We start from the raw sequence: 57,671 nt of genomic DNA on the forward strand, positions 1-57,671 counted from the left end.
AAATTATTGAACGTGAGTTGGTCTGGTGTCGTGAACTGGAGTCTGCTTCGGGCTCTTTGCAGACATTCGAGAGTTTACAATGAGGAGCGCCGATGTCTGCTATGCGGAAATGCAGACTTCCAGTTTTCTTAACCTGATTATTACAATCCAGGCATGACGCACGTTACGCTCAACCAAAGAGATCATTGACCGATAGACCATTCGAACTTCAATATGATCATGCGCTGGCTCCGTCGCGAACCACATTGAAAACATGGGCGGAGGATTGGCCAGAGAACGACTGGGAGAGGCGCATGACTGCCAATGTGGAGACCCTTTTCACCGAAAGCGACGGGCTATCCATCGCCTATCAAGTTTGGGGCGATGGGCCGCGCAATCTTGTGTTGGTCCCCGGAATGATTTCGCATCTGGAAGCGTCCATGGAAAATCCGGGCTATCTGCAGTGGATGACAGCTCTCAGCTCGGTAGGAAGATTGGTTACCTTCGACAAGCGCGGTAACGGCATGTCAGACCGCATTCAGGGGACACCAACCCTTGAAGAGCGCGTCATGGATATAGAGGCTGTGATGGATGTCACTGAAATGACCTCAGCCACGGTCATTGCTTTCTCCGAGGGGGCCTCACTTGCCAGTGTCTATGCCGCGATGCGCCCCGAGCGCGTCGAACGCCTGGCTTTGTGCGGTGGGTACGCTCAAGGCCGTCTAACTCGCGGTTACCTGACCCCTGAAAGCCTAAAAATCGCGTTGAAACAGTTCCGCGAGAATTGGGGGAAGCTCTATAAACCTCACCCATTCTCGGCTTTCGGCCCAAGTGAGGACGATGCTGAAGCTCAGGAAGCATGGGCGCATTTCCAAAGGATGAGCGCGACCCCTATTACAGTCGCCAACCTGTTCGAATTGGCTGCCCGGATAGATATCCGGGAATTGCTGCCTTCTATTTCACAACCTACTTTGGTCATACATCGCGAATTCGAAGAACCCAACGGGGCTGATTGCGCCCAGGATTTTCTGCGTTTGATGCCATCCACTGAATACAAAACCATACCCGGCCACGAGCATGTGCCATGGGAAGGCGACGTGGACAGCTATGCGGCCGCAATCGTCGAGTTTGTTACCGGCGAAACACCGGCGACGATCCAACCCAAGCGCACCCTTGCTACCGTTCTGTTCTCAGATCTTGTCGCGTCCACCTCGCAACAAGCACGCATCGGTGATGAAAGTTGGCGCGACCTGCTGAACCGCCACGATGACATCTGCGCAAACCAGATCTCTCGACACGGCGGTCATCTGGTGAAATTCACCGGCGACGGCGTGCTCGCGACGTTCAGTTCTCCTACAAGTGCGCTGGCCTGCGCTGGTTCTTTACGAGAAGCATTATCTGCAATCGACCTTAACGCACGATTCGGCGCTCACACTGGTGAGATTGAAATCCGCGGCGAGGATATCAGCGGCCTTGGCGTGGTCATAGCCGCTCGGGTGATGGGCCAAGCCCAGGAAGGACAGGTTTTAGCCTCCGATCTCACGCGGCAACTGATGCTCGGTGCGCCGTTCGAGTTTCAGGACCACGGTGAGCACGAGTTGAAGGGCGTTCCAAATTCTTGGAGACTGCACGCGGTCAGCCCTATGAACTAAGCAACTCGGAACATTGGCCTTGCCTGCTGGTCTTAACCACGGGATCCGATTGTCGGCTTTGGACTCGAAGCGGTCACCTGACTGTTTCTGTCGGATGTCCGTTTGCCAGTGCGAAGCGGACGATAGTGCATAAGTGCAACAGTCTCGACACATATCACGCGACTAAGAAGAACCTGAGCAAGAATGTGAATTGCGCCTATGCGGTACTGTAGAGCAGAGACTGCAAACATCGTTGGTATCCTGCTCCCGCAACCAAACTTTCCAATCAGATATCAAGCACTTAGACTCGCATCGCGCGAGGCCCTTTGCTTTGCACCAACACCACTGGAAGCACTATGGAAGCAAAGGGTGACGCCGAGCCGTCCCGTTCCGCGTCTGTCAAAACCTGCCCGAGTCGTTGCAACTCATCTTGGCTCAGAAACCGTTCCCGTTTCTTTTCGCGGTATTTTGGGACCTGGCGGCAGGGGGTTGATCCGTCAGGCCGCTAACCCCAGGTTTCCGTTAGATTGCATATTGGACAATACGCCCAATGTCCGATTGTCCTGATAGGGTTTGTCCCGGAACTTGTGGTGCAGTTCGGCAATGTCTTTTCGTTCAACGTCCACCACTTTAAAGCTGCCGATGGCCGTAACGATGAACAAGTCGATTGCCCTTCGATACTCTCCTTGGCTGACGTATCGACGGTCAAGACTTCGAAAATCTGCGAGTCATCACTTGGCTCTACAACGTCCCACAAGTTTTCAAGCGGAGTTACGCCCATATGTGAAGCCGAGATAAATTAGCCGGTCAAAAAAATCCGACTACTTTCTTGTGACCAAAGGGTATGTCAGCTGTGTACCCAAGCGTTTTGGGTTAAATTGGAGCTTCCGAATTGCTGCTTTGTTGTGCGTAATCGAAAAATTCGCTGGTGCAGCGGCGCCTAAATCGGCTGTCAGGTAAACGTTTAGGTTAATCACTAAAATCCACTGACGCGTTCGACCAGCCAATAGACCGATACGCAACCAATGGCGTAACCTGTAATTGATCTGGCGGGCCCGATCAGCTGGGATGACTCAAAACGTGTCACTTGACGCCACAGGTAAATTCCCAGCGACAGGCTTGTAACAAAGATGAGCTGACCGGCCTCAACCCCCAGATTAAAAGCAAGCAGCGCGGCCGGAATATCCTGAGAGGGTAAGCCGATCTCGGACAAGGCCCCTGCAAAGCCGAGCCCATGCAAAAGGCCAAAACAAAAGCAGACAATCCAGGGATATTGCTCGGACAACCTGAATTGTCCGTCCCTGTGTTTCAGAATTTCCAGCGCCAGGAACAGGATCGACAAGGCGATGATCGCCTCGACCGGGGCTGCCGGAACGCGCAGAACGCCCAATGTTGCCAGTGCCAGTGTAACCGAATGTGCGACTGTAAAGGCAGTGACCGCGCCAACCAGCCTCCACGGATTGCGCACGAGAATGAATAGGGCGAAGACAAACAAAAGGTGGTCCCAGCCTTCCAGAATATGTTCAAACCCCAACCAGAAATAGTTGGTGAATACGGACCATGTGTTTGGGTTTTGGGGCAGCAGCACCGTGGGTTCCGCTGGAGTAAAACGCAATGTTGCAATTGCTGACTTCAGCGGCTGAACGCGCAGCAGGACGTCGTTATTTTGACCTTCAAGCCCCTTGATCGTGATCGGGTGGCCCATCAGATCGGTTTTACACAGTGTAACCCACGAAGTGACCCAAGCGACCGAGTCGAAGATCGGTTGTGGTCCCTGGGCAGGGGTGCAGACCATAGGCAGAGATGCGTCGATCCGCATGGGCTGGCCATTCACATCGGGTACGCGCCACAACACTTGCCAGGTGTTCTGTGTCAGTTGCCGAAGGTCCAAATACCCGGGATCAAGCGCGTGGGTATTTCCGGGTTTTGGGGCAAAGGTCAGCCAGATCGCCATCATCAGGCAAATGAGCACCCTCATTCACTGCCCTCCGGTATTTCAACCCGGTATTGCGCAGCAAGGCTTTGGTAGTGCGCCTGTGCCAATTCCTTGGCCATGTCCCTGCGCCAGGCAACCAATGCCGCCTCCCGGATGTCTGCCAGAGGTGGCATAGATTCTGGGTAGGTTTCTGTAATTCGGACCAGATGCTGCCCGTATCCTGATGGGATTGGGCCCGTCCAGATCCCGGCTTCCAAATTGGCAAGCGCCGCCGAAAATCCCGGCCCAAATGTTGTGTCCACAACCTTTGGAGCCGATGGCGGCATTGATCTGGGCATAAGTGATTGAATGCCGATCTCGGACCAATCCGCGCCTGACTGTAGCGCGGCAAGCGCTGTGTCGACTTGTTCTGACACCGGCTGCGCGCCGAGAAACACCTGCTCGAATGCCAACTGCGGAGGTATTGTAAAACGCGCCGGATTCGCTGCAACGTAAGCCTCAAGCACTGAATCCTCAGGGTCTACCGAAATGGCAATTGCGTCTGCCAGGAAGTCCATTTTTTGGGCCAGCCTAGCCCGAACAACCTGATCCCCACGATCCAGCCCAAGTTTGCGGGCCTCGCGTACAAGAATTTCTTCGCGCACCATGGCGTCGATCAGAGCCTTTTTCTCATCCTCTTGGGGCGGGCGCTTCCATGTTGTTTCAAAGCGCGTAACCAAAAATGCGACGTCCGCGTCGTCGATGACAATTGCATCGCCCGGCTCATCGTTTTCGTTCTTTGGGCCTACTATGGCAAACCAGCCAAAGATGGCGGCGCCGATCAAAATGAAGTGGAGCAGGGGTTCTTTCAAAATACGCATTAACCGTTCCGAAGATACGTTCAGACCCACCTCAATCGTAGAGGCGGGCCTGTTGAAAAGTCAAACGTGATCACAGCGTATTTCCATTATATTCCAACACTGTGCTGCTCTTTCGAAGATGATTTTCCATGCCCGGAAGAACTTTGGACGATGGGCAGGTCATTCGCCGGGGGTGTACCAGATCGGCGACGAATAGGCCCGTTCCTGATGGATCAACTGTGCCTCTTCCGGGAGATCAATGCCAAACCGCAACTTGTCGTATAACACCCAGCGCGGGGTCGGAATTTCCAAGACTCTGACATAATAAAACGTCCGTTCACTCGGGTTGAAATCCGGATCGGTCCAAACAGTGATCAACTCGGACGCACCGATTGTATTGCTCCAGCTTGCGGTTTCTATATCTACGGTATTGCCGACCTCGGGCAGGTTGCCATCCGCGTCCAGCGCCCGGTCATCGGACCAGGCGACGTTATAGACCTTTTCCTGCAACGCGCCGTCAGCATCCAGCCAACCTTTGACAACCTGTACTCGATCCAGATTTGCACCGATCGGGTCGCGCAGGGCACCGATCAGGAATTTCGGCGCCCCATCACTCTCACGCGGGCGCAGGTCGCTGCCCATGGGGACGCCTTTGGTATAGCCAACATCAGCAAGGAAGCGGGTTTCAAGGTCCGTGTCGTCAAACGTCCATCCACCAAAGAAGCGCAAACCGATCCGAGGGCCCGTAGTAGCGTAGGTTTCCCTACGCTTGAATGCGTCGAAAATGGCCGAGCGTGTGTTGTCGGTGGCCCAGACAGCGGTGTAGCCCGAAGCAACAAGCAGATCGCCGGGTATTTCGCCTAAATCGTTGGCAATGAAGGGATGTTCTATCCGTGTGGGCGACGGTTCCACGCTGACAGATTTCCCAAAAAAGTTATCTTCTTCTGCTGTCACCAGCGAGGTATGGCTGTCGGTTGCGCCACCCATGCCGAACTTATAGGGGTTCACGCCGAACTTTTCTTCCAACATCAGGCCGCGCTTCAGCGCTTCGCGCGCATACTCGCCCGCCAGCATGTCTTCGGTTTTCAATTCGGTGATATCGAGGTTGCCAACATCCCAATTCTCATAGTCGGCAAAGGGGTCTTCTGGGCTGAGATACGGGTGTGCCTCGCCATCTCCCTTAATTTGCGTGACTTCGTAGTGAGGTTCCCATTTTGCACGGTTTTGGACGTATTCTTCGTCAACCTTGCCGCCGTGGTATGTATCTTCGGTTGGGAACATCCACCCGTTCGACAGGTTTCCATTATGGGCGAAGGCCACCGCCCGGCCTCCAGTTTTGGCTTCGTATTCTTCCAGCCACGTATAAAGCGTCTTGGGATCAGTGTCGCCGTAGGGCGGTTGTGTCACCGGCGGGACAACCTGCAATGCGCGGATTGGTCCGTCGCGTAGCATAACGTTTCTGTGCAGGTTGAAACCCTTGGGAACTGAAGTCCATTCGAAACCGATAAACGCGGTAAAATTACCGGGATCGTTATGCTGTTCAGCGGCCAGAACGATTTGTTCCCATGTGAACGCAAAGGCGTCGGCCCCCGGACTGTAGGATTCCAGCAATATTTCAGGCAGCGTCATCTGCGAGAAGTTAGTGATAATATCGAAGGCTGCTTTCCCGGCTTCCTCGCCACCGGCCTTGTACCCCTCATACCACTCCAACCCCTTCGGGTCCGAGAGCACACCGGGTTTGCCTGCTTGCAGATCAGGGGCAAACCCCATCAGATCCGTGTGATCGGTCAGAACCATCCAATCCAGCGGTCTGGCCAGCCGGACCGGTTGCCCGGTCGAGGAAATCACCTGCTCGCCTTTGGCAAATCGCCAGGCGTCGTCGGGCAGCAGCGTATTGCCAAAGGCGCCCGCATCCAGCGACAGGCCCGTGTGCAGATGCGTATCCCCCCAAAGCGGGCGTTCAGGGAAAGAGCGGTTGGCATAGGGTGAAAAGGGGCGCTCAGCAAACATCTCCTCGGCGGCTTCCTTGGTGGGAACTGCATCGGCAATGGCGGTTGCCGGGACTGAGACCAAAGTAAGTAAGCAAACAGACAATCGAAGCATGTGAACCTCCCCATTCACAGAATTCGTGGATACAGCTATGAGAAATATAATTTAATATTCCGATTTAACGATATCACGTTGCTTACAGCTCGTGTGAAAAACTTTTTGGGTTCGGTTCGCCGGTCTGAATGATCAGATTCAACACGGCGGTTGAATAATGGTGGCCAGCCGATCCGCGGCGTTTGAAATTATGTCTTCTTCGAACGCGGCGTATCCCAGCAATAGCCCCTGAATCTTTCGTGGCAAAACGCATTGCTCCGACAGCGCGCTGATCCGCAGCCCCCTTTCATCGGCGCGTTTGCTGATTTCAACGTCGGTCATCCGGTTCGACAGGGCGGTTCGTAGTTCAACACACAGATGCATGCCTGACGAGTCGGGTTGAAGTTTCAGGAGGTTGGAAACTGGCGCCAGCGCGCTAAGCAAATGGTTCTGTCGTCGCGCGTAGACCCGACGCATGCGTCGTAAGTGCATTGCGAATTCACCGCTATTCATGAATGTCGCTAAAGCTGGCTGGGGGATCAGCGAGGCCCGCGCACCCACATGGTCAAGGTAGGTCCGCGTGTTTTGCAGCATATGTTTGGGCACGACCAGATACCCGATCCTCAAGGCCGGGCTGACGAGTTTCGAAAAGCTGCCGAGGTAGATCGTGTTGTTCAGGCCATCCAACCCCGACAGCGACGGCAAGGGTTGCCCCCGGTATCGGAATTCGCTGTCGTAATCGTCCTCGATCACCATCGCGCCGGTCTGTCTGGCCCAGTCCAGCAATGCCACCCGGCGGGGCAAAGGCAAGCTAACACCGGTTGGGTAGTGCCGTGAGGGGGTGACAATTGTGGCATGTGCTCCAATTGGCAGTCGGGGCACATCCAGACCGTCCTGATCTATACGCACAGGGTGCGCACTGTTGCCGGTGTCTGTGAGGATCGTGTGCAGTTTCGGCCAGCATGGGTCTTCGATGGCTACCCGCTTGCCCGCGCCAAGCAGCCCGTGGAATACCACTTCGAAAGCCTCGCGTGCGCCTGAGGTGATCACAACTTGCCCCGGATCACAGGAAAGATGCCGCCACGCAGCCAGGTGGTCCGAGATGGCCGCACGCAGCGGATGCCAGCCCAAGGGATCGGGTCGCGCCAAAAGCTCGGGTGTGGGGCTGCGCCAGGCGCGCTCAAGGTGGCGGGCCCATTGTCTGTGCGGCAGCAGGGTTTGATCTGGCAGGCCGGTTTGAAAGGGTCGCCATGCATGCGTTGTTGGGTCTGCATCGCGGGGAATGGGATGCGGTTGCGACAGGTGTGTGATCTCGCTTGCCACATAAGTGCCGCTGCCTTGCCGAGTGACCAGATATCCTTCGCTGATCATCTGGTCATAAACGGCCTGAACCGTTGTCCTGGAAATCGACAACTCGGACGCCAGTGTGCGGCTGGCCGGCAGTCGCGCCCCGACCAAATCAGGGGACATGGATATGAGGCCGCGCAATGCTTCAAGCAACTGCGCCTGTAGCGGCGTCTTCAGCGATGAATCCAATGAGATCGCAAAAAGATCGCGACTTAAATTGGCCTTAGAAAAAGTTTCCAAATTGGACATTTGAAAACATCCAATATCCGGGCAGTACAGTCATAGCAAGCACTAACCCGAGCTATGACAATGAACGAGACTTTGAACATCACCGACAGATCCCGCCTGCGCAGATCACATGAACGGGGGCATTTCGACCGTGACAGCATCAACAGTATTCTGGACGCGCAGCCAATGTGCAGCGTGGGCTATGTGATTGACGGCATACCTTTTGTCACACCCACCCTGCAATGGCGCGAGGGCAATCGGGTTTATTGGCACGGCTCTTCGGCCAGCCGCGCGCTGCGAAATTCACGTGATGCGCAGGTCTGCTTGTCGGTCGCAATTCTGGATGGGTTTGTTCTGGCCCGATCTGGGATGCACCATTCGGTCAATTCGCGGTCGGTCACGCTGTTTGGCACAGCGGTCAGGGTTGAAGACCCGGTGGAAAAGCTCAACAAGCTAGCTCGGTTCGTGAACGGTTTGTTTCCCGGCCGCTATGAAGGCCTGCGGCCCGATCACGTGCAGGATCTGAAGGCGACCATGGTGCTGGGGATGGAGATCTCGGAAGGCAGTGCCAAGGTCCGCACTGGTGGCCCCAATGACGAGGAAGAGGATTATGCTCTGCCGATCTGGGCCGGGGTCATTCCCGTCCATACCTCGGTCGGTGAGCCGATCCCCGATCCCCGGAATATCGACGGTGTGCCGGTGCCCAATCACGTGCAAACCTTCAAGCTGTAGGGCCTGGCGTTGGCAGATCTTTCGGTGACTCTGATTGTTGCGGCCTTGTTACGCAACCGCGTGAGCATCCGCGGTCGGATTTGCTGGATTCAGCCCGGGTCGCGTCGGCGTGGCGCTGGCGGGGTTGGCGTCGCCTAGATATTAGGCCGATGGTTCTTTGGCGCGCCCTTGGTGGTTGAAGATCAACTGGTTGGATTGGAAATCCGACCGGAAATCCGCGACCCTTCCGGACAGCGCATAGTAGAACTTCTTCAAACCGGGCTCGATATGGTGGGCTTGCGCGACGCAATCCTTGCATATTTCTTCGACGTGATCGTGCGGGTGGCGGTCCCGAATGGCCGCGACCAACTTTTGATGAGTTGCTTCCAGTTTCTGGAATGCAGGTGTTTCCAGAATGTCCTGGTTGCCCACCAGCACGAAGACGGGCTCCAGATCGGTTCGTCCCTTCAGGTCGACATACCCGGCCTCAAGCATTGCCATCTCGTGCCGTGTTTTTTCGTAGACCGAACTTGAGACGACAATGTCGTAATCGACATGGCGGCAGCTTTGTTCAATCCGGGCTGCAACATTCACCACATCCCCGATCACGGTATAGTTGAACCGACGTTTTGATCCGATATTGCCAACGCAGGCCTGACCCGTGGCGCAGCCCGTCGCCAGTGCTATCGGTGGTCGTCCTCGCATGACATCCGAGGTGTTGAATTCCACCAGTGCCTGCCGCATCAACAGCGCTGCCCGCGCAGCGCGACATGGGTGATCCTCGACTGGCAGAGGCGCGTTCCAAAAGGCCATCACCGCGTCACCGATGAACTTGTCGATTGTGCCGCGTTCCAGCAATATCTGATCACCGACTTGAGAAAACAACTGGTTCAGCAAGGTGACAAGATCGGTGGCCGAGACCGACTCGGACAATGGCGTAAAGCCGCGGATATCCGAGAACATGACAGTGATTTCCTGCGTCTCGCCGCCCAGTTGAAGCTGATGTCCCGATGTCTCCATTTCGTCCAGAATCTCGGGCGCGACATAGTGGGAAAAGATCTGCCGGATTACGCGCTTTTCACGCTCGGTCGAGATGAACAGATAACCCGCCAGCAAGCCAAAATTGGCCATGCCCCCCATCAGCGGAAAGGTGACATCGAACAGTACCAATTGATTCTGAAAGGCCAGCCAGCTGATGCCAAGCACGACTGCCGCCGACACGCCGCCCGAAACAAATGAGGCGACCGCACCGAACCGTGCCATAACGGCCGTAACCACAACCCCAAGAATGACAAAGGACAACAACTCCAGGGCTGCTGTTACATCCGACCGGCTTAACATTTCCCCGGTCAAAACCTGTTCCAGAATTTGCGCATGGATCGACACGCCGGGGACGGATTCGCCCAAGGAGGTTTGGTGCATGTCAAACAATCCGGCAGCCGATGTGCCGACCAGAATAATCCGCCCTTCGATTTCGGCGCGCAGGTCAGGATTATCCTGTGACTGCATGACGTCGTCGGCCGACAGATACAGGTCAGGGTTGTCGCGCCTGTACCTGACCCAGACCTCGCCGTTTTCAGTGGTCGGCAGATGAAATTGACCGACCTCGACCGCAAGCATGATGCCAGCCTCGTCCGGCATGCCTTCGGCAATGATGATGGACTCACCCATGGCAACCCGCAGTGCTTCGATCCCCAGACCCGGCAACGACCCGTCTGGTCCGCCCCACAGGATAGGCACACGGCGCACTATGCCCATCCCACCTAACGGCGAGACATTGACCCCTCCGATCCCCGCTGCCGCACGGTCGAGCGGTGGCGCCGGTGGGGTCCAGTGCGGTACCGTTACAAGCCCCGAGGATGGCGATTCCCCAATTTCGATAATACCGGCCAGGGGGGTGACCTGCCTGCCGTCGCTGGATTGCCGGGCCGCCGCACCCAGAACAACCGGCCATTTGGCGATTTCCATTGCAAACAACACGTCATGGTCCAGTTTCTCGGCGTGCCGCTCAACCGACAGCACGCCAGAGAGCGAGGGATCTTTCATCAGCCGTGCGGGTGAAAACCTGTCAGGTTCGACAAATAGCATGTCGAAGGCGATGGCCGCCGCGCCGTTTTCGCCCAGGTTTTTAACCATCTGCGCCAGCAGAGTTCGCGGCCACGGCCATTGTCCCCAGTTGGCCAGCGACTGTTCGTCGATATCCACCACGCGGACCGGCAGATCCGGATTGTATTCTCGCGGTGAAATGCGTTGCAAGATGTCAAAATAGATCAGCCGCGTCATCCGCACCGGATACGGATCGAGAACCCGGACGAAGCATCCGAAAAGGATCAGGCCTAGTCCGACTAGCTGAAAGGCCCGCCGTCGCCCCGTTCGTTCCTTGGGCTTTCCGGTCACGTTTGCCTCCGAATGCCGTGGTCAGCCCTTGTGGGGCTGTGCGCAAAATGCGTATGCCGCCACGGCATTGACTGAACTAATGTCACGCAGCAACGAGTTAGCGTCCTTAGCCACCGCTATTGCCGCCATTGCCGTCAGTGGCGCCGCTGCCAGCACTGCCGCCAAACCCTCCGGAACCTTCACCACCGATCGTGCCACCACTTCCCGGCTCGCCACTGCCTGAACCACCTCCGATCGAGCCCCCGCCGGCATCACTGCTGCCGCTACTGCCGCCGATATTGCCGCCATTGCCGTTGCCACTGCCATTGCCAGCACTCACACCGCCACCATTTCCATTGCCGCTTCCGGTGCTGCCACCCACGCTGCCGCCATTCCCGCTGCCAATACTGTCAGTGTTGTTTTCGGGCGGTGACGAAGATTGGGATGGTCCTGCCGCAGAACTCTGAACCCCACTCTGTGGCGCCCTATCCGGGCTGGGTGTGCGGTCCTCGGCCCTTTGCGGTACGGGGGGCAAGGTGTCCGTTCCGCAGCCCGTCACATTCGTTTGCAATGGAAGCAGAAGCTGCTCTTGCGAATGAACAAAGGGAAAACCTTCTTTCACCGCCTGATCATAGCTTTCCTGATCGACCGGACGCCCGATCCCCCCATTCTGCGTGGTCGCAAGAAGGTTGCATCTGCTTCCAGTCTCCTGACAACTACCACCTAGTGCGCAAATAGATACCCGGCCTTGCAACATCATCATGGCACTTTGCGATCCAGGTGCGACCCACAGGTCAAAGGTCGTGCCGCGTACCGCCATGGTCGCAGTGGGTGTCTGGATCGAGTAGGCCCGCTTTTTGCTTTTGCCCGAAATAAAGCGAAAACTGCCGCCCAATGCCTGAACGGCAAAGTTCTTGGCCTTTTTGTTGCCCCGCAACATGGTGACATCCAGCGTCATGCGGGCGTTCGGGCCGATCGCTATCTTTGTATCGTCAACGAAAATCAGCTGCACCAGCCCGCTGCCATCGGTCGAGATGGAATCGCCGGATGCAACATCCATCCCCGTGCGCAATGGCTGAGATTTCCCCGCACGGGTTACTTTCGCGCCTTGCTCGACGCCGATGACTTTTCCTATGTTGGCTAATATCTGCGATGGCAGAAGCAATACACAGCAAACAACAAGCAACTCTTTCAACCAGGCCAAACCTAACGTCCTTCCCCCACAGATAGGTACTGAGCGCATCGCGCCCACCGCTCGGTTTGTGCCTCAATGAATCCGCATTTTTGAATTATACGTTAATAAATCCATACAAATATGCCTTATAGCTCGCATATTTGGCAAGTTTTCTGTTCACAGCACGTCAGAATGGGTGGGTTGGAGAAGTTCTTCACGGGAATTGTTCTGAAATTTCCAGCCTTCAAGGGTGCGCAAGCTTCACTGATTGCAGGTGCGGTTGCAGAGAAAGCGAGAAAAGTGCACGCGACGCAGAAAATCGCCTTGTATCCGGGTGACAGGCAGGGATATACCGGCCAGCGGAGACGTGGCCGAGTGGTCGAAGGCGCTCCCCTGCTAAGGGAGTAAACCAGGAATGGTTTCGAGGGTTCGAATCCCTTCGTCTCCGCCATAACATTCTGATTAAATTAGATAATTTTTTTACGCCGCAACGCAGAATTTGCTGGAAAAGTGCGCGTTGAATTGCACGATTTTCACACTGATTCAAAACAATTTTCCTGCAATAACGCTGAAAAACTGGCACAAAACTGACACAGAATCGGAGTGAATCGCTTTATTGTAAAGAAATTTTCGGACCTCATTTTGCATATGCAGCAAAGGAGGTGGCCGCTTAGTCTTTTTAAGATCGCCAGTTGCGCGATCGTTGCCATGAAGCGAACTTTCGTTACGCAGAACTTCAAAGTCTAGAAAGCGGGAAGAGAGTGAATTCTCAGTGACTTTACCGATCTCTGCTTACCGGTAAGCGTGCAGCATCGTTCCGGGAGCAGAAGCATGAGCTTTGCGCAGTGAATGATCTCTTAGATCAAGTACGGTGACATAGGACTAAGTCTGCAGGTGAGTTTTGGACTGGACGAAACATAGTGTTGGAGAGTGTAGTTTTATGACCGACCGATACCTGCTGCTTGCATAAATTTTGGGTGCTTGCAGTTATTTGAAACGCTGAACCGAGAAGGCACCTGCTCCAAACCCCATATCTTGTTTCCCGCTCGACGTGGGTTGGCCTGAAAGTATGCATTCCTTTCACTGATATACTGATCGATGGCAGCATGCATCTCCTCCTTAGACTGGTAATTGCTGTTGTGAATCACCGATTGAGAAAGACCACTAAATACTGATTCAATCACGTTAAGAAATTGGGCCCGTGCTGGCAGTGGCCGCAACTTGATCGTCGGTGATTGGAACGTATTTCGGTATTCTTTCGTGTTGACCCTACGTACCTCCGCTAGAAAGGCCTTTGAGGAGTGCCACGATGCTGCGTCCCAAGACAGATAGAGCCGACGGCAATCCCAATACTCATGAAGCAAGACATGCAGGAGGCGTATCATTTCTGCGGTGTTTTTTCGGTCAGAATAGAAGTGAGTAATCTGGTTTCTTGATAGCTCCAGAGCCGCCGTTACGATGACATACCCTTTCGAGTCTTGATACTGTGGGACGGTGGGTTTCTCACCTCGCAATACTCTTCGCCGTCCCCCTCTTTCCCTTACCGATACAGGACCGTACTCATCGATCGAGAAGAAACGATCCATGGGTCCGAGACGTCTGAGTGTTCTCGTGATAGCGGCCAGTTTTTCTCTGTAGTCCGGATCATTGCTGGTCAGCACCTCTCGAGTTTTTCGAAATTCGTACCCTTCAGTCTTGATCATTTTGCTAATGCAAGGGCGGCTGATCCGTGTCCCGCTGTCCAACAAGACTTGGTGTAGAAGATTGATTGTCCAAGTGGTTCTGTTTACTCCATATGCAGATGGTGGCGCATGGAGTACCTCAAATAGTTTTGCCTTTGCGGCTGGGTCTTGAAACTTTTTCGGTCTGCTCGGCTTTGAGAACAACGCATGTAGCTTCCGCCGCCTCCAACGGTTTAGGAGTCGCCTCGGCCAACCACCTCCGTGGCCAAAGAACTCGCCCACTAAATTCGGATGAATTCCTATTAGGCAGCAAGTGATCATTGCTGCGCGATCCTTGTGCAGCTTCGAGTCGGACGCCAATGCCGGTATAACGAGCCGCTTAAAGTCGTCATGATCTTGGACTGGAATCAGAGTAAGCAGTTCCTCTGGCGCGAATTGCCCTCGCGAGACATGTGCCATAAACATGATCGCTGCTCGCTCGCGTGTTCGCAAGCGGGAGTTTTCCCGCGACAGATAGATGGCGCGTTGGAGTAGCTTCCGATCCACCTCTATTGTGCGAGTTGCCATAACCAACACTACCACATTTGATTGCAAACTGCACAAAGCCCAAGGACATCATGACCGCCGAGTTCAACAACCTGAGTAGGCATTCTAACAGTTCGTCTCTGACCGCACGATCCGAGGATTTGGGCTCCCAACAGACTTAGTTCGCAGCGTCAATAAATCGCTGCTTCTTGGGAATTGAATACACTATCCTTTGAGCGTTTTGCATGCAGTGCAAAAAACGCGTTCTATCTCATGAGTGCTCCAAATATTCGTGCAATACCAATTTTAACGTGCAGTTCGGCGGGGCACCCAAAACCTCAGGAAGTAATTAGGAAGTCGAGAACTTTTGATGAAGGATCGATCGTCAAGGCGAGGCAGTGCCGATTAAACCGTGCAAAATTGGCACAAAATTGGCACAGGCACAAGAAAATACCAAATTAACTTATTGTTTTTATTATATTTTTTGAAAACTTCGGCTTCCCTGCTAAGGGAGTAGGCCCGGAAGGGTCTCGAGGGTTCGAATCCCTTCGTCTCCGCCATCAACCTATTTCGGTGAATTGGCATTGTCTGTCTAACGCTCCGTAATCCTATAATTAATCAGCACTAATAACCTCATAGTATCATCTTGAGTTTTACTAAGTTGTCCTTAGTATATTTCGTCGAGTGGTATATTTTGTGGTATTTTCATGGCTGCGCTCAGCGGGAAGCTGACAAAAAAGCTGGTAGAGAATCTAGGTCCGGGTCGGCATGGCGACGGTTCTGGCCTGTACCTCGTTGTTGATCCATCGGGCGCGCGGCGCTGGATCGTGCGCGTAACGGTTAAGGGACAAAAGAACCGCAAGGGCGCTCCTCTACGCACAGATTTCGGTTTGGGCGGCGCGGATGTGGTCACATTGAACCAGGCGCGCGAGAGGGCGCTCGAATACCGGCGGATGGCGAAAGCGGGGTTGAACCCGCGTTTCAACGCACATCGAGAAATACCGACGTTCGAAGAACTCAGCCGACAGGTCCACATCGACCGCCTGCCCACATGGAAGAATGCCAAGCATGGCCAACAATGGCTCAATACCTTGCGTGACTATGCGTTTCCCAAGATCGGCCGCATGCCTGTGGACAGCATTGATCAGCCCGAAGTGCTGATGTGCCTGTCCCCCATCTGGACCGAGAAACACGAAACTGCAAAGCGACTGTCTCAGCGGATCAAGACGGTGCTCGACGTGGCAAAGTCTAAGGGCTTCCGCTCGGGCGAGAACCCGGTGACCGCGATCCGCGAAGGCAAGGTGCTGCCCACCGTCAAAGCCAAGGTCCAGCACCATGACGCAATGCCGTGGCAGGAGGTGCCCGCGTTCTTTGCCGACTTGCAGACCCGCTCAGCCATGGCCGCCAAGGCGTTGCAGTTCACCATTCTGACCGCCTGCCGAACCTCAGAGGTGCTGGAGATGAAATGGCCCGAGGTCGATGTCGATGCGCGCCTATGGACCTTACCTGCGGAGCGCATGAAAGGCGGGCAGGTCCATCGCGTCCCTCTCACCGACGAAATGCTAGCCATTCTGAAGCCGCTGCGCGCGCTGGCCTCTGACTATGTGTTCGAGGGGCAAAAGCGGCATCAGCCCTTATCGAATATGTCTATGCTGATGCTCCTGCGCCGGATGCGGCAGGATGGCGTCACCGTGCATGGATTCCGCAGTTCATTTCGGGACTGGGCAGCGGAGGCTGCAAACGCACCACGTGAACTGGCGGAGGCGGCTTTGGCACATCAGGTTGGGTCTGATGTGGAGCGAGCTTACGCGCGAACGGATTTATTAGAAAGGCGGCGGGAAATGATGAACACTTGGTGCAGTTACGTATTTGAGTTCACAGCAGGGGCTTCGAACTGATGTTTAGCCCGATCGGTGCGGTTAGCTTATTGGAATTGAGAGGGACTCTCGGTGAAATACTCACTTATTGGGAAAACAGAGACGTCTTTCATAAGATCTGTAAAGAGATAGGGTACGAGTATGAAGATGTAGACGGACTGCCCTATATTCGTGATCGAATAGAACCTGATGGTTCTGTGTTTCCGGCACCGACACACCTTGGCGCGTCGGCGTTCGGCTACGTAATCGAAGATGTTTTCAAGTTGTTTTTAATTGGAACGGACCGATTTCATCTTTGTTCGCCAAGTGGTGAAAAACTGGTGGGCTCAAACCTGTTCCTTGAGCTCCTCGACTTAAACTATGAGGCCGAGGAGTTCTCCAAATTTACAAAACACAACTTCGGCTGCCAGTGGTTTTTTTTGGAGTACCCAACCTACCTAATTTCTACGAAAAACTGGGACAGGTTTTCCAAAGATTTTTTGATCGAAAACAACCTGATTGATCCAGGTTACGTCCTGCCAATTGCAGAGAGAGTCAGATCGTTTGAAGGTTGGAGCCTGTGCGTTGTTGAGGATGACATACCGAAGACAGCACAGGATTGCTTGTCCTTGGTGGAATTCAATCGGGAGAAAAGACTAACCTCTAAACGCGGCAGGCCATCGTTGGAAAAGGCAAGAGCCGCATTCGCCGCGATGGGTAACAACAAAGGTTCGTTGTCTTGGACGCAAGTCCAAAACCGACTAGAGAACCAAACCGGGCAGCGGCCTTCACCTAAAACACTTCGAGACTGGCGCGACGCTGCGTCGAACCCCCGGGGGAAAAAATAGGGGAAAGACTGGGGCCAAACTATTCATTTTTCCCCGACTGGCTCGTTAGGCAAAAATGGTTCCAATTAAATGCCATCGCAACTGATCCAAGAGGATTTCAACGATGGCAAACGTCTTCAATGACGACCGGGTCTATTTCCCAGAAGACCCTGAGATGAAATTGCTGGGAAACCGCGAGAAGCTGGCTCAATGGCGCCACCGCATGTGTGGTCCGGCCTTTATCCGCATTGGTCGGCGGATCGCCTATCACGGCGCCGATCTGAACGCTTGGCTGGCGGCGCGGCGCACCGATCCCAACAACGAGGCCGCATAATGAAAAACCCCAACTCCAAGCGCGGAGATGGGGCTTTCCCAGTGACATCAACTGCCACCCTAGCAAGTTCAGTTGATGCCACAGGATGCCCCGCGCCGACAAGACAAAACGAGCGCCGGTACTACTGGTCGCCCCTGAGCCATTCGGTTGAACGGGTGATCGTGCGGAAAGGACGGATCGAGCATGGCTGATATGTCCTTTTCCAAGCCGAACATTACGAGTCACGACAGGGGGCCAGACACTGGCCCTCTTACCCGAACCGATCATCGGGAAACCGCTGAGAACTACAGTGGCGAGCTCTTTCGCCATGGTGTCTACCGCGTTGCCGTCTGTCGGGATGGCATCCAATGGCTGTTTCAGCGCCAGAGGCCCCAGTTTCCAGCCGGGGGAGCGGCGTGGGACACGCTCGGGTACTGTGTGTCCAAATCCGGCCTAAACTGGCTCGTCCGGGCATATATCGGCTGTGACATTCCCGAACTGGATGCTTTGCCCAAGCACTTCCGGCGGAGGTATCGCGATGAGTAGACGCCGATCTCCCAAAGGCAAACGGTCGGATGAGGGCCAATACGTTCCTCTGCCCTACGCCATGATCAAATCTCCGGCATGGCGGGCTCTGTCCGGACCTGCAGTGAAGCTCTGGCTGGAGCTTCACACCCGCTTCAACGGTGGCAACAACGGCAAGCTGTTTCTGTCGATGAATGAAGCAGCAGAGATTCTTGGTATGGGCAAGGCCACGGTTCAGCGTGCCTTTGAAGATCTGCAGGACAACGGCTTCCTTGTGCTTGAGCGTGAAGGCAACTGGTATCACCGTCGAGCCCACGAATGGCGGTTGACGACTAAGGCGACGCAGACCCTGTACGGCAAGAAAGCCGCCACCAATGACTGGCGGCTCTGGCAGCCCGAAAAAACAAAACGCGGTTCTGAGACGGACCCGTCAGCGTCCTCTGTGGTTCCGTTTGAGAACCCAAAGATCTCCCATGGTTCCAAATCAGAACCCGTCAGGCCGATTTCGCGCCGGTCCTTCGGTTCTGAAACGGAACACTAATACTAACCACTCCCTGTTACGCGAGGCGAACATGAGCAATGCACAGAAAGACAAAGGCAACGAACTTCGGACAAAGGACTCCGAGCTTACACAAGCGGAGACCAATGCGGTTGCGGATTTGAAGGAACGGAAGAGATCACGCGTCCGGGCCCTGGACATCAAGTTGGACTTCGATGAAGAGACGCGGAGACTAACGGTTGGCCACAAGGGGAAAGACCCACACGCAGCCTGTGCTTTGGCAATGCATGAGCTCGGCACAGCAGACGACCGGTTCTTCGAAGGTGTCATGGATCAAGTCGCGACTCTCGGGCAACAGGGCAGCTCTGTCTCCGAGACCGCGTCGAACTTCGTGATGTCCGTTGTTGCCGGGGTCAGACCGCAGGACGAGATTGAATCCATGCTTGCGATCCAGATGGGCGCGATCCATCAAGCCACGATGATGATGGCACGGCGCCTGAACCATGTAAAATCTCTCCCGCAGCAAGATTCAGCAGAACGCGCGCTTAACAAACTCGCGCGAACCTTCACAAGCCAGGTTGAAACCCTGAAACGGTATCGCTCCAAGGCGGATCAGACCGTCCGTGTGGAGCGCGTCGAGGTCAAAGAAGGTGGGCAGGCCATTGTCGGCAACGTCCAAAACGGGGGGCGGTTGGATGACAAAAAGTGACGACAACCTCGTGGACCCTACGAAAAGACTCAATGATGCGCCCAGGTGCACAGCAACAGCAAAGTCCACCGGCAAGCGGTGCCGGGCACCTGCCGTTCAAGGTTGGAGTGTTTGTCGCATGCATGGGGCTAGAGGTGGGCATGCTGCGGGACCAAGCCATCCGTCTTGGAAGCATGGGGAACGGTCGAGAGAAACCGAGGAAATGCGCAAGACGATCAATGAACTTATCCGCGCTGACAGGGAACTGCAGAAATTGATCGACTGACTAGGCACTGCCTCGCAAGCAAGGCAAAGCAGTCGTTCGATCGAAGTGCCTGGATGGCTGCTCCGAGCCCAAAGCGGCCCCGCTGGAAATGCAGGAACTGAGCCGTTTCCGTTAAAGATTAATCCGAACCCGCAGGCCAAAAATCCAAGGGTCTTCATCACTGAACCCGGGATTGTTGATGTGCTGAAGGTCACCTGTGATGGCAATGTTGTCGGACACGTCGAAGCGGTAGAATGCCTCGACAGTCGTTTGTGTGTCCAACGCGCTGTCGCTCGGGTCGGCGATCGTAACGCCAAGGCCAAAGAGATCATCATAGAAACCGGGCCGCCATAGCACACCCGCATTGATGGCGCGGTTGGCGATGGGTGCCGTGCCGTCAGACCAGCCCAGCCGCCCAAAGACCATCAGATCATTCTCGAACGTATGATTGGCCGACAGCATCGCGCCTTTTGCTGAGGGAACGCCGGCGTCGCTGCGCTCATCGACATGAAACAGACCGAGATGCACGTTGGTCAGGTATCGCTTGGAGGGCTCAGGCGTCCATCCGATTTCGCCATAGGTAAAGAACTCTGAGCCGCCCGGGAACCAATCTATATTCGTCAGCGATCCATTGGCATCACTGACGAGACCGAGCGCGTAAACCTGATCAGTCAGAAATCCTCCTCCAGCAATGCCGAACCCGGGGTCAGGGATTGGAAGCACTGGGCTGAATAGGATCGAATAGTTGGAAAACGTTGTACGCGGGTTCACATAGCCGAGGATGTCGCTGTAGTCGCCGGGATCGATCCGGCCGGCAACAAAGCCAGCACGTCCACCGGCCAGAGCTTGAGCCCAATAGGCAACGGAGAGCGTAGTGTCCGTATCCGAGAAGGTAACTCCGGTTGCGCCGACGTAACCGATTTCGCCTGCAAGCCCAGACGGCGCAATGGGCTGCCCAAGGCGGTGACGGTTTTCTAAAATGAAGACCAAACTGCCGGTATTTTCGCCACCGCGGTTCAGAAGGTCCCAGTTACCCAAAATGCGGAACTGTCCCGACGCGGCTTCGTCGGTGCCACTCAGGCTGTCGGACGATTTCTGATAAAGAGCCTGATAATCAAAGCTGAGGTTTAACCCGGTGCGCTTCGTGAGGCGTTCTCGCGCCACCTCAATGGGATCAAACCATCGGTCCAATACTGGCGAGCGACTGTCTTCCAATCGCATGAGCCGATCTTCTTCGAGCTGCGCCTGAGCAGAGCCCGGCCCACCGATAGAAGCCCGCGCAGTGGCTTCCAATCTATCTCTCGGCGAACCGGCTGCTTCCTGTGCTTGTGTCTCCGAAGCAAGCGAAAGCCCAAGCAAAGAAGCACTCAGGACCGACAAAATCCTGCGCTTCAACCTTAGTTCTCCAAAGTGTTTTTGTAGATTATGCCGTCTTTCATGATCACTCGAATAGTTTCGATACCTTCGCCGCGCGGTTCTGCATCGAACCATTTCTCATTACCGCCAATGACTGTGATGTCCTCAAGCGGGTTTCCGTCAACGATAAGGATGTCCGCGTAGGCGCCTTCTTCGATGACACCGAATTTGCCGGGGTATGGGTTCCGCCGGTTGGTGATCTGAGCCAGTTCACCCGCCGTCGAAGTGGCCGACACAAGCATGGCATGATTTCCGAACAGGCTGGCGAAGTAGTATTTTTCAAAGTCGCGGTGCGCACGGGCTGCCTGCTTTGACAGCAACACGGAATCTACGTTGTGCACGATCTTGGGCTTGTACTTTTTGACGTATTCAACGAGGTTTTTCGACTCCTGAAAGAAGTATTCGACCTTTTCCCGCACTGGCCCCGACGCATAGTTTGGAACCTTCAGCAAGTCAGGTGTGAGGCCCGCGGTATTCAGAGCCCAATACGTTCCCATCTCAGCCATGCGTTTCACAGTTTCTTCCTGCGCCATTTGACCGTGTTCGATGCCTTTCACCCCCGCATCTAGGGCTGCATTAATTGACCTGTCGGTATAGGCGTGAACCGTAACGTAGGTATCGAAAAACTCGGCTGCTTCGACCGCAGCTTCGAGTTCTTCTTGTGTGTAAGCGTGTGACCAGAGTGGGTCCAAAACCGACGACACCCCTCCACCGGCGAATAGCTTGATCTGGGTCGCGCCGTTTGAAAGGTTTTCACGCACAGCTTCGCGGACCTCGTCGGGATTGTTCGCAAGTGTTATGACGCCCTTCTTCTCTAAAGAAGTTTCTGGCGCACCCAAGTAACGACCTGAAGGCGCTCTCCAGTCGCCATGACCCGATGTTGGCGAGATGCAGGCCCCCGATGCATAGAACCGCGGACCAATTATGTCCCCGCGATCGATGGCATGCCGGACAGCGTCCGAACTTCCGCACGCGTCACGGACGGTCGTGTAACCATCCATCAAAAAATCGCGCGCGTTTGCTGTAATCATCAAACCAATCTCATCCCAACGGGCACTCTGCCCATCGTTCAAAGTCGTCATCGTATTCACGAGGTTGAAGTGCACATGGTTCTCGACCAGCCCCGGCATCAGGGTGCGGCCATCGCCATCGATGACAACGGCATCGGGTGCATCAATCGCGTCTGAAGAGATTTCTTTGATGATGTTGCCTTCGACAAGAACGCTTGCATTCTCGATCCGCTCTTCATTTATGCCGTCAAAGATATGGACGTTGGTAAAGAGCGTAAAAGGCGCATCAGGCGTCGCACCTTGCTGAGCGTGGCCGGCGACTGCCGCAAATGAAATTGCTAGGGTCGCTAGTAAATTTCTTAAAATTTTCATGTGCACACCTCGTCCGTTTGGAAAATTTTGCATATAAAAAAAGAATATCACTCGGTGTTGCTATGAGAAGTTGGGATTTAACGACAGGACACGCGGCACGGTGGAGCAGCAGCGAAGCCGATTTTGCAGATAGCGCATAATGCCAAAGCCCTTGCCGGTGGCATCTGTGCCGTTTTTGGCGTCCATCGCCGCTCCGCTCCAAACCGCCGGATCGCCGGTCACGCGCCATCTGGAGGCGTGCGGCTTGCCCGGGGGCGTTTTGGACGTGCGCGACGGCCTCGTCTCGGAACTGGCGTTATGGGATTTTGAAGAATGTGCCGCGCGAAAGGAAGGGTTCGAGCACTTAGGATATGTCGCGTCCACGGATTTGATCGAAGCGGGTACCCTGTGCGGGCACCGGCTACCTTTTGCCCGAACCGTTGGCGAGTTGCTTTGTGAGTTCGCGAAATGGATTACGTCGCATTCGAACTATGCCGCGCACTCAGTGCAGTTCACCGCATCTGGCGCCTGGTACAACTTCGACAATCGTCGACTTACAATATCGCTCCCGTGGCAGGTCGAGCAGTACATCATCGGAATGATTACGGCTCTTGTTCGGACAGCCTCACCAGACTGGAAGCCCGCTCGTTTGCGGTTAACGAATCCGAAGCCTTGGCATCAGGTTCCGAAAGACTGGGAGAACGCCAAAACGGATTGGGATGCGAGGTTGACCGGCGTGTTTCTAAGCAACGATACCATGTCCACTCCCGTCGTATTACCATTGCATGGAGATGCTATCGTTTCTCCGGACGCGTGCGCTTCCGATGCATTTGAACATGTGCTGAAGTCCCATGTTCTTGGAGGTAATGCTTCTCTAGACGCCGTTGCGCATTCTTTCAGGATGTCCCCGCGCACGCTTCAACGGCTACTCGCTGCGAAGGGCGGCCGCTTTCGCAGTCTGAAATCCGTGGTTTCGATGCGGATCGCACGCGACTTGCTCTACAACCATAACCAAACGGTAAAGGAAGTATCGTACCGCTTGGGTTATTCTTCTGTTGCCGATTTCTCAAAGGCCTACAAACGCCATTATGGCGTCAGCCCAAGCTTGGATCGTATAAGCGGATAACTTCCAGTTTACTCGTTCGGTTGAAACGCGTTGCGTCGAATTTGCGAAAACGGGGTCATGCCCGAAAGGGCGGCTTTGTCCGCAGACTGTGAGTTCGTGCACCCTGAAAATTTGCGCCTGCAGCGAACGGCCGGTTCGACGGGCCGCACCGCAGCGGCGACATGTGTCGATGAACGTCCGCTTCGGGCCGTTGCCGAGCTTAGTCCAATAGCTGCGAACGGCAGCTTTGTCCGCATAGCAGTCGTTCACTGAATTTAGTCGAAAGTCCGCTCCGAGCCCGAAGGTGACCTTGTTGGGCTGACAGAACCTGAGTGTCGCGTTAAGTTCCTTGAAACGGGGGGAAACGAATGGACAGAAGGCTTACCACAGTGCTTGCAGCTGATATTGTCGGCTACTCTGCACTGATGGATCGTGACCGGGAAGGTACGATTGCAGCACTCAGATCATTCCGTGAAGAAACGCTTCAGTGTCTGCTGGAAGACTATGATGGAACGCTGATCAAAAGTATGGGCGATGGTTGGATCGCCGAGTTTAAGTCCACATCAGACGCTGCAGACTGCGCCATTGCAATACAGTCGGCGCAGAAACCGGACTGTATCAAGCTTCGAATTGGCATCCATACCGGCGAGGTTGTCACCGAAGGTGATGACATTTTTGGTGATGGAATAAATGTCGCTGCTCGTCTCGAAGCTATGGCCGAGCCGGATCAGGTTTTGATATCGGACACGTCTCACAACAGTCTTGACCGAGGCGACGCGTCCAAATTCGAAGGCGGCGAGCAGACAGAACTCAAAAATATCACGCGTCGTATCGGTGTCTGGTGCTGGCCGAAGGGCACTTCAGCCAATCTGTCACCAATGACAGATGTCAGACCTGGGATTGCAGTGCTTCCATTCGACAATATGTCTGGTGATCCCGAACAGGAGTTCTTTGCAGACGGCATCACCGAAGACATCATCACAGAGTTGTCTCGTTTCCGATGGCTGATGGTTGTGGCCCGAAATTCGTCCTTCACTTTCAAAGGTAAAAGCACGGATATCCGCGAAGTCGGTCGCATACTGGGAGTGCGCTATGTTCTCGAGGGTTCAGTCAGACGAGCAGGTCAACGCGTCCGCATTACAGGACAATTGATTGATGCGGAAGACGGCAGTCATCTCTGGGCAGATCGCTTCGACGGCGTGCTTGATGATATTTTCGACCTTCAAGACAAAGTCACACTGGAGGTTGTAACGGCGATAGAGCCATCTCTAAGGCACGCCGAAACCAACCGTGCGCGTGCGAAACCTACGGATAATTTGGAAGCTTATGAACTTTACCTTCGAGCGCAATCGCATTTCCATCTTTTGACAGATGAAGACAACCGAGAGGCCATACGTTTAACGACCCTCGCATTGGGTCGTGACCCAGATTATGCGTCCGCATCAGGGTTGTTGGCTTGGTTGCATATTCAACGGATGGTTCAAGGGCTTGAGCCTATTGGCGAAGGGCCGAAAGAGGCCGTAAAGGCAGCCGAACGGGTGCTGCTGAGTGATCGTGCAGACGGGATCGCGCTGGCGTATGCTGCGCATTCAATCTCAATGCTGGCGCGGGACTTGCCACGCGCGCGGGTTGCTTTCAAACAAGCTCTCGAGCAAAACCCAAACGCTGCAACAGTTCACATGCTGGCATCCATCAATCTTTTTCTTCTTGATCGGCCAGAGGAGGCACTTAGTCACGCGATTCAGTCTGTCGACCTGAGCCCGCACGATCCGTTGCGCCATGCTGCTTACATTGCTCAGGCAAGTGCACTCTTTCATCTTGGGCGCTACGAGGAATCGGTTAAGGCTTGCCGAGACGCCTTATCTGTGCGTTCAAACTTCGTAATGAGTCATCTCATGCTGATTGCGGCTCTGGGACACCTCACCGATGATGATGCGGCTCGCGAAGCGGTTGCAGATCTTCAGGCGTTGCGCCCAGGGCTGACCGTAACCTCAGCACAGACTCAATTACCAATATTTACTGTTCCATCTTGTGCAAACAATTGGCGTGAAGGTTGGTTAAAAGCAGGGTTACCTAAATAGGTGACTAGTAAAGTTGGTGAATATAGATTGACGCCGCTCCACGCGAAGTTAGCGAAACCTCAGAAATGTGAAACCAAGAAAACTGAATCCCCGCAATGAAGGCTTTTGACCTTTTGCAACATTCAAAATCCTTACTGTCCCGCGTACCAGACATTCACTGAATTCTGCCGAACGTCTGCACCGAGCCCGCTCCGGTACTTTCATTTTTAAAGCTGGTTGACACGAATAAAAAGCTGTTCGTCCCCCCCGTCTTGTTTGGGCCATCGCGCATGGATCTGAGTGGTCCTGGTGCGCGGGATTTGGAAAAGTCTGCTCTTGCGGGGTAAGTTGGTGGTTTAGTCCTCTCGACCGAAGGGAGGCCAACCAGAGGTCAATCATAATGAACGACGTCCCAGAAGACGGCGCCCCACCTTCAGGGCCACCATGGATAGTTCCGGAAATTCAACAAAAGATCGCTTGGAGAGACGGTGATGTAGTGATTTCTGTTCCAATTAAAAGCGGGACAACCTGGACAATGAACATCGTTCATCAGTTATTAACGGGCGGGACTGATGATTTTCGAGACGTCTACGAAGAGGTGCCTTGGATTGAATTTTTGGCCTTCCCCGGGCAGCCTCAGGAAGTTGTGGTTGAACGGGTAACAGCCATGCCAACCAACACGCGCCGCGCTTTCAAGACGCATTCGCCGCCACCTGCGGTGCCGTTTCAGAGCGTCGGGTCGGGCACCGACGTCAAATATGTCGTAATCATGCGAAATCCGGAGGAGGCCCTCGTTTCATTCAGGCCATTCCTGAACAAGCACTCGGACGCATGGTATGAACTCTGGGGCGTGCCAAGAGAAGCCCTTTGTCGACCCGACTTTCCATCCTTCTATTCTGATGTGATTGACGCCAACGGTATGCAAGGCGCGATTTTTGGCTTTCTCGCCGCGTGGTGGCCGCTCCGGAATGAACCAAACGTTTTGTTCCTGCACTTCTCTGACATGAAGAGTGATCACCAAGGATCAATCCGAAAGATTGCCGAATTCATCGGTGAAGAGCTGACCGAAGAACAATGGGCTAATGTACTAGAGTTTACATCCTTCCCTTGGATGAAAGCGAATGAGGGAAAGTTTGAAGGGCGTACGGCCTCAGAGATCCCGATTCTTAATTCCGGAGCCATGATCCGCAAGGGCGCCGTTGGCGAGGCAAGAATGGATGGAATGACGGAGGAGATTTCTCAGCATCTGCGCGAAGTTGGTGGCCAGATTTGCCCGGATCCCGTCGCCATCAAATGGGTCTACGAGGGAGGTACTTTACTTAATTAAGTCGCGCATGTTCGGCAATGCAAATGCAGAAGAACTGGCATGATCAAGGACCAATTGGCAGGTCATTGACAGTCTGCTTTGTCCGCGCAGCGGTTATTTGGGGAAAATCGATCGATGTCCGAATTGCGGACAAAACTGCCTCTCGTAGTATTTGGATCAATGACTGCTTCAGGGATTCGAGAGATTATCCTTTCCCTCGCATGTCACTTCGGGAGTGGCTTACCGGCGCTCTCGGGAAGACGGTAGAGTGCAAGCAAAGACAAAAACCCCGCTGCCATAAGCGCGTAGGCAGGCACAAAATCATCCGAAGTACGTGCTACCAGATAAGTCACGACGAAAGGGGTTGTTCCGCCGAATAGCCCGAGACAAAGGTTGAAGCCGATTGCCGTACCGCTGCATCGCACCGGAGCTGGAAACATTTCGACCATGGTCGACATTGTGACTGCGAAGCCAACACCATAGAGAATACCAAATCCGCACTGGCCTATCAAAATGAATGCGAAACTCTGATGATGAATTAGCCACCAAAGTGGCCAAGCGAACGCAATACTTCCGACGGCGACAAAAGCCAACATCGGCTTGCGTCCCAAACGATCAGCCAGCCAGCCCGCGGGCAGGGTTACGGCAAGCATGGTGAAGATTGCCAGAGTGTTAATATCCATGGAGGCCGCGGTTGAGATATGCATCTTCTCTGACAGAAACGAAACAGCATAAACGAATTGCATGTAGTAGCCAATGCTGGTCACCAGCAGCAGGCAAACGAGGCGGAGAACAGGCCGCCAGTGATACTTCATCACAACAAAAAAAGGTGATCCTGGTACACGCTCTGACGCACCCAATACTTTTGGCTCTTCCATTTGACGACGCATCAATAATCCCCAAACAGCAATCAACCCTCCCAACAGAAAAGGAACCCGCCAGCCCCACAATTGCATGGCGGTCTCGCCAACAATAGTACTGGTAAGAGCTGCGCAGCCAGAGCCTAGAAGGACGCCCAAAAGGCAGCCGACCTGGGGCCAGCAACCTATAAATCCGCGATGTTTAGCTGGTGCGCTCTCTGCCAAGTAGACGGCGGAACCTGTGTATTCGCCACCCATAGAGAGGCCCTGAGCGATCCTTACTGCTACAAGAAGGAAGGCGGCCGTGTCGCCAATCTGGGAGACATCAGGCAGAATACCTATGGCGAAGGTGCCACCACCCATCAAACTGATCGAAATGAGCATACTGGTTTTTCTGCTGATTTTGTCTCCGATATGGCCAAACAGAACTCCGCCCAAAGGGCGGGCGAGAAAGCCTAAGGCAAAGACTCCAAAAGAAGCCAGCAGCGATGCCGTCGGGTCATCGGCCGGAAAAAAATGTTTGCCAATAATTGCTGCAAGGAAACCATAAATTGCAAAATCATACCACTCCAACACATTACCCACAGTGGCAGCAGAAAGATTAATGTGCTTGGGAATCTTGGCAGACAGTTTCAATTGCAATCCACATAGCTTGGTTGTTCAGAGATAAATCATTTCCCATTCGGCAGGTCCGATGATTTGCATCAGGATTTTCGAGCCACGGGAGGCACCGCTGATTGATCCAATGTGCGGCAGGTCTCCGTCATAGGTCAGGGTCCAGCCATGATCCGGCGGACAATCGATTTCCAGCTGAAACGCACCGTATTCTGGAATTTTTTGACGCAGAACAATGCCATTTCCAGAAAGCACATGCATTACTTCGTCAACGCCGGTTTGCGTCGGGCTACGATTAACGTGGAAACGATCGAAACGTGAATAGTCGACCCCTTCCAGCACTTGATAGAGTTGAGGGTATGTTACACTGTGAGTTTTATCGGTCGTTGAAAGAAAACCACCGCCTGCTGTACCAAGTGTGCGCCCGGCGGCTTTGATGCACTCTAGCAGCCGTTCGCGTGGCAGCAGAAAATGGTCCTGGACTTGTTGGCTCTGGGTCTGATCCAAAGTATCTGCATCCAGAAGCTCGCGAATTTCCGCTGGGGCGGATGCTGTATCGAGTGGCCAAATAAATGCACCCACTTTTTTTAGAACGACATTTATTTCTTCCCGGTCGCAAATGGCGGCATCACGATCAGGAAGCCACAACCTAAGGTCGTCAGGAGCCTCGCTACTCATATGTCAGTTTCCTATTGCTGCAGAAAGTGCACATGTGACCGCAGTGCATTGTAGGCGAATGGCTGCCTTAGTCGAGTGAAACGAAACTACCAAATTTGGAGTCGGATTTCTAGCGTTGTGAGTGGGTCCAGCCTAGCGCTGATTGCTGGTCTTGTCGCCAAGATCAATCAGGCGAATACGACGCCGCGAGTTTTCAATGAAGCCGTTGCCGCAGCGGTGTTACCCCATCGACAATACCACAAGCCGTTGATTGGGCGATTGCATTTTCAGGGGCAAATGTCTGTGGTCGGGGGCTCAAGCAGATCAGGCTCACGATATCAAAGATGACCTTCGCACAATTAGCTGCATGTGACACTTAGGGCTCAAAGCAGTCGTTTGCTGCAATCTGTGTGAGTGTCTGCTAAACTATTTTTTCCAACGTTCTGTCATATGACACCTTGCGCTGTGCCTCGCTTGAAATCGATCGTTGTGTGGTATCTATCGTGGTATATATTCGACATGGATCAATTTATTATATGTTTAACATAGACCTGCAGGATTTGTTATACTGACTTCGTCTCCGCCATCTACCACGCTTGTGAAAGAAGCAAGATCAACGTCTTGCGTGACAAGTCGTTCTGCGTACATGTTGGTTTGGCGTCTTGAATGGTCAATTGTGGGCGCTAATTCGGACGCGCGGCAATTGGTCCCCTGATCAAACAAACATCTCGATGCGTGCCTCCGCGAATGACCTGACCACGGGGTCAACTCGGGTTTCAGGCATCGCGCACAAAGCCGTAGAGAGTCCGTCGGCGACAGCTGCGCTGGAGGCCGATACAGATACCACGTGGTTTGGTGACGTCTCGTCTTGTGGGTTTAGGATATGGCCCTGATCTTTGGTCAGCATGAGGCTGTTCGGGTCTGAAGTTGCTACAGCGCGATCACTCAATTCGATGGATTTGACAACTTTTCTGCCGGGACCGGCAAGACCGACTTGCCACGCTTGCCCATTTTCGCGGTGTCCTCGGGCAGTGATTTCCCCCATATTTACCAGTACATCGCGCAGACCAAATGTAGTCAAAAGATCTGCGATGCGATCGGTGATGGCGCCCTGAGCGATACCGTTCAGAGTCAGTGCCGAAATGCCGGGTCGGGGCAGGCGGATCATGTCCGTCCGAACCGATACGCGCGACCAGCCAATGGATTTCCGGGCGGAATCGACATCAACTGCGGCGGCACCGTTGGCCAGCGCAGACCAGAGCGGCTGGATCGAGGGGTCGAATACGCCGCCTGTGGCTTTGTGCAGGGCGGAGCACAGGCTGAGGACGTTCAGCAGCTCGGGTGCGGGGGCTGTCAGGTGGCCGTCGCGGTTCAGTCGACTGAGTTCGGATTGCGGGCGATACAGGCTGAAGATATTCTCTAGCCGGTTCACCTCGGCTTCGACTGACGCGATGAGCGGTGCGGCTTGGGCGTCGGTTAGCCCTTCAAGCCTTAAACTGGCCGGGGCCCCCAGAGCAATCCCGCGCCAATGGGACGTCGTGGCGGGTCTCGCATCGGCAGGAAAGGCGGCGCAAGCAGCGGACATGGTCAGAAACCGACGACGGGAGAGAGGAGTCATGAGGGGGTCTCCAGTTTCAGGTCCAGATCAACAGGGCCAAGAACCTCGGTGTCTGGGATGTCGGCTAGTGGCAGCAGGTTGCCGCCATATTGGCCGATAAAGGTTTCGGCGGCGGCGGGGTCTGCAAAAGGCACGACTTCGCGTGCGCCCATGCCGCCGGCGACATTGGCCCCGACGACAAAGGTTGCGCCATCAGCAGCGATCCAGTTGGATATGCCCGGCTGTTGCCAGGTGGGCGCAACCCCCATGTCGCTGACGTAGACGCCAGTTATGGGGGCGTCGCGTTCGGGGCTTTTCAGATAGGCCACCATGTCTCGCACCTGCGCAAAAAACAGAGGCGCTGGATAGCCTTCCAGATGAATCTGGCCTTTGGGGCCGCCATGTTCGGCGATGTTCATCTGGCAAAAAAAGCTCAGCGCGTCGGGGGTCAGATCGACCGGATCAGGGGCAACGGCGACCTCTTCCTTGCAGGCGGTCAAGGCGATCAGCGCTATCAGACACAGGCGTTTCATGGCTCGACCCTCAGGAACGCCGCGCGAGCGAGGACAAATCCTAGCACCGGCCAGATCATCAGTGAGGCGGGCGCGGCCCAGACGGGCAGGGCCTGCGCCGCTCCGGTCATGCCCGAGGCCATGGCGACGCCTTCGGTCGCGGCGATGTTCCACAAACGGAATGCGTCGGCCGGGTTGGCTACCATCACCCATGGAAAGACGGATTGGGTGAACGTGCCGCCCTTGTCCATGACGACGGCTCCCAACAAGCCCAGATCATAAAGGACGACAAAAACCAGCCAGAGCCCGGCCGACAAACCTGCTGCTGCCGTGGCGCCCCTAGCCAGAGCAGACAGCAGGTAACCCAGCGCTAGAAAGACAGCGCCCAGCAGGATGGATGTGAGGATGAGGCGGACCAGAGCCATCAGGCTCTCTGGCCCCGCGCCACCAAACCACGCAGCCACCGCGCCAGCGGTGCCAAAGCCAACGGTCATGGCAAAGGCCAGTGCGGCCAAATGGGCGGTGAATTTGCCCAACAGGATTTCTCCACGCCCTGCCGGGTAGGACAGCAGCAGCGACAGGCTGCCCCGGTCCACGTCGCCTGCGATGGCGTCAAAGGCAATCATCAGCGCCAGCAGCGGCGCAAGATAGACCGACAGCGTGGTCATCGACGCGACTGAAACGGTCAGCATGTCGACCCCCAGCGTGCCGGTGGGTGCGCTGCCTGCGAAGGTCAGAGCCAAGGCGAACAGAACCATGATCAGCGTTGCGACCAGCAGCCAGCGGTTGCGGCGTAGGATCAGCATCTCGGTGTGGGTGATAGCAAGGAAGCGGGTCATTGCATCTCCTCCTGAGCGTAGTGGCGATAGAGGTCTTCCAGCTTGGGCGGGGTCATTTCCACATCCGCTACCGCGTCGCCCATTCCGGCGATCCGGCGCAGAGCCTCCATTTTGTCCTCGGGGGAACAAAGCAGCTCGACTGCGGCACCATTGATGCGGCTGCCGTCCAGTTCAGCGGCCAGCACATCAGGATTGGCGCTGGCGCGTACCTTGAGACGGATCGGCAGACCCGCCAGAGCCGACAGATTGTTCAGGGTGTCATCGGCGACCATCCGGCCCTTGCGCATGATGGCGATCCGGTCGGTGCGGGCTTCGACCTCGGTCAGCGCGTGTGAGGCAATCAGAACGGCGGTGCCTTGGGCAGCCAGTTCGTCGATGATGGCATAAAGATCTTGCCGCGAAATCGGGTCCAGCCCGCTTGTCGGCTCATCCAGCAAAGCCACTTTCGGTTGACCCAACAGCACCTGCGCCAGACCCAGACGTTGCCGCATGCCTTTGGAATAGGTTCCGATCCGACGGTCCAGAGCGTCGCTCAGGCCCACACGATCCAGCAAACCGGGCACATCGGCTTTTGCGCCCGAAAGTTGCGCAAAAAGGGTCAACTGCTCACGCCCGGTTAGCGCAGAATGAAACGACACCGCTTCCGGTAGATAGGCCGTCTCACGCCGTGCCTGATTACTACCGGGGGTGGCGTTCCCGATCCGAATGGCTCCGCCATGAATCGGTGTCAGACCGAGGATGGATTTGATCAGTGTCGACTTGCCCGCGCCGTTATGGCCCAGCAGCGCCACGCGCTGGCCGGGGGCAAGAGACAGGTTGATGGTGTCAAGAACGCGGGTTTTCCCTCGGTCCTTGCAGACATGGTCGATAGACAGGGCCTTATCCGTCATGAGGCACCTTTTTCATTGCTGGGGGTTCAGGGGCTTGCATCAATGGATTGCTGTCCATTACGCCGCCCGGCAGCAGGGCCGGGAAAGCGGATTGCGACCAGCGCACCAGCTGCACGGCGGGGGAGCCGAGCAGCAGTTTCGCTGCGGGTTGGGTCCACAACACATGGTCCATTGAGTCATTGGGGCGATAGGGGGCATCGGCGATGCCGTTGCCATCCACATCATAGCCAGCAAAATCGGACCAATAGTTGCCGCGCCCGTCTTCGGACCACTCGACCCATTTGGTCGAGACGTATTTCACCTGTGTCCGGTTCCCGATGAATGAGTTGCCAACGATACGGTTGCGCTCAGACCCCGCAGTAAAGTGGATGCCGATACCGCATCCCTGGAACCAGTTGTCGGTGAATTCGTTCTTGTTCGAATTATAGAGGAAGGTGCATTTTTCCTTGGCACCTTGCACCACATTGCCGGTGATGACGCTCTTGTTGGCATAGTTCAGCATCACGCCATGTTCGCGGTCGCCGATCGAGACGTTGTTAGCAACTGTCACATTGGTTGTGAACATCACCGCATAGCCAAGATCATTGCCGATCGAGACATTGTCGCTGACCACCGAATTGTCCGCATACATGTAGTGAACGGCAAAGCGCAGGTCGCGGAACAGGTTGTTGGTGAAGGTGTTCTTCTTGGACGAGTTCACAAAGATCCCGTCGCGCCCGTACCGGATGTCATTGCCATCTACCACAGCGCCCGGAGCGTTCCAGACATAGACGCCATTTCCGCGGTCATTCATCCGCGGGTCTTGGCGACCTTCAATGCGGTTACCACGAACGATGCTGTCCTTGGCACCATGAATGTCGACGCCATAAAGATTGCCCAGCAGCACGTTATCCTCGACCAAAGGCGCCTTGGCCGTTTTGGTCAACTGGATGCCGCTGTCGATCCCATCATGGCTTGAGCCCGAACCGATCACTGTCAGACCGCGCACGGTTACACCGGGCCCGGTCACGGTGATGACGCTGCCCTCGCCTTGTCCGTCAATGGTGGCCTGTCCTTGCCCGTCAATGGTGACGGGCCGGTCCAGAACCAGAGTTTCGGTATAGATACCGGGGCTCAGGCGGAGGGTGTCTCCATCCGCCGCCTGCGCCAGTGTTTCATTGATGGCCCCCGCCCGGTTGGGCACATCCCAGTCCGCCGCCCAAAGGGGCGAGCCAAGCAGGAGCGGTATGAGCAGGGGCCAACGCATCGGTTAAGCTCCCTGCGGTTCGACCAGCATCCGGCCGCGCATTTCCATGTGCAGCGCGTGGCAGAACCACTGGCAATAGAACCAGTGCACGCCCGGACGGTCGGCGGTGAAGGTGATCGACGCCGTGGCCATCGGTGCAACCTCGAAGGCGATGCCGTAGTTACCCAGACAGAAGCCGTGGGTCACATCATCCACATCATCCAGGTTGGTGACGTAGATTGTCACCTCGTCACCCTGTTTGACGGTGAACTTCTCAAGGCTGAAAGTCGGCGCCTGCGAGGTCATGTAGACCCGTACCTTGTTGCCGTCCCGGATGGGTTCTTCGGCACCTTCTTCCAGATCAATGCCATCGGCCTCGGCCTGTTTGCGGGCGTCTTCCCACGTGACATCGGCGCGATCCCAGACATTGACCGGGTTGACGATGTCGGCGCGAACCATGATCGAGTCATGCGGCTCGGCAAAGGTCGGACCATCGTGAACCACTTTCATCTCGTTGGTCGAGATGTCGATCAGCTGCTCGTTCTCAGGCTTCAGCGGGCCCGTGTTCAGGAACCGGTCTTTCGAGAACTTGTTCATCGAAATCAGCCACTTGCCGTCGGCTTCCTTGGTTTCACCCATGGTGGTCGAGTTGTGGCCTGGCTGATAGTGCACATCGACCTTCGAGATGATCGGGTCCACATCTTCACCGGCATAGGCTTTGATCGCGTCTTCGATGTTCCACTTCACGATCTGGCTGTCCAGGAACAGCGTGGTGAACGCGTTGCCCTGACCGTCATAAGCGGTGTGAAGCGGGCCAAGACCCAGCTGCGGCTCACCCACGATGCAGGACCGCGGGTCAGCATCGCTTTCGAACAGGGCGTCCAGCTTGGTGACGTCCATGATCGAGACGGTCGGCGACAGCTTACCGTTAATGCAGACGTGCTTGCCGTCGGGCGCAGTGTTGATGCCGTGCGGCGAGTTCGGGATCGGGATGTAACGGGTGTATTTCTTGTTCTGACCCTTACGGCCGTCCAGAACCTTGACGCCTTTCAGTTCCTGATAGTCGCCGGCCTCGATGCCTGCTTCGATTTCTGCGATATTGAAGACAACGACGTGGTCCAGCTCGTTCTCGGTCATCTCGGCCAGGTTCATGCCCATTTCCGAGTTGTACGAGGTCGAATAGGCGTATTTACCCTGATAGTCGCAGTCAGTGTTGTCGAGGTTGCCCGACACGATCACCTGCCATGCAACTTCCATGGTGTCGCCGTCCAGCGCAGTGAAGATGTTCACGTATTGCGACGGATCGTCCAACACAGTGCCGTCATTTACCAGCGGCGTTTCATCCTCACCATTGGCAAAGACATAGCCGGTGCGCGGGAATTTCTGCGGACGGAGACCGTGGATCGCCTTGGCGTTCGGGATCTCGGTGATCTTGTCGCACTTCATCACGTCACAGCGCACGCGTGCAACGCGGGTATTGGCCTTGTCGTTCATGAACAGGTAACGGCCGTCATAGGTGCCGTCGGTGAACGACATATGCGGGTGGTGCAGGTCGCCGTTGTCATAGGTCTTCATGCCGCGCTTGGCGAGGAATTCCTTAGTTTCCGGCAGCAGACCATCGGTCATGATCTTCAGCGACTCGTTGGTCTGACCCCAACCGGTGGCCGAGCAGCGGTTGAACACGGGCACCCGCATCAGCTCGCGCATGGACGGGAAGCCCAAAATGCGCAGCTCGCCGGTCTGACCCGAGGACCAGAAGCCGTAATATTCGTCCAGCTCACCGGGCTGCAGATTGGCATTGGCGGCGGCGCTGGCCTGTTTCGCGGTCATCAGGGTCGAGCCCAGACCGGTCCCGGCCAGCACAGCGCCGGTTGCGGTTGCACCCAGCATCCCACGGCGTGTGATGTTCAGTTTGTTGTCTTGTTCCGACATGATCGTTCCTCCTTTTTAGGAAACGGATTGCGGTTTGGCGTTCGGATGGTTCGCCGGTGGTTGTCCGAGTGGGGTCTTGAGATCGACCGACCCTGTCTTGGCCCGCCGTTTCAGTTGGCGGATAACGACGGGACATTTGTCCTCGGACTGGTAGAGCACCTGACAATGCAGGCAGGTGACGCACTCGTTCGGGTTGATCTCACCGGTTGGGTGGATTGCCTGAACGGGGCATTCGTTGGCGCAGGTCTGACAGGGGCTGCCGCATTCCTTGTAGCGGCGCAGCCAGTCGAACATGCGAATTCGGGCAGGGATCGCCAGTGCTCCGCCCAGCGGGCAGAGATAGCGGCAATAGAACCGCTCAACGAACAGCCCGATCCCCAGCAGGGTTAGCGCAAAGACCACGAAGGGCCAGTCGCGCATGAATTTCAGAATGATCGCGGTCTTGAAGGGCTCGATCTCGGCATAGGTCTCAGCCAGCGGGATCGAGACAAAGCTGAGCCCGAAGAGACCAAGAAAGATCATGTACTTCGCAGGCCACAGGCGTTCGTTCAGCCCCCATGGCAGCGTCCATTGTGGCACTTTCAGCGCGCGCGCGATCTTGTTGGTCAGTTCCTGCAGCGCACCAAACGGGCACAGCCAGCCACAATAAGCCCCGCGTCCCCAGAACAGCAGAGCGGCGGCCACGGCAAACCACTGGATGAAGACCAGCGGATCCAGCAGGAACGCATCCCATGAGAAGCCTGTCCGCAGGCTGCCCGCCAATGCCATCAGGTTCACAACGCTCAGCTGTGCATTGGCGTACCAGCCGATGAAGAACAGGGTCATGGTCAGGTATCCGATGCGGAACCAGAAGAAGACCCGTGCATTCATCGTCGCGTGGAACTGGAAGAAGAACGTCGCCGTCAGAACCAGCAGCATGATGCCAAGCACGCCGATTTCGACTGTGCGGTCCTTCCAGATGCGCTTCCAAAGGGCGGCTTTGGCGGCGGCTTCGCCGGTGGCATCGTCGACGACCGCTGGTGCGGAAACGGGCAACAGGTATTGCTCGGGCAGCTTGTAGCCCAAATCGAAGGTCAGGAACGTCTTTTCAACCGCGCCCACGGCCCGTTGCACCAGCAATTGCAGGCGGAACGGTTCGGCGGGATCAAACTCCGCCTCAGCGGGGATTTTGAAGATATCCAGTTCGGTGAAGCTGGGCGCATCCGGGGCTGCAACCTTGCCCAGACGCTCTTGCTGCTTGTCGAAGAACCGTACTGAATTGTCGCCCTGGATCAGCTGAATGCGGTCGAAGATTCCGCCGCGCACATAGCCCGAGCCCTTGAAGCTGTAGGCCCCACGCCCCAGCACCAGAACGGCCTGTTCACCTTCGTCCAACCACTCGGTCAGGTTCCGGTATTCGGCCTCGCCCAGCAGGGATTTCCCGATCGAAGGAACTGAAACCAGCGCCATGTGCATGTCGATGAACGTGTCATCCGGCTCTCCCGGTTCCGGACGCTTGATGGCGCGCTGATCGCCGGTAGCCTCAAAGGCCGCGTTGACCTGGCCAACATCCAGCGTCAGTCGCCGGATCGAGCCGTCACCGGACAGGGTGGTCCAGTCATAGGTGGCGTCCTGCGCCATATCGACTTCGCGTTTCGGGCCATCGGCCTGCAGCGGAGACAGGCCGCCCAGACCCAATGCGCGGGCTACCTTGATACCGCCGCGCACGAGGCTGTCGTCGATCACCATGATCGTCACGGTTGCACCCGAGATAATGTCGAGGTCATGCCCTTCGCCACCGGTCTCGGCTTCGACTTTCAGGTCCAGCCCGGCATAGCCTTCGGTCAGTTCGACCATGCGCGAATTGGGGATGCCGATCAGCACGATGGGTTCTGAATGTTTGACCAGCTGCACGCCGGTCAAAACCGCATCTTCGTCGATGGCGGCAACGACGTGGATAGGCTTGCCCGAATAACCGGTGGTGCCCACGAAATCAGATGTCAGAAAGGCCCAGGCGACGGTCTCACCGCTTTTCAGAACCGGGGCAACGGGCACGTCATCTCGTACCGGGCCAAAGGCATCGGCACCGGAAACCAACTCAGAAGGGGTGATATCAGGCAGGAAGCTGGCAAGGCTGTCGGCATGAGCGCTGATCGCTATCAGGCAGGACAGGACAAGGGCCAGCAGGATATGGGTTGCGCGACTTACGACCACGGCGCACCTCCGGTTACTTGGATTGACGCTATGGACGCGCGCTGGGCGCGTTCGTATATTTCTTGGCGCGCGCGTGGGGGCCCTCTGGTTTCAGGCCACAGCCGTTTCCCGGTGTAATCCTTGACCAGATCGCGAGTTTCGCAACGTTCAGCTTGAAAAAACCTGTCCCGCGTCAGTTCAGGCAGGTCCGGCAGCGGCGCCGCAGTGGTGACGGCACACAAGGCGCAGTCGGCGCATTTCGGGCAGGGCGCGGTTGGGTCGTCGGTCCCTTCTTCGAGGTCCACCTCGACCCAGACCGCCCCTGCCTCCGAGCAGATCTCTATCCACATACTTTCCCCGGGACTCGCCAGCGCCGGGCCAAGCAGTTGCAACAGCAACAGGAAGATGCCCGCACATGCACATATCGCGCGAGACGCGCAAACAGCTGATATGTGCAGAGGGTTGAGGGCGGGCATGGAGTATCCAACTCGGCAGTCTTTCCTGAGTCGTAGAGGATTCTCTCAGACGGATACTTGACTTAGGTCAGGTCTTGGCAATTTTGCGGCCTAACCGCCCGCTTCATCCATCAACCCGCGCACCCAGCGTCCGGCCAACCAGGATGCAGGAATGCCCAGCGGGATCGACCACAGGATTGCGGTCACGGGATCAATCACGCTGAACCCAATACCGTTGGCAATCAGGCCCGCCAGAAACAGGTTGATGGCCACGGTCAATGCCGTGGCCGGATAGAGCAAAAGAGCCAGTTTCCAGACCGGCCATTTGCCCTCAGTGGCTGGTGCCTTCCGAGAAGGTGATTTTGTTCCAGACATTGTATTTTCCCGAAGGTTTGCGCATCGGCAGGCGACGAACCTCTTCCAGCGTCTGCGCGTCATAGACGATCACTGCGCCGTCATCCTCCCAGATCGACACCAGCGCGTGACGGCCATCCTTGGTGAATTCGACATGGGCCACGGTCTTGCCAGGGGCGGGGCGCAGAGTCTTCACGATTTCAAGGCTTTGCTTGTCGATGACATGCATCGCGTCCTTGTTAGGCCCAAAGAACACATCGGCCCAGACATAAGGCGAATTCTCATGACTACGCATAAAGAAACCGGGCCCTTCGGTCTTGATCCGCTTGACCGTTTCCCATGTCTCCATGTCGATGACTGACACTGTGCCGTCGGTCAGATGCGGCGTGGCCATCACGGTTGTATCACCACGACGCCACGTGATGCCCGACCCCAGATGCGGCATGCCCGGCAGGTCCAGATCGGCCACTTTCTGACCGATCACGAGGTCAATCACCTGTCCGCCTTTGCCATCGCGAGATGCACCCATAACGTATTCGTAACTCTGGTCGAAAAAGAAATCGTCCAGATAGTCCGGCGTGGTGATCTTGCGCACGGGGAAAGAGTTCGGGTTCTTGAACTGCCCTTCAATACGAAAATCATGACCCAGCCCGAACTGGGGCGGGTTGTCGCCGTAAAAAACCTCCCAAATCTCAGGCACGTCCTTCAGGGCCAGCACGAAGCTCTCACGCGGCGGGGCCTGATAGACGGCTGAAACGCGGCTGGGAACGCCCTTTTTGCTTTTGATGTCGATGACCTTTGCAACTGAAAGGTCCTTGGTCGACAGCAGGGTCAGCGAATTCGGAAGGTAATTCGCCACGGCCACCCATTTGCCATCGCCCGACATGGCGATGTTGCGGCTGTTCAGGCCAGCGCGTATCCGGCCCACCTGCTTCAGCGCCCAGATGTCGTATTTCTGCACCCAGCCATCGCGGGACATGATGAAGACATAACGCCCGTCAGGGCTGAATTTCGGGCCGCCGTGGACGGCAAATGGTGTCTCGAACCGATCCAGCACTTCGAACGTGTCGCCGTCCAGAACGCTGACATGGTGGTCTCCGGTCTCGACCGCCAGTGTGATGTTCATCGGGTCGCTGTCCCAAGCAGGGGCATCGACCGGGGTGTAATCTTCATCCAGCGTGCGGCTGGCCATGATATCGGTCTCGCCCCACTCGGGGTCGGTTTCCAGCGGAGATTTCAACCAACCTGCCAGTTCTTCGATTTGCAACGCGTCGAGTTCGTGCGAGAAGGCCGGCATTTGCGTGGCTGTGCGGCCTTCGGCGATGACCGAGGCCACACGCGGGCCGCGCATGCGTTTCAGTGTTTCGGGGATCAGGGCAGGGCCTACGCCCCCCAGACGGTTCTCGCCATGGCACGAAGCACAATGTTCGGCATAGTCCGATTGCGCATCAGCCCATGCGGTGCCAGCCAGTAACAGCGAACAGAGCGTGCCGATTTTCAGAGTGTCAAAAGAATTGGTGCGCCGGATCATGGCGTTTCCCCCGGAATGGCGTGACCTGCAGGCGTTCGCCCGCACCCTCGACGCCAATTTCTTGATTTGTCAGATAGCAGGCCGGGTCTTCGGCCCAGGGATCGCCGGTCAACTGCAAGGCCCGGATACGGGTGTTGCCACCGCAGACGTCCTTTAGTTGGCACGCCCCGCAACGCCCTTTCAGCGGACGCGGGCGAGTGCGCAGCATAGACAGCATCTGGTCTTCACTGGTCCATAGCTCGGAAAACGATTGGGTCTTCACATTGCCGACCGTGTAATCAGACCAATAGGTGTCCGGGTGTACGCGGCCCAGATTGTCGATGTTGGCCACACCCAGGCCGCTTGAATTTCCGCCCCAAGCGGCCAGATGTTCGCGCACATGCGCGGCTATTTCGGCATCGAAATTTGTGCGGACCCAGTTCAGGAAATATCCCGCATCGGCGTCGTTGTTGCCAGTCACGATATCCAGCGAACGCCCGCCTGAGGCAGACTCCCACGCGCGGGCCAGCAGCAGGTCCAACCCGGTGCGGGTGCGCAGGTGTTCCGCGTCCTCACCCCGGTTTTTGTCACCGCGCCCTGCATAGACCAGATGGGATAGATAGAACTTGTCAACGCCTTCGTCATCGCACAGCTGCAGCAGGTCGGGCAGATGGTGTTGAGTACCTTCGGTCAGGCAAAAGCGCAGCCCCACTTTGATGCCGCGTTTCTTGCATTCGCGCACGCCGCGAAGGGCATCGGCAAAGGCGCCTTCGACACCCCGGAACCAGTCGTTGGTGGCCCCGATCCCGTCAAGTGAAATGCCGACATAGTTGAAACCCACATCAGCGATCATGTCGGCAGTTTCGTCGTAAATTCGCGTGCCGTTGGTCGACAGCGCCAGCATTGGCACCAGATCACGGGCGCGTTTGGCAATGTCGAAGAAATCGAACCGGTCCAGCGGTTCCCCACCCGAGAGGATCAGGGCCGGGACGCGAAATTGGCCCAGATCCTCAAGGGTTACCATGGCTTGCTCATGGCTAAGCTCACCCGGGAACGCAACATCCGCCGAGACGGTGTAGCAATGGCGGCATTTTAGATTGCAGCGCCGCGTCAGGTTCCAGATCACGACTGGTTTAACAGGTCCGGGGCGGCGTTTGCGCACCGGGGTCGGTTTGACCAGCTGGTGCATGTATTCGGTCAGGCGGAACATGTCTCAGCCTTTCGCTTTCAGGCGCAGACCGGTCTTTTTCAGGATGCGCTTTGAATAGAGGATATCTTTCGCCCGGCAGGCGTCGCCCAGAATGGCGGCGATTTCGGCGCGCTTTTCTTCAACCTCGACCTCGTCTTTGCCGTGGACCATCGCGAACAGGTTATAGGGCCAGTCGGGCAGGGCGCGGGGGCGCTCATAGCAATGGGTGACAAAGGGCAGTTGCCCGATCCGGGTGCCAAGTTCGGTAATGTGGTCGTCCTCCACATCCCAAACGGTCATCCCGTTTGAGGTCATGCCCAGTTTATAGTGGTTCGGTGCGGCGGCGATCCTGCGGATCACGCCACGCGATTTCAACTCAGCCAGTCGAAACAGCAGCGCGTCTTCTTCCAGCCCCAGTGTTTCGGCCACCTGCGCATAAGGCGCAGGCACAAGGGGCAGGCCGCCTTGCAGCGCCTCGATAATCTCTCTGTCTTTCGTGTCGATCATGCCGCCACCCGGAAGCCGATGAAGAATTCTTGCAATTTGGGGAAACGGAGAACCTCGATCCCCGTTTCCCGTTCAATCGCATCGGCGGTAGCCCCGATCCCCTCGGGCGTTTCGGTAGCCAGCACGAACCACATGTTCAGCCGGTGCGTGCGCTCATAATTATGGGCAACCTCGGGGTGCGCATTGACTTTGGTCAGGACGGTTTCGAATTTTTCGGCCGGAACCGCCATGGCGCACAGGCAGAACGCACCCCCCATTGCGGCAGCGTCGAAAAACGGGCCGAACCGGGTGATGATGCGTTCCTCTTTCAAGCGGCTGAGGCGGCGCAGTAGATCGTTTTCCGAGGTACCTAGTTCGGCGGCAATCCCGGCATAGGGATGAGTGCTCAGCGGCAAGTCATCCTGCATCCGGTTCAGAATTGCGCGGTCGGTTGCATCCAGCTTCATGCGGCGGCCTCTTTCGGTTGGATCAGTGCGCCGGTCTGTTTGAAGCAGCGGGTCGAGAACAGCACCTTATGGCGTGCGCCTGCCAGTTCCGGTAGGGCGATGGCGCCGGACAGAATCTCCAGTGCTTCGTTGCGTGAACGGGCGTGGATCATTGAATACAAGCGGTAGGGCCAGACATCCTCGACCGGGTTGCGTTCGTAGCACAAAGTCACGCCGGGATGAGCAGCAAGCGCTGGGCCGGCGGTGCCCACCTGATCGGCGGGCATGTCCCAAACCACCATCGCATTGGCAGACCAGCCAAGCGCTCGGTGCCGAACGATGACGCCAAGGCGCGAGATGATGCCCGCATCGTGCAACGCGTCGATCCGCTCCAGAGCCTCGGGCGGGGGTCTGTTCAATGAACGGGCCAGCGCGGCATAAGGATCAGTAACCAGCTGCAGACCGGAACTAAGCGCCTGCAGCAAGGCGCGGTCGCCGTCCTGCAATGCCGCACGATTCACCTTGCGCGGGCCGGGCACATTGCGGGTATCACCAGACATGCGAAACCCAAGATCGATGTTGAACGGGCGCACCAGCCGCAGATCCAGCACCCGCAGTCTGGTGCGTTGACCGATCCGCGCCAGGGTATCGCTCACATGCGCCCGGTCCGGCCCGGTGGCCACGAACCACAGATTCCACGTATCCTCGCGTTGGTAATTGTGGTTCACGCCGGGTTCTGCGTCGATCAGCGCAGCGATTTCTTCCAACTGCTCCTCGGGGGCAGCAACGGCGGCCAATGTACTGGCCGAAACTGCGCCCGGAGCAATCGTGGCGCCAACTCGTGTAATTCGGCCGGTTGCCCGCATTCGGGTCAGGCGGTCGATGACTTCGGTCTCATCAAGCCCCAGAATGTGACCAAGAACCTGAAAGGGGTGGTCGGTCACCGGAAAATCGCGCTGGAATTCGTCCAGCAGGCGGCGGTCTATCGGGTCGGTGATATGTTCCATCCCTTACAGCCCTGTTCTGTGCGCGCGGGCGGTAAAGAAGATGCCCGAGGGGCTGTCTGCTTCGATCTCACGCAATTTTTCGAAGGTTTGGGTGTCGTAGACCATGACCTTGTTGGCGTCTCGCACGCTGAGCCAGACCTCGTGCCCGCGCGGGGTGAACTCCATGTGCAGCACGGCAGGACCTGGTTTGAATTCGTGGATGATGTCTTTGCTGACGCTGTCGATCACCTGAATTGTGTTGTTCAGCGGGTGCGCAAAATTCACCCAAACCTGACGCCCGTCAGGCCGGGCCATGGCAAAGACCGGCTGACCGTGGGTTTTGGTGCGTCCGGTCTCTGTCAGAGTGTCAGAGTCAATCCATAAAACTTCATGATGTCCAACGGCGGGAAGGACAAATTCGCGTCCGGTCAGCGCCCAACCTTCAAGGTGGGGCATCTTGTAGACCGGCATTTCCTCTTGCCCGCGCCCATAATCGGGCAGCACGCGGATCGGTTCAGGGGTCTCGGCCCAGAGGTCCAGCGCGGTTAGCCCGTCCTCGCCGAACAGACCGGTGATGTAGGTGCGGCCATTGGCGGTGATCAGCGCGTCATAGGGGTTTTTGCCCATATCCGAGATTTTAGTGATCTCCGGGTCGCCTTTGTTGAAGTCGGCAATCCAGGTTTCGCCAGAGTCCCACATGGTGAAAACGAACCTGCGGCCCGGCGCGTCGACAAGGCCAATGGTTTTGCTGTCGGTTGGGATATCGGCGACCATCTCAAGCGTTTCGGCATCGAACACACGCACGCCGCCGGGTTCATAGTTCGACACGGCAACCAACTGGCCATCGTCCGAAATTGCGCCGCCGATGGCGTTGCCAGCCTGCACCACGCGGTTCACGATCTGCCGGGTGACGATATCGATCTTGGTCAGCCCGCCATCGCGTCCGAACACATAGGCAAAGCGTTGGTCAGGTGAATAGACCAGTGAGGCATGGGACAGATCACCCAGCCCCTCGATCCGCGCCAGCGCGGCCCGGTCGGACTGATCCACCAGCAGAACCGAGCCTTTGGCACGTTCGATCACCAACCCCAGATCACCAGTGGCGGTGGGTTCCGCATGCGCCGTGGTCATCATCAAGGTGGCGGCAAGGCCAAGAATAAGCTGTTTCATTGTGCCTCCTGTTCCAGCAGATAACGGGCGATCCATTCGGCCTCTTCCTCGGTAATCAGGGGCCGCCACGGGGGCATCGCAGTGTCGGGGATGCCGTCGAGAATGACGCCGGTCAGCACGTCCGTGTCATAGTGCTGCAGTGTCTGGGACCGTAGGTCGGGCCCAAGGCCGCCTTTCAGCGACAGCCCGTGGCACGAGCCGCAATCCTGATGGACAAGCCGTTTCAAGCCGGTGGGGTCTAATGTATCGGCGGCAAACGCCGATGTGGCGATTACAACCGCACTGGCCAACAGAAGTGAAGGAAGCGACCGGCCACGTTGGATGTTAGGCTTACCGAGCGCAACATTTCGGTGACCCAGCCTAGCCATGCGCTTGTTCCATCAAGTCAGCCACCGCGCGTTCGGCATAAAGCGAAACCACCTGTCCGATGATGAACAGCGTAGGCGCCTCCATTCCAGCGTCGCGCACATCAGCGGCCAACCTGTCCAACCGGGACTCGATGCGACGTTCGGCCTGCGTAGTGGCCTTGCTAACGGCCAGAACAGGCGTCGATCCAGGCAGATTTTCGGTCATCAGCCCCATTGCGATCTGGCCGATATTGGCCACACCCATATAGACGACCAGCGTCGAGTCTGGATCGGCCAGCCGTTTCCAGTCGAGGTCCAGCACCTTATCCGCCTGGCGGTGGCCAGTGACGTACTGAACCGAAGTCGCCAGCCCGCGATGGGTCAGCGGTACGCCGGTTGAACAGGATGCCCCCTGCGCCGCAGTGATGCCGGGCGCGTACTCGACCGCGATGCCTTGGGCCATAAGAAAAGCGGCCTCTTCCGAGCCGCGGCCAAAGATCATCGGATCGCCGCCCTTCAGCCGCGCAACGGTGTGACCGGCGCGCGCCTCTTCCAGCAAGATCTCGTTGATGCGCTCTTGTGGCACCGTATGGCATTTGGGGGCCTTGCCGACCGGGATCAGACGTGCCTGGTCATCATGCAGGGCAAGGATGTCGTCCGAGACCAGCCGGTCATAGACGACCACGTCAGCCTCTTGCAGCATGCGCAGGGCGCGCAGGGTCATGAGTTCAGGGTCGCCGGGGCCAGCGCCAATCAGAAAAACCTTACCGCTCATGTGCAAACTCGCTTGGTCTGAATGTCTTCCGAGCCCGGGTTTGCCTGCGAATAAGGGACGTTGCTGGGCGAGCCGGGCGTGTCATGAGGGCAGGTTGGCGCATTCAGTGCGCGGCTGCCTTGACTAAAGTTAAGGAGCACGGGAATTGCGCCCGCGCTCCATTGAATTGCCTGTATTTTTTGTCTCGGCTCAGGGTTCTACGGTGATCATTCCGATCATATTCTGCGTTTCCCAATGCGGTCCGCACAGATAGTCCTGCGGCCCGGGGGCTAAGAACGTCAAATCAACCGTTTCCTCGGGGAAAAGCCGGTCGCTTTCGGGTTCGCTACCATCTTTCAGCAAAACGCTGTGACTGGTGCGTTTATCTACGTTTACCCAGCGCACAGTAGTACCCGCTTTGACAGTCAGCTCGACCGGGCAAAAATTGTATCTATACATCAGCACCACTTCGGCATCCTCAACGGCGGATGAAGGTTGACCGAAAAGGTCCACATAGCGCTCTTCTGCCTCAGCGCAGAGCTCGGCGGTCTCATCTGCCAAAGCGGGTGCGGCCAATAAGAGCAGCGCGGGAATTAGGCGGTGAGCTTTCATCGTCCAAATCTCCTTTCCAATATGAAAGGGCCGGATTGTCCGGCCCCTTCGGTCACTGTTTAACCACGTTAATCGCGGCGCTGTCGTCATCCAGCGCTAAGCTGGTGTTCAGTGTAACGTGGTGGAACCGCGCGGCGGCAAAGTCATCGTGAATGGCAAAACCCACCGTGTAGGTCTGACCCGATTCCAGCGGCACATCGCCGGGCGCGCCAGAGTTCAACGGCCGGGTAAAGACTACGGTCCACATACCGCCGGACAGGTTGGCCGAGGCGGCAATCTCGCCGTCATTGACCACGCGCTGTTCCAGCAGATAGCCGTTGGTGGCACTGCCATCGGCATAGACGCGCATCAGGTCCAGATAGGTGCCGTCGGCCAGGTATTGCTCGATCTGCGCTTCTGCCTGTAGCTTGTCCCAGCCACCCAATGCCTTGCCGCGGCGGCCTTTGACCTCGACCTCGGTCCGGCTTTCGCTGATGTATTTGGTCACTGTGTCCTGAGTGTTCAGGCGGCCTGCGACATCACCATTGGCGGCAATCGCATCAGCACCCGGATCAAAGGGCATATAGCTGTTGTCTGCGTGGCACGAGGCCCAGCAGCCTGCCTGATCGCCCAGTTCGATTCCGGTGCCGGTGATCATCATGGCAACCTTGATCTGGTTGTCGGGGTCCATCTTACCGCCATCGACGAAGGGGGCGGGGCTGTGACCCGCATCCGGCCATTGCATGCGGATATAAAGGTTCTCATCATCATGCGCGGCCTGCACGGTGGCGTCGATCACACCACGTTTGCCGGGGATCGGGGTCGGTTCCAGTTCGCCGCCCGCCACGATCTTGTTGCCGATCGTGTCCAGCTCCTTGGCGTGACAGGTCGAGCACTGATCGCCGCCCTTGGTCAGGGGACGGGCCCCACCGTGAAACTTGCCGTTCTGCACCCACTCAAACGAGGCCTGACCAGGGTAGAACAGTTTCAGATCCGCGCTGGCCACGGCGTTCCAGTCGATGTTGCCGGCTACATCGCTGCCACCGCCTGCGGGGGCCGCAGCTTCTTTTCCGTTCGCCTTGGCGCGTTCTTCGGCAACGGCTGCGTCAACAGCGGATGCGATCTGGGCTTGCACGGCCTCTTGCTGGGCCGCTTTGGCGGCTTTTTCAGCCTCAGCCTCGGCTGCTTCCTTGGCTTCGATTTTCGCGAGACTTGTCAGGTATTCCTGCGGGATTTCACGAATGAAGGCCGGGTTGGGCGCCTCAAGCTGTTCCAAATAGTCCTCGTCGGCGCGGTCACGAGCGTCCGAGTGCGCAATCCCCTTGTGGCAGTCGATACAGGTCTGGCCGACCTCCATCGCATTCAGGTGTTGCTGACGCGCGCGCGGTTTCTGGAACTCGGGCATCATCGATTCAAAATCGTGGCAGTTGCGGCATTCGCGCGAGTCGGTGGATTTCATCCGCTCCCATTCGTTCATCGCCAGATGCACACGCTTGGCTTCGAACTTTTCGCGGGTGTTGATGGTGCCAACCAGCTTGCCATACAGCTCTTTGGACGCCTTGATCTTGCGGATCATCTTGTGGGTCCAGTCCTTGGGCACGTGGCAGTCGGAACAGACCGCGCCCACACCAGAGCGGTTCACGTCGTGGATCGTGCCGGTGTATTCTTCGTAAACGAAATCGCGCATCTCGTGACACGAAATACAAAATTCCTTTGTGTTCGTCGCTTCCATGGCGGTGTTGAACCCACCCCAGAAGATAATGCCGCCGACAAAGGCTGCGGCAATACCGGCCACGGGCATTCCCCACAGGAAATACCGGCGCCAGATCGGGTTTTTCTTTTCCGGTTCGGAAGTCATATCCGGGCTCCGTTTTGGCTGTCTTGTCTGGCCTTGGGTGGCAGGCCGGTGAGTTTGGCTGATTGGTCAAACGAGGAAAGGGCGGGCGAGGGGCCCGCCCTTTCCGGTGTTGGTCGCAAACCCGTCAGGTGACGTGGTTCGAACGGTTGTAGACGTTGAACTTGCCGGTCGGAGCGAAAAGCCCGTCGATGCGGCCGATCTCTTCCAGCGTCTTGGCGTCGAAGATCACGATCTGGCCGTTGGGTTCCAACGAGTCCGACAGGTTCCACTTGGAAACCCAGACCTCAGTGCCATCCGCGTTGAATTCAAAGTGAACAGCGGCGCTGCCTTCGTCTTCGGTAATCTGGATGGTTTTCACGATCTCGCCGGTTTCTTTCGAGATGACCTGAACCGATTGCTGAACCTCAGGTTCCGGGTGCTTAGTCTGGTCAGCCCAGATGTAGTCCGAATTCGGGTGAGTACGGACAAACAGGCCGGGGCCGTCGGTTTCCACTTCGTAGCAGATCTTCCAAGCATCATCCGGGCGGTTTTCGGGATCGTTACCCCAGACGGTCACGGTACCCACACCAAGGTGTGTCGTACCAGCAACCGGGCCGCAATTTGGGTCGACCCAGTTGGCACCCGGGCCGGGGTGCGGCAACGCGGCTGTGTCGATCATCGCTTCCAGCTTGTGGGTTTCGGTATCGACAACCACCATCTTGTTCGACGCGTTCGCGGCGATCTGGAAATAGCGGCCTGTCGGGTCAAAGAACCCGTCATGCAGGAACTTAGCGCTGTCGATCTTGTCGATCCGCAGGTTGTCCAGATCGGTATAATCGACCTGCCACAACTGCCCCAGTTCCTTCACAGCAACGATCCAGGTGGGCTCGTTCGGAGTTGTGTAGATAGCGGCCACACGGGCCTCCTCCACGTAATCCCCGTCCACGTTCACACCGCGGGTCGATACGACCTTGACCGGTTCCATGGTCTGGGCGTCAACGATTGCGAAATGCGGCGGCCAATATCCCCCACCGATGACGTATTTGCCATCGCCAGAAACGGCAACGTCGCGGGCGTCATAGGCAATCTTGACCTCGGATACCAACATCTTGTCCGGCGTCTGCCAGAGGTCGATCTTGGTCATCTTGCCGTCACGGCCCATGGTGTACCAGAAACGCCCGGGCTGTTCAGGCTCTTCCAGAGCGTGGTGTTCGGATGCTTTCAGAACGTGAACGGCATAGCCGGTCGGGATGTGTGTCAGAACCTCTTTGGTGTCGCCGTCGATCACGGCCACCTTGCCCACATCGCGCTCGATGACGACAAAGAAGTTTTCCCAGTTGCGGCCATGCAAAGGCTCGGTCGGATAATCGGCTTCTTCGACATAGACCTTGCGGGTCGCCATCATCTGTTCAAGCGACATTTCAGGCGGCTTTGGCGGCTCCATCATGATGTATGTCGCCATGTCCTTGATTTCCTGCTCGGTCATGATGTCCGAGAAGTTGTTCATACCGCCTTCGGTACCCCAGGCGATGATCTTTTCAAGCCGTTCCTGACCCAGTTTCAGGGTGCCGGATTCGGTTACGGTGCCATCGTCGTTTTTGGTTTCGACCATCGGTTCAAGACTTTTACCGGTGGCACCTTTTCGCAGAACGCCGTGACAGCCTGCGCATTGCTCGAAATAAAGTTGTTTGGAGGATTCAAAGGCTTCCTCGCTAAGAGTTGGCTCTTCGGCGAAGGCTGGCGCAGCGACGCTGCCCAGCAGCATCGCCAAACCGACCCCAAAGGCGCGGCCAGTTTTGTTGTAGCTGATTCCAAGTGACATGATCACTCTCCATTTGCGTGGTGAGGCAGGCCCAAGGGTGAGACATCGCGCCCGACGGCTCCTTGACGAAAGTCAACGCCAGGGGCCCATTTCAAGGGTTCGGTAGGAAAAAATGGCGAAAAAAACCGTCATATAATCTGTGTTTTAGAGGCATGTTTTCCGTGAGGATTGATTTTTGTTAAGTCCGCTGCGCGGGTGGGCTGCTAGGGCTGAAAAAAACGGTTGAGGAGAGCAGCCATGCCCACAATCATCACCCGCATTCTCGGTGAAGGATTTCGTGTTTTCTTTCTGTCTGCCGGTCTCTACGGCCTGTTTGTCGGTGTGGTCTGGGGGCTGTGGCTGATAGTGCCTTACATGGCGCCGGATTACGGTATGACGCCGCCGATGTGGCACGCGCATGAGATGATATTCGGCTATGCGACGGCCGCGCTGGGCGGGTTCTTTCTGACCGCAATACCGAACTGGACCGGCGCCCCCGAGGCGCGGGCGCATTTTATCACTCTGGCTGCCGGGCTGTGGTTGGCCGGTCGGATGGCGATGTGGTTTTCAGGGGTATTGCCGCCAGTCCTGGTCGCGGTGGTTGATCTGGCCTTTGTGCCAGTTCTGGCGGCCAAAATAGCCACGCAGTTGATCCGCCGTCCCAAACCGCAGAACATGATCTTCCTGCTGTTGCTGAGCCTGATCTGGGTCGCGGATTTGATGACGCATCTGCAATGGATGGGAATCACCGAAGGCACCCTGCAAACCGGGCTACGCGCGGGATTGCTGGCGTTATGTGCGATGATCGCCATTTTGGGTGGTCGGATCACTCCGGCGTTTACCCGCAATGCCATGAAACGTGCCGGGGTCCCAGAGGCGGACTGGCCGGTTTCGGTCGCCTTGTTCGACAAGACGGGTATGGTCCTGGCCCTGATCCTGCCGCTGGTCGTTGTGGTGCTAGGCGCAGGACGGGTGGCCGGGGTTGGGGCGCTTGCTCTTGGGCTGGTTCAGATTCTGCGCATGGCCCGCTGGCGCAGCCGCTGGGCGGCACGGCGGCCTATTCTTCTGGCGCTGCATTTAGGTCTATGCATGTTGGCGGTGGGGTTGATCCTGTGGGGGTTGGCCGTGCTGGGATTGGGCAATGAAATCGCCGCCTTGCATGTATTGGGCATTGGGTGTGTGGGCGGCATGACCCTGGCGGTCATGAGCCGCGCCGCGTTGGGCCACAGTGGCCGGGCGTTGATAGCTCCCGCGCCGATGGTAGTGGCCTATGGTCTGATGGCGGTTGCTGCCCTATCGCGCTGGATCGGTGCCGAACTGAATGCGGGCTACATGGTTGCGATGCTGTTGTCAGACGGCCTGTGGGTCTGCGCCTTTGCGCTTTACCTGATCGCCATGTGGCCTGCGCTGACGGGCCCCCGCGCGGGCCGGGCGGGTTGATTTTCATTTACTTCCCCCAGTCTTGACTTTCGTTAAGGACCCCCCATGGCCCACCTGCCAGTCTGACCGGACAGCTAAACTGCGCAAAGGAGAGCGCAATGCGAGAAGTCATGACCAAGAGCATGGCTCGCAACATATTCTATGGCGGGTCACTGTTCTTTATCCTCATCTTTCTGGCTTTGTCGGCCCATTCCCACTGGTACATCGTGAATTCCGAAAACTCGGAGAAGCTTGATGAAAGTGTGGTCCGGGGCAAACACGTCTGGGAAAAACATGCGTGCATCAACTGTCACACGATTCTGGGTGAAGGGGCCTATTTCGCCCCCGAGGTTGGTAACGTGATGACTCGATGGGGTGTGCTGGACGACCCGGAATCGGCCTTTGAATCCCTCAAGGGCTGGATGGAGGCACAACCGACCGGCATTCCCGGTCGTCGGCAGATGCCCAATTTCAACCTCAGTGACGAAGAAATCCGCGACCTGACCAACTTCCTGATCTGGACGGACAATATCGACGCTCAGGACTGGCCGCCCAATGAGGCGGGCTAAGAAAGGGAACGGAGCAATGAAATACGAATCCCAAAAAATCGCCTATGCCTACTTTGCGGTGGCCATGGCCCTGTTCGTGATACAGGTCCTGGGCGGCCTGCTGGCTGGTCTGATCTATGTATCACCTAACTTTCTGAGCGAGCTTTTGCCGTTCAACATCGTGCGAATGTTGCACACCAACGCGCTGATCGTCTGGCTGATCCTGGGCTTCTTTGGCGCGGCCTATTTCCTGATCCCGGAAGAGGCCGAGCGTGAGATCCATTCACCCAAGCTGGCTTACCTGCAACTGATCATTCTTGTGGTCGGGACATTGGGCGTGGTGCTGACCTATACGTTCAACCTGTTCGAGGGCAATTGGCTGCTGGGTAAAGAGGGGCGCGAGTTCCTTGAGCAACCCAAATGGGTCAAGGCGGGCATCGTCGTGGCTGCGCTCATCTTCCTCTACAACGTGTCGATGACAGTTCTGAAGGGTAAGAAGACTGCCATTTCCAACATCCTTCTGTTGGGTCTGTGGGGGCTGGCACTGCTGTTCCTGTTTGCTTTCTACAACCCCGGAAACCTGGCCTTGGACAAGCAATACTGGTGGTATGTTGTTCACCTGTGGGTTGAAGGCGTGTGGGAACTGATCATGGCCTCGATCTTGGCCTACCTGATGCTGAAGCTGACTGGTGTGGACCGTGAGATTGTCGAAAAATGGCTCTATGTCATCGTCGCTGCTGCGCTGTTCTCGGGTATCCTGGGGACAGGTCACCACTACTACTGGATCGGTACGCCTGCGTACTGGCAGTGGATCGGTTCGATCTTCTCGAGCCTTGAGGTGATCCCGTTCTTCGCGATGATGGCCTTTGCCTTCGTCATGGTCTGGAAAGGTCGCCGGGACCATCCCAACAAGGCCGCGCTGCTGTGGTCGCTGGGCTGTGCCACGCTTGCCTTCTTTGGCGCAGGTGTCTGGGGCTTCCTGCATACGCTGCACGGGGTGAACTATTACACCCACGGCACGCAGATCACCGCAGCCCATGGTCACCTGGCTTTCTACGGTGCCTATGTCTGCCTCAACCTAGCGATCTTCAGCTATGCAATGCCGATCCTGAAAAACCGCGATCCGTATAATCAGGTGCTGAACATGGGTTCGTTCTGGCTGATGACCAGCGGTATGGTCTTCATGACCTTTGTGCTGACTTTCGGCGGCACTGTGCAGACGCACATGCAACGTGTGATCGGTGACTACTTCATGGATGTGCAGGATCAGATTGCGATCTTTTACTGGATGCGCTTTGGGTCTGGTGTCGTCGTGGTCCTTGGTGCGCTGTTATTCGTCTACTCGATCTGGGTGCCCCGGAAAGAGGTCATCGAACCCGGCGCAGCCGAAACCCCTGCGGAGTAATGCAAATGGACGGCTCCATACAAATGGGAACGGGGGCGGCAAACGCCCCCTTCTACCTGCCCCAGGGCGATGAATGCGATGTGTTCACCGCCGCTTATAACAACGATCTGCCGGTTCTGCTGAAAGGGCCGACAGGCTGCGGCAAGACCCGCTTTGTGGCCCATATGGCCGCGCAGCTTGGCCGCCCGCTTTATACCGTGGCCTGCCATGACGATCTGGCCGCTGCTGACCTGATCGGGCGCTATCTGCTGAAAGGCGGAGAAACCGTCTGGGTCGATGGCCCCTTAACCCGTGCAGTACGTGAAGGTGCGATCTGTTATCTGGATGAAGTAGTCGAGGCTCGCAAGGACGTGACCGTCGTGCTGCACCCATTGACGGACGACCGGCGCATTCTGCCGATTGACCGAACGGGCGAAGAGCTTGAGGCCGCGCCGGGTTTCATGCTGGTGGCGTCTTATAATCCCGGTTACCAGAATATCCTGAAAACCCTGAAACCCTCGACACGGCAACGTTTTATTTCGCTGGAATTCGACTTCCCGTCGCCTGAAATGGAGGCGGAAGTTGTCGCGCAGGAAAGCGGGCTGGCGCTGGAACGCTGCAAGCCGCTGGTGCGCCTCGCGGGAAAACTGCGCGGGCTAAAGGGTCAGGACCTCGAAGAAGGCGTTTCCACCCGTCTGGTCGTCTATGCCGCGACGCTGATCGCGCAGGGCATGTCCACCGACCGCGCCATTCTTGCCGCTATGATCGAACCTCTGACTGACGACGAGGATATCAAACGCGGGCTCCTCGATCTTGTCACGGCTGTCTTTGGGTGAGGCCGGCCGATGGTCAAGATCGATTTTGAGCCATGGGAACCCGAAGAAACGATCGGGAAACTGTGGCACACCCTTGCCAGCCGCCTCGATGCACCTGAGGTGCATGTTGGAGCCGCGGTCGACCTCTCTGAGGTCGCGGGGCGGCTGGCAGTCCTCTTTCGGGGACTTGGGGGTAGTCCGGGCGTTGAATTGCGCCCGGTCTCACCCGAGGTTTCACGTCACCGTCTAAGCTGGCGACGTAAGCTGGGGACCGAAGTTGAGCTGATGCCGCGTGCTTCGTTCGATGGCGAGGTATTGCGTCTGCCCGACCGTCTGGCCGTTTTCCCGGCACGCGAGGCCAATGGCGCACTGTTTGTCTGGCTGGCCGCCGCAGCGGCCAATGCCGGAACCCGAATTGACGAAGAAGACCCCTTGCGGGCCGATCTGCGCGCACTGAACGCTGCGCAGTCGATGGTCGAGGCTACGTTGGAAAACGCGTCCGGTCTGCGCCCGCTCTACGCTGAACTTTGCAAGGGTCTATTGCACCAACGAGACATCCCAAACCTGCCACCGGTCGAGGCCGCGCTGGAAGAATTGGTCCGGCACATGCTGGGCGATCCGGCGCCGCTGTCTGGCAGGGCAGAACAGTTGTGGGCATTGGAAGACAGCTTGTCTGCCCCGCGCGGGTATCAGCGTTTTCGCCCGGTCCCCTTGTGGCCCGAGCTACGCGCTGTTGGCTTTTCAGAACATAGCGAGGTGGAAAACCCCGATACCGAAGGCCCGCCCGAGGAATCGGGAGAGAAGACCCACCGCGCCCGCCGTCGCAAATCTGATCAGGCCGAACGGAAAGACAGCCTGATTCTGCACAAGTTCGAAGCGATCCTCAGCTGGGCCGAGTTTCTGAACCTGAACCGACGGGTCGATGATGACGACCCCGACAATGCCAAAAAGGCCGCTGACGATCAGGAAGAGATTGGGCTAGGTCAGATATCCAAGGCACCACCGACCAAGCTGAAACTGCACCTCGATCTGGCACCCGAGGATGTGAATCGCGAGCGTTTGTCTGGTCGTATCCTCTATCCAGAATGGGACGTGCGGACCGGGCAGTATCTGCCAGACCACGTGAATGTTTTACTGTCGGATGCCGATATCCGCGAAGATGCGGCTGAGTTCGGCAAAGACTCCGCCACCGCCCGCCGCATCCGTGCCGTCAAACGCCAGTTCGAGGCACTGCGCCCCGGTCGGGTGATGACGCGTGGCCATCTGGACGGCGATCAGTTGGATATCGAAGCCGCCGTGCGCGCCGAGACCGACCGTCATGCCAGCGGTGAAGGCAATGAACGCGTCTGGATGCAGTCCCGCCCCGAGGCCCGCGATCTGGCGGTGTCGATCCTGCTGGATGTTAGCCGCTCCACCGAAAGCGCGGTCACGGGACGTGCCGTGATCGACATCGAGCGCGAGGCGCTGGCCGCTCTGGCCTGGGGCTTGAACGCATGCGGCGACGACTTCGCCATCCATGCCTTCAGCTCATTGAAACGCCAGCGGGTCTACGTGCAGCGGTGTAAGCGGTTTGATGAACCGATGGGCAGCACGGTCGAACAGCGTATCGCGTCACTGCGCCCAGGGCATTACACACGGCTTGGGGCGGCAATCCGGCATTGCTCGGCCGATCTGGCGGATCAATCCCGCAAACGTCGCCTGTTGCTGGTCATCACAGATGGCAAGCCCAACGATCTGGACCACTACGAGGGTCGCCATGGTATCGAAGATACGTGTATGGCCGTCCGCGAAGCGCGTCGCGCCGGGCAATCGGTCTTTGGCGTCACCATCGACAAAACCGGTAAAAGCTGGTTCCCGCGTATGTTCGGGCAGGGTGGTTTCGCTGTTATCCCCGACCCTCACCGCCTGACCATGGCGCTGCCGCAAATCTATCGCCAACTGGTCGGCGCATGAGTGATGCCTCTCTGATTGACGAGCTTCCGGGCGAGTTGTTGATGTGGGTGCTGATCATTTCCGAGCTTCTGGTATTCGGGGCCGGGCTGGCCGCCTTCATGGGCGTGCGTCTGACCGATCCGGCGGGTTTTGCTGAGGCGCAGTCGCATCTGCACCGCACAGGGGCGGCGTTCAACACCGCTGTTCTGGTCACGTCCGGGTATCTGGCCGCACAGGCGTTGCGCTGGCGGCAGGTCGCGCGGCGAGTGCCGGCGCGTATAGCTTTGATTAGCGCGGCCCTTCTGGGCGTTGTTTTCCTGATCATCAAAGGCACGGAATACGCGGATAAAGCGGCGCAGGGGATAAATTATGAAACGCATCCCTTCTTTCTGTTCTACTACCTTCTGACCGGCTTTCACGCGGCCCATGTTCTGGCAGGGGTTGGCATTCTGTTACTGGTGTCCTGGCGGGATGACGCGCGCAATATCGAGGTGGGCGCGCAGTTCTGGCATATGGTCGACCTGGTCTGGATCATGCTGTTTCCGGTGATTTACCTGTTGGGATGAGGGCAATGGGTGGCAATACTCTGACACGGGCCTGGCTTGCCCTTTTGGGGCTAAGCGTCGGCTCAGCGGTATTGACCTTGTTGCCCGTGCCGGCTGCGGTCATGGGTGGGGGCATTCTGTTGCTTGCGCTGATCAAAACGCGGGTAATCCTTGCGCAGTATCTGGACCTTGCGTGCAGCCCCGGCTGGCTACGTGGATTCACTATGGTTCTAACCGGGTTTTCGGTGCTGATCTTCGCCCTCTATCTAATCTAAAAAAAGCCGCCCGATTTGGGCGGCAGTTTTTCAAGCAAGGAGCGCTTTGATTATTGGGCGGCCATCGGCATCCGCGCGATCTGGCACCGTTGCCACAGGGCCGACAGCGCGCCGACCAGATGGTCGATATCTTCGTCCGTGTGCACCGGAGACGGCGTGATCCGCAGACGCTCGGTCCCTTTGGGGACGGTGGGGTAGTTGATCGGCTGGATGTAGATGCCGAATTCCTCAAGCAACGTGTCCGAGATGAATTTGCATTTCACCGGATCACCCACCATGACCGGGATGATGTGGCTGGGGTTGGGCAGATGCGGAATGCCTTCGGCATCCAACCGGGCACGCACCTGCGCCACGCGGGCCTTTTGCAGATCGCGTTCAACATCCGACCGTTTCAGGTGCCGGATCGAGGCCGCAGCGCCAGCCGCAATCGACGGGGGCAGGGCAGTGGTAAAGATAAACCCGCTGGCAAAGCTGCGTACGAAATCACAAAGTGCGGCTGAGGCAGCGATATAGCCTCCAACCACACCAAAGGCTTTGCCCAGCGTGCCCTCGATCACGGTTAGTCGATCCATCAGACCTTCGCGCTCGGCAATGCCGCCGCCGCGTGGGCCATAGAGGCCGACGGCGTGAACCTCATCCAGATAGGTCATCGCGCCGTATTTGTCGGCCAGATCGCAAATCTCTTGGATCGGAGCGATATCTCCGTCCATCGAATAGACGGACTCAAAGGCGATCATCTTAGGGGCAACAGGATCGGCAGCAGCCAGCTTCGCCTCAAGGTCCTCGAGATCATTGTG

At 56.8% G+C, this 57,671-nt stretch carries 51 protein-coding genes and 1 tRNA gene (1 of these 52 running past the window's edge); 19 read left to right on the forward strand and 33 right to left on the reverse strand.

The annotated features are described in order from the left end of the window. Positions 1-293 precede the first annotated feature (293 nt). Complete coding sequence (locus RUE5091_RS20030) at positions 294-1,631, forward strand: adenylate/guanylate cyclase domain-containing protein (protein ID WP_058283717.1); 1,338 nt, start codon at positions 294-296, stop codon at positions 1,629-1,631. Positions 1,632-2,107: 476 nt separating this feature from the next. On the opposite strand, the gene RUE5091_RS23650 is transcribed toward RUE5091_RS20030, so the two are convergent. From RUE5091_RS23650 to pdxR, 5 genes are all read right to left on the reverse strand, one after another. Further along, positions 2,108-2,272: a hypothetical protein gene (locus RUE5091_RS23650; protein WP_243470828.1), complete on the reverse strand. Its 165-nt coding sequence runs from the start codon at positions 2,270-2,272 to the stop codon at positions 2,108-2,110. Positions 2,273-2,586: 314 nt separating this feature from the next. After that, a complete protein-coding gene (locus tag RUE5091_RS20035) occupies positions 2,587-3,588 on the reverse strand; it encodes a HupE/UreJ family protein (RefSeq protein WP_082643743.1) in 1,002 nt (333 codons plus the stop codon). Continuing rightward, positions 3,585-4,406 carry a peptidylprolyl isomerase gene (locus RUE5091_RS20040; RefSeq protein ID WP_058283718.1) on the reverse strand — a complete coding sequence of 274 codons (822 nt, stop codon included), beginning with the start codon at positions 4,404-4,406 and terminating at the stop codon, positions 3,585-3,587. Before RUE5091_RS20040 ends, RUE5091_RS20035 begins: the two co-directional genes overlap by 4 nt. Before the next feature lie 159 nt (positions 4,407-4,565). Further along, a complete protein-coding gene (locus RUE5091_RS20045; protein ID WP_058283719.1) occupies positions 4,566-6,488 on the reverse strand; it encodes a DUF3604 domain-containing protein in 1,923 nt (640 codons plus the stop codon). 138 nt (positions 6,489-6,626) lie between these two features. Next, complete coding sequence (pdxR, locus tag RUE5091_RS20050) at positions 6,627-8,063, reverse strand: MocR-like pyridoxine biosynthesis transcription factor PdxR (protein WP_058283720.1); 1,437 nt, start codon at positions 8,061-8,063, stop codon at positions 6,627-6,629. Positions 8,064-8,123: 60 nt separating this feature from the next. On the opposite strand from pdxR, the gene RUE5091_RS20055 reads away from it, so the two are divergent. Further along, positions 8,124-8,774: a pyridoxamine 5'-phosphate oxidase family protein gene (locus tag RUE5091_RS20055; RefSeq protein WP_058283721.1), complete on the forward strand. Its 651-nt coding sequence runs from the start codon at positions 8,124-8,126 to the stop codon at positions 8,772-8,774. A gap of 141 nt (positions 8,775-8,915) precedes the next feature. Here the strand turns inward: RUE5091_RS20055 and RUE5091_RS20060 are convergent, their stop codons facing one another. Both RUE5091_RS20060 and RUE5091_RS20065 read right to left on the reverse strand, forming a co-directional pair. Next, positions 8,916-11,150, reverse strand: a complete 2,235-nt coding sequence (locus RUE5091_RS20060; protein ID WP_058283722.1) for a CHASE2 domain-containing protein — start codon at positions 11,148-11,150, stop codon at positions 8,916-8,918. A gap of 106 nt (positions 11,151-11,256) precedes the next feature. Next, entirely contained in the window at positions 11,257-12,333 is a 1,077-nt protein-coding gene (locus RUE5091_RS20065; RefSeq protein WP_243470829.1) for a FecR family protein, read from the reverse strand. A gap of 331 nt (positions 12,334-12,664) precedes the next feature. On the opposite strand from RUE5091_RS20065, the gene RUE5091_RS20070 reads away from it, so the two are divergent. Beyond that, positions 12,665-12,754, forward strand: a tRNA-Ser gene (locus tag RUE5091_RS20070). 487 nt (positions 12,755-13,241) lie between these two features. Here the strand turns inward: RUE5091_RS20070 and RUE5091_RS20075 are convergent. Next, on the reverse strand, positions 13,242-14,552 hold the full coding sequence (locus tag RUE5091_RS20075) for an IS630 family transposase (protein WP_058283723.1): 1,311 nt from the start codon (positions 14,550-14,552) through the stop codon (positions 13,242-13,244). 665 nt (positions 14,553-15,217) lie between these two features. On the opposite strand from RUE5091_RS20075, the gene RUE5091_RS20080 reads away from it, so the two are divergent. The 6 genes from RUE5091_RS20080 (at position 15,218) to RUE5091_RS20105 (ending at position 19,239) form a co-directional block, all read left to right on the forward strand. Further along, the gene (locus tag RUE5091_RS20080) at positions 15,218-16,408 is read left to right on the forward strand and encodes a tyrosine-type recombinase/integrase (protein WP_058283724.1); all 1,191 of its coding nucleotides are present in this window, start codon (positions 15,218-15,220) and stop codon (positions 16,406-16,408) included. Further along, entirely contained in the window at positions 16,408-17,214 is an 807-nt protein-coding gene (locus tag RUE5091_RS20085; protein WP_058283725.1) for a hypothetical protein, read from the forward strand. Before RUE5091_RS20080 ends, RUE5091_RS20085 begins: the two co-directional genes overlap by 1 nt. A 103-nt stretch (positions 17,215-17,317) precedes the next feature. Continuing rightward, positions 17,318-17,527, forward strand: coding sequence for a MerR family transcriptional regulator (locus RUE5091_RS20090; protein ID WP_058283726.1), 210 nt, complete (start codon positions 17,318-17,320; stop codon positions 17,525-17,527). A gap of 183 nt (positions 17,528-17,710) precedes the next feature. Beyond that, entirely contained in the window at positions 17,711-18,052 is a 342-nt protein-coding gene (locus tag RUE5091_RS20095; protein WP_058283727.1) for a hypothetical protein, read from the forward strand. Next, on the forward strand, positions 18,045-18,572 hold the full coding sequence (locus RUE5091_RS20100; protein ID WP_058283728.1) for a helix-turn-helix domain-containing protein: 528 nt from the start codon (positions 18,045-18,047) through the stop codon (positions 18,570-18,572). The genes RUE5091_RS20095 and RUE5091_RS20100 overlap by 8 nt, the downstream gene beginning before the upstream one ends. Positions 18,573-18,603: 31 nt before the next feature. Then, on the forward strand, positions 18,604-19,239 hold the full coding sequence (locus tag RUE5091_RS20105) for a hypothetical protein (RefSeq protein ID WP_058283729.1): 636 nt from the start codon (positions 18,604-18,606) through the stop codon (positions 19,237-19,239). 376 nt (positions 19,240-19,615) lie between these two features. On the opposite strand, the gene RUE5091_RS20110 is transcribed toward RUE5091_RS20105, so the two are convergent. Then, complete coding sequence (locus tag RUE5091_RS20110; RefSeq protein ID WP_165590807.1) at positions 19,616-20,776, reverse strand: carbohydrate porin; 1,161 nt, start codon at positions 20,774-20,776, stop codon at positions 19,616-19,618. A gap of 104 nt (positions 20,777-20,880) precedes the next feature. Further along, the gene (locus RUE5091_RS20115) at positions 20,881-22,281 is read right to left on the reverse strand and encodes a metal-dependent hydrolase family protein (RefSeq protein WP_058283731.1); all 1,401 of its coding nucleotides are present in this window, start codon (positions 22,279-22,281) and stop codon (positions 20,881-20,883) included. A gap of 139 nt (positions 22,282-22,420) precedes the next feature. On the opposite strand from RUE5091_RS20115, the gene RUE5091_RS20120 reads away from it, so the two are divergent. From RUE5091_RS20120 to RUE5091_RS20130, 3 genes are all read left to right on the forward strand, one after another. Continuing rightward, positions 22,421-23,386, forward strand: a complete 966-nt coding sequence (locus RUE5091_RS20120; protein WP_058283732.1) for a helix-turn-helix transcriptional regulator — start codon at positions 22,421-22,423, stop codon at positions 23,384-23,386. Between the two features lie 347 nt (positions 23,387-23,733). Then, positions 23,734-25,446 (forward strand): adenylate/guanylate cyclase domain-containing protein, encoded by a 1,713-nt coding sequence (locus RUE5091_RS20125; protein WP_082643747.1) that lies wholly within the window; start codon positions 23,734-23,736, stop codon positions 25,444-25,446. Positions 25,447-25,825: 379 nt separating this feature from the next. Continuing rightward, positions 25,826-26,752: a sulfotransferase domain-containing protein gene (locus RUE5091_RS20130; protein ID WP_082643748.1), complete on the forward strand. Its 927-nt coding sequence runs from the start codon at positions 25,826-25,828 to the stop codon at positions 26,750-26,752. Positions 26,753-26,955: 203 nt separating this feature from the next. Here RUE5091_RS20130 and RUE5091_RS20135 read toward each other — a convergent pair whose 3' ends face one another. The 22 genes from RUE5091_RS20135 to RUE5091_RS20240 all read right to left on the reverse strand — a co-directional run bounded on the left by RUE5091_RS20135 (position 26,956) and on the right by RUE5091_RS20240 (position 49,977). After that, positions 26,956-28,227, reverse strand: a complete 1,272-nt coding sequence (locus RUE5091_RS20135; RefSeq protein WP_165590808.1) for an MFS transporter — start codon at positions 28,225-28,227, stop codon at positions 26,956-26,958. Positions 28,228-28,251: 24 nt separating this feature from the next. After that, entirely contained in the window at positions 28,252-28,884 is a 633-nt protein-coding gene (locus RUE5091_RS20140; RefSeq protein WP_058283736.1) for a hypothetical protein, read from the reverse strand. Between the two features lie 694 nt (positions 28,885-29,578). Beyond that, on the reverse strand, positions 29,579-30,481 hold the full coding sequence (locus RUE5091_RS20145; RefSeq protein WP_058283737.1) for an FAD:protein FMN transferase: 903 nt from the start codon (positions 30,479-30,481) through the stop codon (positions 29,579-29,581). After that, positions 30,478-30,993: a nitrous oxide reductase accessory protein NosL gene (locus RUE5091_RS20150; protein ID WP_058283738.1), complete on the reverse strand. Its 516-nt coding sequence runs from the start codon at positions 30,991-30,993 to the stop codon at positions 30,478-30,480. The genes RUE5091_RS20145 and RUE5091_RS20150 overlap by 4 nt, the downstream gene beginning before the upstream one ends. Then, positions 30,990-31,811 (reverse strand): ABC transporter permease, encoded by an 822-nt coding sequence (locus RUE5091_RS20155; protein ID WP_058283739.1) that lies wholly within the window; start codon positions 31,809-31,811, stop codon positions 30,990-30,992. The genes RUE5091_RS20150 and RUE5091_RS20155 overlap by 4 nt, the downstream gene beginning before the upstream one ends. Continuing rightward, positions 31,808-32,701 carry an ABC transporter ATP-binding protein gene (locus RUE5091_RS20160; protein ID WP_058283740.1) on the reverse strand — a complete coding sequence of 298 codons (894 nt, stop codon included), beginning with the start codon at positions 32,699-32,701 and terminating at the stop codon, positions 31,808-31,810. Before RUE5091_RS20160 ends, RUE5091_RS20155 begins: the two co-directional genes overlap by 4 nt. After that, positions 32,691-33,947, reverse strand: coding sequence for a nitrous oxide reductase family maturation protein NosD (locus RUE5091_RS20165; RefSeq protein WP_058283741.1), 1,257 nt, complete (start codon positions 33,945-33,947; stop codon positions 32,691-32,693). Before RUE5091_RS20165 ends, RUE5091_RS20160 begins: the two co-directional genes overlap by 11 nt. 3 nt (positions 33,948-33,950) lie before the next feature. Further along, positions 33,951-35,858, reverse strand: coding sequence for a TAT-dependent nitrous-oxide reductase (gene nosZ / locus RUE5091_RS20170; RefSeq protein WP_058283742.1), 1,908 nt, complete (start codon positions 35,856-35,858; stop codon positions 33,951-33,953). Positions 35,859-35,873: 15 nt separating this feature from the next. Next, positions 35,874-38,051 (reverse strand): NosR/NirI family protein, encoded by a 2,178-nt coding sequence (locus RUE5091_RS20175; RefSeq protein ID WP_058283743.1) that lies wholly within the window; start codon positions 38,049-38,051, stop codon positions 35,874-35,876. Continuing rightward, positions 38,042-38,506, reverse strand: a complete 465-nt coding sequence (locus tag RUE5091_RS20180) for a DUF2946 family protein (protein ID WP_370732525.1) — start codon at positions 38,504-38,506, stop codon at positions 38,042-38,044. The genes RUE5091_RS20175 and RUE5091_RS20180 overlap by 10 nt, the downstream gene beginning before the upstream one ends. Before the next feature lie 90 nt (positions 38,507-38,596). Beyond that, on the reverse strand, positions 38,597-38,860 hold the full coding sequence (locus RUE5091_RS20185) for a hypothetical protein (RefSeq protein WP_058283744.1): 264 nt from the start codon (positions 38,858-38,860) through the stop codon (positions 38,597-38,599). Next, a complete protein-coding gene (locus tag RUE5091_RS20190; RefSeq protein WP_058283745.1) occupies positions 38,817-40,370 on the reverse strand; it encodes a nitrite reductase in 1,554 nt (517 codons plus the stop codon). The genes RUE5091_RS20185 and RUE5091_RS20190 overlap by 44 nt, the downstream gene beginning before the upstream one ends. Continuing rightward, the gene (gene nirJ / locus RUE5091_RS20195) at positions 40,345-41,559 is read right to left on the reverse strand and encodes a heme d1 biosynthesis radical SAM protein NirJ (protein ID WP_058283746.1); all 1,215 of its coding nucleotides are present in this window, start codon (positions 41,557-41,559) and stop codon (positions 40,345-40,347) included. The genes RUE5091_RS20190 and nirJ overlap by 26 nt, the downstream gene beginning before the upstream one ends. A gap of 3 nt (positions 41,560-41,562) precedes the next feature. Then, on the reverse strand, positions 41,563-42,045 hold the full coding sequence (gene ahbB / locus RUE5091_RS20200) for a siroheme decarboxylase subunit beta (RefSeq protein WP_058283747.1): 483 nt from the start codon (positions 42,043-42,045) through the stop codon (positions 41,563-41,565). Further along, on the reverse strand, positions 42,042-42,491 hold the full coding sequence (locus RUE5091_RS20205; RefSeq protein WP_058283748.1) for an Lrp/AsnC family transcriptional regulator: 450 nt from the start codon (positions 42,489-42,491) through the stop codon (positions 42,042-42,044). The genes ahbB (RUE5091_RS20200) and RUE5091_RS20205 overlap by 4 nt, the downstream gene beginning before the upstream one ends. Further along, positions 42,488-43,477: a siroheme decarboxylase subunit beta gene (gene ahbB / locus RUE5091_RS20210; RefSeq protein WP_058283749.1), complete on the reverse strand. Its 990-nt coding sequence runs from the start codon at positions 43,475-43,477 to the stop codon at positions 42,488-42,490. Before ahbB (RUE5091_RS20210) ends, RUE5091_RS20205 begins: the two co-directional genes overlap by 4 nt. A gap of 3 nt (positions 43,478-43,480) precedes the next feature. Continuing rightward, positions 43,481-44,626, reverse strand: coding sequence for a cytochrome D1 domain-containing protein (locus RUE5091_RS20215; protein ID WP_058283750.1), 1,146 nt, complete (start codon positions 44,624-44,626; stop codon positions 43,481-43,483). Further along, positions 44,623-44,994, reverse strand: coding sequence for a c-type cytochrome (locus RUE5091_RS20220; protein WP_082643749.1), 372 nt, complete (start codon positions 44,992-44,994; stop codon positions 44,623-44,625). Before RUE5091_RS20220 ends, RUE5091_RS20215 begins: the two co-directional genes overlap by 4 nt. Continuing rightward, on the reverse strand, positions 44,987-45,748 hold the full coding sequence (gene cobA / locus RUE5091_RS20225; RefSeq protein WP_058283751.1) for a uroporphyrinogen-III C-methyltransferase: 762 nt from the start codon (positions 45,746-45,748) through the stop codon (positions 44,987-44,989). The genes RUE5091_RS20220 and cobA overlap by 8 nt, the downstream gene beginning before the upstream one ends. Positions 45,749-45,937: 189 nt before the next feature. After that, the gene (locus RUE5091_RS20230; RefSeq protein ID WP_058283752.1) at positions 45,938-46,339 is read right to left on the reverse strand and encodes a cupredoxin domain-containing protein; all 402 of its coding nucleotides are present in this window, start codon (positions 46,337-46,339) and stop codon (positions 45,938-45,940) included. Positions 46,340-46,391: 52 nt separating this feature from the next. After that, positions 46,392-48,176, reverse strand: a complete 1,785-nt coding sequence (locus tag RUE5091_RS20235) for a NapC/NirT family cytochrome c (RefSeq protein WP_058283753.1) — start codon at positions 48,174-48,176, stop codon at positions 46,392-46,394. A 124-nt stretch (positions 48,177-48,300) separates the two neighbouring features. Continuing rightward, positions 48,301-49,977, reverse strand: a complete 1,677-nt coding sequence (locus RUE5091_RS20240; protein WP_058283754.1) for a cytochrome D1 domain-containing protein — start codon at positions 49,975-49,977, stop codon at positions 48,301-48,303. Between the two features lie 237 nt (positions 49,978-50,214). On the opposite strand from RUE5091_RS20240, the gene RUE5091_RS20245 reads away from it, so the two are divergent. From RUE5091_RS20245 to RUE5091_RS20275, 7 genes are all read left to right on the forward strand, one after another. Beyond that, positions 50,215-51,396 (forward strand): NnrS family protein, encoded by a 1,182-nt coding sequence (locus RUE5091_RS20245; protein ID WP_058283755.1) that lies wholly within the window; start codon positions 50,215-50,217, stop codon positions 51,394-51,396. A gap of 98 nt (positions 51,397-51,494) precedes the next feature. Beyond that, complete coding sequence (locus RUE5091_RS20250; protein WP_058283756.1) at positions 51,495-51,944, forward strand: c-type cytochrome; 450 nt, start codon at positions 51,495-51,497, stop codon at positions 51,942-51,944. A gap of 16 nt (positions 51,945-51,960) precedes the next feature. Continuing rightward, a complete protein-coding gene (locus RUE5091_RS20255; RefSeq protein ID WP_058283757.1) occupies positions 51,961-53,328 on the forward strand; it encodes a cbb3-type cytochrome c oxidase subunit I in 1,368 nt (455 codons plus the stop codon). A gap of 5 nt (positions 53,329-53,333) precedes the next feature. Next, complete coding sequence (locus RUE5091_RS20260) at positions 53,334-54,143, forward strand: CbbQ/NirQ/NorQ/GpvN family protein (RefSeq protein WP_112297207.1); 810 nt, start codon at positions 53,334-53,336, stop codon at positions 54,141-54,143. A gap of 9 nt (positions 54,144-54,152) precedes the next feature. Next, positions 54,153-56,075 (forward strand): nitric oxide reductase activation protein NorD, encoded by a 1,923-nt coding sequence (locus RUE5091_RS20265; RefSeq protein ID WP_058283759.1) that lies wholly within the window; start codon positions 54,153-54,155, stop codon positions 56,073-56,075. Beyond that, positions 56,072-56,620, forward strand: a complete 549-nt coding sequence (locus RUE5091_RS20270; RefSeq protein ID WP_058283760.1) for a cytochrome c oxidase subunit 3 — start codon at positions 56,072-56,074, stop codon at positions 56,618-56,620. The genes RUE5091_RS20265 and RUE5091_RS20270 overlap by 4 nt, the downstream gene beginning before the upstream one ends. 5 nt (positions 56,621-56,625) lie before the next feature. Continuing rightward, positions 56,626-56,874 carry a cytochrome C oxidase subunit IV family protein gene (locus RUE5091_RS20275; RefSeq protein ID WP_243470831.1) on the forward strand — a complete coding sequence of 83 codons (249 nt, stop codon included), beginning with the start codon at positions 56,626-56,628 and terminating at the stop codon, positions 56,872-56,874. Positions 56,875-56,924: 50 nt separating this feature from the next. On the opposite strand, the gene hemA is transcribed toward RUE5091_RS20275, so the two are convergent. Continuing rightward, on the reverse strand, positions 56,925-57,671 hold the 3' portion of the coding sequence (hemA, locus tag RUE5091_RS20280) for a 5-aminolevulinate synthase (RefSeq protein ID WP_058283762.1). The gene runs 477 nt beyond the window's last position; only the last 747 of its 1,224 coding nucleotides appear in the window; the start codon falls outside the window, past its right edge; the stop codon is at positions 56,925-56,927.

The organism is Ruegeria denitrificans (assembly GCF_001458295.1).
GTDB classification, from domain to species: Bacteria; Pseudomonadota; Alphaproteobacteria; order Rhodobacterales; family Rhodobacteraceae; genus Ruegeria; species Ruegeria denitrificans.

Coding starts and splice junctions, on each gene's coding strand:
- RUE5091_RS20030 (WP_058283717.1), top strand. CDS start 294: ATGACTGCCAATGTGGAGACCCTTTTCACCGAAAGCGACGGGCTATCC.
- RUE5091_RS20035 (WP_082643743.1), bottom strand. CDS start 3,588: ATGAGGGTGCTCATTTGCCTGATGATGGCGATCTGGCTGACCTTTGCC.
- RUE5091_RS20040 (WP_058283718.1), bottom strand. CDS start 4,406: ATGCGTATTTTGAAAGAACCCCTGCTCCACTTCATTTTGATCGGCGCC.
- RUE5091_RS20045 (WP_058283719.1), bottom strand. CDS start 6,488: ATGCTTCGATTGTCTGTTTGCTTACTTACTTTGGTCTCAGTCCCGGCA.
- pdxR (WP_058283720.1), bottom strand. CDS start 8,063: ATGTCCAATTTGGAAACTTTTTCTAAGGCCAATTTAAGTCGCGATCTT.
- RUE5091_RS20055 (WP_058283721.1), top strand. CDS start 8,124: ATGAACGAGACTTTGAACATCACCGACAGATCCCGCCTGCGCAGATCA.
- RUE5091_RS20075 (WP_058283723.1), bottom strand. CDS start 14,552: ATGGCAACTCGCACAATAGAGGTGGATCGGAAGCTACTCCAACGCGCC.
- RUE5091_RS20080 (WP_058283724.1), top strand. CDS start 15,218: ATGGCTGCGCTCAGCGGGAAGCTGACAAAAAAGCTGGTAGAGAATCTA.
- RUE5091_RS20085 (WP_058283725.1), top strand. CDS start 16,408: ATGTTTAGCCCGATCGGTGCGGTTAGCTTATTGGAATTGAGAGGGACT.
- RUE5091_RS20090 (WP_058283726.1), top strand. CDS start 17,318: ATGGCAAACGTCTTCAATGACGACCGGGTCTATTTCCCAGAAGACCCT.
- RUE5091_RS20095 (WP_058283727.1), top strand. CDS start 17,711: ATGGCTGATATGTCCTTTTCCAAGCCGAACATTACGAGTCACGACAGG.
- RUE5091_RS20100 (WP_058283728.1), top strand. CDS start 18,045: ATGAGTAGACGCCGATCTCCCAAAGGCAAACGGTCGGATGAGGGCCAA.
- RUE5091_RS20105 (WP_058283729.1), top strand. CDS start 18,604: ATGAGCAATGCACAGAAAGACAAAGGCAACGAACTTCGGACAAAGGAC.
- RUE5091_RS20115 (WP_058283731.1), bottom strand. CDS start 22,281: ATGAAAATTTTAAGAAATTTACTAGCGACCCTAGCAATTTCATTTGCG.
- RUE5091_RS20120 (WP_058283732.1), top strand. CDS start 22,421: ATGCCAAAGCCCTTGCCGGTGGCATCTGTGCCGTTTTTGGCGTCCATC.
- RUE5091_RS20125 (WP_082643747.1), top strand. CDS start 23,734: ATGGACAGAAGGCTTACCACAGTGCTTGCAGCTGATATTGTCGGCTAC.
- RUE5091_RS20130 (WP_082643748.1), top strand. CDS start 25,826: ATGAACGACGTCCCAGAAGACGGCGCCCCACCTTCAGGGCCACCATGG.
- RUE5091_RS20140 (WP_058283736.1), bottom strand. CDS start 28,884: ATGAGTAGCGAGGCTCCTGACGACCTTAGGTTGTGGCTTCCTGATCGT.
- RUE5091_RS20145 (WP_058283737.1), bottom strand. CDS start 30,481: ATGACTCCTCTCTCCCGTCGTCGGTTTCTGACCATGTCCGCTGCTTGC.
- RUE5091_RS20150 (WP_058283738.1), bottom strand. CDS start 30,993: ATGAAACGCCTGTGTCTGATAGCGCTGATCGCCTTGACCGCCTGCAAG.
- RUE5091_RS20155 (WP_058283739.1), bottom strand. CDS start 31,811: ATGACCCGCTTCCTTGCTATCACCCACACCGAGATGCTGATCCTACGC.
- RUE5091_RS20160 (WP_058283740.1), bottom strand. CDS start 32,701: ATGACGGATAAGGCCCTGTCTATCGACCATGTCTGCAAGGACCGAGGG.
- RUE5091_RS20165 (WP_058283741.1), bottom strand. CDS start 33,947: ATGCGTTGGCCCCTGCTCATACCGCTCCTGCTTGGCTCGCCCCTTTGG.
- nosZ (WP_058283742.1), bottom strand. CDS start 35,858: ATGTCGGAACAAGACAACAAACTGAACATCACACGCCGTGGGATGCTG.
- RUE5091_RS20180 (WP_370732525.1), bottom strand. CDS start 38,506: ATGCCCGCCCTCAACCCTCTGCACATATCAGCTGTTTGCGCGTCTCGC.
- RUE5091_RS20185 (WP_058283744.1), bottom strand. CDS start 38,860: ATGTCTGGAACAAAATCACCTTCTCGGAAGGCACCAGCCACTGAGGGC.
- RUE5091_RS20190 (WP_058283745.1), bottom strand. CDS start 40,370: ATGATCCGGCGCACCAATTCTTTTGACACTCTGAAAATCGGCACGCTC.
- nirJ (WP_058283746.1), bottom strand. CDS start 41,559: ATGTTCCGCCTGACCGAATACATGCACCAGCTGGTCAAACCGACCCCG.
- ahbB (WP_058283747.1), bottom strand. CDS start 42,045: ATGATCGACACGAAAGACAGAGAGATTATCGAGGCGCTGCAAGGCGGC.
- RUE5091_RS20205 (WP_058283748.1), bottom strand. CDS start 42,491: ATGAAGCTGGATGCAACCGACCGCGCAATTCTGAACCGGATGCAGGAT.
- ahbB (WP_058283749.1), bottom strand. CDS start 43,477: ATGGAACATATCACCGACCCGATAGACCGCCGCCTGCTGGACGAATTC.
- RUE5091_RS20215 (WP_058283750.1), bottom strand. CDS start 44,626: ATGAAACAGCTTATTCTTGGCCTTGCCGCCACCTTGATGATGACCACG.
- RUE5091_RS20220 (WP_082643749.1), bottom strand. CDS start 44,994: ATGGCTAGGCTGGGTCACCGAAATGTTGCGCTCGGTAAGCCTAACATC.
- cobA (WP_058283751.1), bottom strand. CDS start 45,748: ATGAGCGGTAAGGTTTTTCTGATTGGCGCTGGCCCCGGCGACCCTGAA.
- RUE5091_RS20230 (WP_058283752.1), bottom strand. CDS start 46,339: ATGAAAGCTCACCGCCTAATTCCCGCGCTGCTCTTATTGGCCGCACCC.
- RUE5091_RS20235 (WP_058283753.1), bottom strand. CDS start 48,176: ATGACTTCCGAACCGGAAAAGAAAAACCCGATCTGGCGCCGGTATTTC.
- RUE5091_RS20240 (WP_058283754.1), bottom strand. CDS start 49,977: ATGTCACTTGGAATCAGCTACAACAAAACTGGCCGCGCCTTTGGGGTC.
- RUE5091_RS20245 (WP_058283755.1), top strand. CDS start 50,215: ATGCCCACAATCATCACCCGCATTCTCGGTGAAGGATTTCGTGTTTTC.
- RUE5091_RS20250 (WP_058283756.1), top strand. CDS start 51,495: ATGCGAGAAGTCATGACCAAGAGCATGGCTCGCAACATATTCTATGGC.
- RUE5091_RS20255 (WP_058283757.1), top strand. CDS start 51,961: ATGAAATACGAATCCCAAAAAATCGCCTATGCCTACTTTGCGGTGGCC.
- RUE5091_RS20260 (WP_112297207.1), top strand. CDS start 53,334: ATGGACGGCTCCATACAAATGGGAACGGGGGCGGCAAACGCCCCCTTC.
- RUE5091_RS20265 (WP_058283759.1), top strand. CDS start 54,153: ATGGTCAAGATCGATTTTGAGCCATGGGAACCCGAAGAAACGATCGGG.
- RUE5091_RS20270 (WP_058283760.1), top strand. CDS start 56,072: ATGAGTGATGCCTCTCTGATTGACGAGCTTCCGGGCGAGTTGTTGATG.
- RUE5091_RS20275 (WP_243470831.1), top strand. CDS start 56,626: ATGGGTGGCAATACTCTGACACGGGCCTGGCTTGCCCTTTTGGGGCTA.